This window comes from Amnibacterium kyonggiense (assembly GCF_004364555.1).
GTDB classification, from domain to species: Bacteria; Actinomycetota; Actinomycetes; order Actinomycetales; family Microbacteriaceae; genus Amnibacterium; species Amnibacterium kyonggiense.
Window position 1 is genome coordinate 561,534 of record NZ_SOAM01000003.1, and the last position, 55,840, is coordinate 617,373.

Sequence of the window (55,840 nt, forward strand, 5' to 3'; positions counted from 1 at the left end):
ACGACGACGGGCGCGCCCGGATGATCGACGTCGGCGCGAAGCCCGCGACGCGGCGGGAGGCGCTCGCCCGCGGGCGGATGGTGACGACGGCGGAGGTCGTCCGACTCCTCGTCGCGGACGGGCTGCCGAAGGCGGACGCGCTCGCCACGGCGCGGATCGCCGGGATCGCCGGCGCCAAGCGCACGAGCGACCTCATCCCGCTCTGCCATCCGCTGCCGATCGACGCGGTGACCGTCGACCTGCGACCGTCGGACGGAACCGTCGTGATCGAGGCCCGGGTGTCGACGACCGGGCGCACCGGCGTGGAGATGGAGGCGCTCACCGCCGTGACCGTCGCCGGGCTGACCCTCCACGACATGGTGAAGGCGGTCGACCCGGGCGCCACCCTGACCGACGTGCAGCTCGTCGAGAAGACGGGCGGCAAGCACGGCCGCTGGACGCGGGACCAGGTGCACGCCGCCCCGGAGGCGCCGCGCCACGGCGGCGGACGCGTGCTGGTCGTCTCGACCGGCGCGGCGGCGGGCACGCGCGAGGACACGACCGGCGCCCGCATCGTCGGCTGGCTGCGCGAGCAGGGGCTCGAGACGCCGGACGCGACGGTCGTCGCCGACGCGGACGTCGCAGCGGGGCTGCGCGCGGCGATCGCCGACGGACCCGAGGTGCTCATCACCACCGGCGGCACCGGCCCGAGCCCGACCGACCGGACCCCGGAGGCGACCGCGGCGCTGCTCGACCGGCCGCTGCCGGGCGTCGCGGAGGCGCTGCGCACCCGGGCGGGCACGCCGACCGCGGCGCTCGGCCGCGGCACCGCGGGGCTCGCGAACGGCACGATCGTCGTCAACCTCCCCGGCTCGACGGGCGGCGTCGACGACGGGCTGACCGTGCTCGCGGACCTCCTCCCCCACCTCCGGCACCAGATCCGCGGCGAGGCGGACCACGACCACGGCGCGCACCAGTCCGCGCCGCATCCCGCGTCATGACCGTCGCCCTCGCCGCGATCACCGCGGAGCCGATCGACGCCGCGGTCGTGGAGGCCGCGGTGCTGTCCGCCGCGGACGGCGCCCTCGTGACGTTCCGCGGGATCATCCGCGACCACGACGCCGGGCACGCGGTGACCCGGCTCGACTACTCGGCCCACCCCGACGCGGCGGCGTTCCTCCGGGCGACGTGCGAGCGGATCGCGGGCGACCTCGTCGTCGCCGCCGTGCACCGCATCGGCACCCTCGATGTCGGCGACGTCGCGGTGGTGTGCGCGGTCGCGGCTCCGCACCGCGCGGAGGCGTTCGCGACCTGCTCGGCGCTGATCGACGCGATCAAGGCCGAGGTGCCGATCTGGAAGCGCCAGCACTCCCCCGACGGCACCACGGAGTGGGTCGGCCTCTAGGTTTCACCGATCAGGACGTATTCGGCGACACGCCGATGTCGGGCGCGGATCGGACGGCGTGTCGCGAACCGGTCCTGATCCGTGCAGCAGAGCCCGCGCTCCGGTCCTCCCCAGCGGCGTTCTGAGCGGTCGGGGCTCCGATCGGCTGCTCGAACGTCCGGTCGGCGGCCGGCTCCGACATGGTGCCCGGCATGCTTCCCATCGACTGGGCCGCGACCGCATCGCTCGCCCTCCGCGTGCTGCAGGCGAACGACGGCGTCGCCCACATCTCCTCGTTCCTCGCGAGCGGGCTCACCCGCCACCAGGTCGCCGCACTGTTCCGCCTCGGGGCCCTCGTGCGGCCGCGGATCGGCTGGTACGCGGATCCCCTGCTGCCGCACGACGCCGTCCGGGCGGTCCGCGTCGGCGGCGTGCTCGGCGCCGTGTCCGCCGCGAGGTCCTACGGCCTTCCGCTGCCGGAGGACGCCCCCGACGAGCTCTTCGTGAGCCTCTCCGACAACGCCTCACGGCTGCGGCACAGCCGCGACCGCACGGCGCACGCGAGCGCGGGCGACGAGGCCGACGTCCGCTGGGTGTGGGCCGACCGGGTCGAGGTGGTCCGCGGTCACCGGGTGGCCGTCGTCGACGCGCTCCTGCAGCTCGTGCCGTTCGTCCCGTTCGAATGGCTCGTCGCGGCGATGGACAAGGCCCTCCACGTCCCGCGCGGCGGCTCGCCGCTCATCTCCACCGCATCCTGGTCGCTCCTCCGGCCGGCGCTGCCCGAGCGCCTCCGCCGTGCCTGGGACCTCGCCGACGGGCGATCGGAGAGCCCGATCGAGACGATCCTCCGGCTCGGCCTGGTCCGGCTCGGCATCGCGTTCGACCTGCAGGTCTGGATGCTGCCGTACCACCGGGTCGACTTCCTCATCGGCGGCTGGCTGATCATCGAGGTCGACGGGAGGCAGTACCACGCGAGCGACGAGCAGTTCGAGGCCGATCGCCAGCGGGATGCGCTGCTCGCGGCCTGGGGCTACCGGGTGCTCCGGTTCAGCTACCGCCAGGTGACGGAGGATCTCGACTGGGTGCTCGAGGTCATCCAGTCGGTCCTGTTGCACGGATCAGGACGGATCGGCTGACACGCCGAATGCCGGGCCAAGAAAGCGGCGTGTCGCCGAAATCGTCCTGATCCGTGAAAAGTCAGCCGCCGGCGAAGGGCGGGAGGACGTCGACGCGCTCGCGCAGCGGCCGGGCCGGATCGCGGGTGACCGTGCCGTCGACGAGCAGGGACCCGGCGTCGAGCACGCGCTGCATCGCGGGCCCGTAGCGCTCGGCCAGCCAGCCGCGGAGGGCGCCGGCCGTCGCCTCGACGGTCACCTGCTCCTCCTCGCGTCCCGCCGCCTCCGCGGCCGCCGCGAAGTAGCGGACGCGGACCGTCGCCTCAGCCACCGATGGCCCCCATCGACCGGATCGGCCGCTGGAACGTGGTGCGATCCATGCCGTGGCTCGCCTGCTTGCCCCACATCGCGGTGCGCCACGCGGTCGCGATCGCCGCGTCGTCCGCACCGCCGCGGAGCAGCGGCGCGAGCGGCGTCTCGTCGTCGCCGAACAGGCATGACCGGACGGATCCCTCGGCGGTCAGCCGGGTGCGGTCGCAGTCGCGGCAGAACGACCGGGTGACGGAGGCGATGATGCCGACCGTCGCCGGGGTCCCGGCCACCTGCCACAGCTCGGCCGGGGCCGACGGGTCGTCCCGCCCGATCGGCACGAGCTCGTAGCGGTCGCCGAGCGCGGCGAGCAGCTCCTCGGCGTCCACGAGCGACTCGCGGCTCCAGACGCCGTCGGCGTCGAGCGGCATCTGCTCGATGAAGCGGAGGTGCACGCCCGCGTCGACCGCCCAGGCGAGCAGGGCGGCCGCGTCGCCGAGCGTCTCCCGCATCAGCACCGCGTTCACCTTGACCGGGTCGAGCCCCGCCTCTCGGACCGCGGCGATGCCGGCGAGCACCGCGGGCAGCCGGTCGCGGCGGGTGAGGCGCGCGAAGTGCTCGCGGTCGACGGTGTCGAGGGAGACGTTGACCCGGCCGAGCCCCGCCTCGAGCAGCGCGGGCAGCCGCTTGTCGAGTCCGATGCCGTTCGTCGTCAGCGCCATCGGCAGGCCCGGCGCGGCGTCGCGTGTGGCGGCGAGGATGTCGGCGAGGTCCGCGCGCATGAGCGGCTCCCCGCCGGTGAAGCGCACCTCCCGAACCCCGAGGTCGCGCGCGGCGATGCCGACGAGGCGCCCGATCTCGGCGGCCGTCAGGAGGTCGCGGCGCGGGATCGCGGGCAGCCCCTCCTCCGGCATGCAGTACGTGCAGCGGAGGGAGCACTTCTCGGTCACCGAGACGCGGAGGTCGTGCGCCGTGCGGCCGAAGCGGTCCAGCAGGCCGTCGACCGCCGGCCGGTCGCTCGTGTCGACCGGCGCGCGCGCGGGTCGCGGGGTCCCGAGGTTCACGGCCGTCACGGGTCCAATCTCGCACAGCGCCGAGGGGCGTCCGCGTGGAACGATGGTTCCGACTCGGAAGGAGCACCTCCATGGCGATCTTCTCCCCCGGCTTCGGCGGCCGTCGACGGAGCACGAACCCGGCCCTGCCGCCCGGCCAGTACGAGGAGCACGGCTTCCCGGTGCTCACCGCCGGCCCCACGCAGCGGATCCGCACGGACGACTGGCGGTTCACGCTGACGACCGAGAGCGGGGCGTCGAAGCAGTGGTCCTGGCAGGACCTCATGGACCTCGGTCCGGAGACCATCGACACGAACATCCACTGCGTGACGAGCTGGTCGAAGTTCGACACGCACTGGCGCGGCGTCTCCGTCGACAAGCTCATGGACGGCGTCGACACGAAGGCCGGCTTCGTCATGGCGGGCAGCTACGGCGGCTACACGACGAACCTCCCGGTCGCCGACCTGCTCGGCGGCAAGGCGTGGATCGCCTTCGAGTTCGACGGCGAGCCGCTCGCCGCGGAGCACGGCGGCCCGGCCCGGCTCCTCGTGCCCCACCTGTACTTCTGGAAGAGCGCGAAGTGGGTCAACTCCCTCCGCTTCATGGAGCACGACCAGCAGGGCTTCTGGGAGGCCCTCGGGTACCACGACCACGGCGACCCGTGGCTGGAGGAGCGCTATTCCTGACCGGAACCGGTGGGTCCCGGCGACGCTCGTCAGCGATCGCGCCGAGACCGCCAGCGCACGCTCCCTCCGGCTCGCCGCGCCCGACCTCGGCCCCGCGCTCGCCGGCCAGCACATCGACATCCGGCTGAGCGCGCCGGACGGCTACACCGCGCAGCGGTCGTACTCCCTGTCGTCGGCCGCCGGTGCGGACCCGATCGAGGTGACCGTCGAGCGCTTCGCCGACGGCGAGGTCTCCCCCTACCTCGTCGACGTCATCGAGATCGGGGACGCCGTGGAGGTCCGCGGGCCGGTCGGCGGCTGGCTGGTCTGGCGGCCGGACGCGGACCCGCAGCCGGTGCAGCTGATCGCCGGCGGCTCGGGCGTCGCGCCGCTCATGTCGATGCTGCGGACGCGGCAGGCGACCGGGTCGACCGTGCCGTTCCGCCTGCTCTACGGGGTGACCGACCCCGACCGCGCCTACTACGGCGACGAGCTCGCCCGGATCGTCGCGGGCGGCGGGGTGACCGTCGACCTGCGGTACTCCCGCCGGGTGCCGGAGGGCAGCCCGCTGCAGCCGAGGCGGCTCGGCCGGGACGACCTCGCCGAGCTCGTGGTGCCCCCGGCCGACGACCCGTCGGTCTTCGTCTGCGGGCCGACCGGGTTCGTCGAGGCGGTCGCGGACGCGCTCCTCGCGCTCGGGCACCAGGAGCACCGCATCCGCACGGAGCGCTTCGGCCCGACCGGCTGATCCCGTCCGGGCGCGCGCCGGCGTGTCGGGGCGCGTCGGCCCTGGTGGCCCCGCACTCTGGGGGTCCGCGCTGTTCCTCCGCCGAACCTAGGGTGGGGCTGCTGCATCCGTTCTGGGGGGACCGTCATGCGCTCTGCTGCCTCACATCCCGGCCCGCGGGCGACCGCTCGCCGCGTCCGCCGCCGCATCCGGACCGCCGTCGCCGCGGTCGCGCTCGGCGCCGTCGCGCTCGGCGGGGCGATCGCCGTCGCGCCCGCGCAGGCCGCGCCGATCTCGCCGAAGCTCAAGGTCGTCACCGGGGACCGCGCGCTCACCGCGGCCTGGTCCGCCGTCCCGGGCGCGAAGACCTACACGGTCCGCGTCTCGACGAAGAAGTCGCTGAGCCGCGCGAAGGTCGTCACGACGAGCAAGCGCGCGCTGAAGGTCGGGAAGCTGAAGAACGGCACCGCCTACTACGTCGCCGTCACGCCGAACCGCACGCAGTTCACCGCCTCCATCGCCCGCAGCGCCGTCGTCACGGCGAAGGCCGCCGCCGGCGTCCCGTTCCCGACGTCCAAGGTCAGCGTCGCCCCCGGCCCGGGCACGGACCAGGTGACCGTCAGCTGGACGGGAGGCGGCCGCGCGAACAAGGTCGCCGTCATCGCCGGCTCCAGCGTGCTGGCGAACGAGCGCTCCTTCCACTCCGCGTGGTACCCCGCGACGACGCGGTCGATCACGATCACCGTGCCGGCGAAGTACCGGCCGTACATCGGCGCCGGCACCGGCAACCCGGTGTGGGTGAAGGTCGTGCAGTCGAACAGCGGCTCGACCGCCTACGGCACCTCCTACGACTACAAGCGCAAGTACCGGCCGTCCCCTCCGGGCACGTGGGCCTTCGCGCAGACGGCCGCAGCCGCGCCCGCCGACGTCGACAAGCTCGTCGTCGCGGAGATGAACACGCAGACGGTCGAGGCGACCTCCGGGTTCCACACCGAGAACCAGTGGGCCGCGCGCGCCCAGCGGGTCGCGGACGCCGTCAACCTGGCCGATCCCGACCTGTTCCTCACCGCCGAGCTCTCCACGGGGCTCCGCAAGGGCACGCAGTGCACCGACTCGGTGTACTACAACACGTTCCCCTGCGCGAAGCACACGCAGTACCAGGACCTGGCGAACCGGCTCGACCACCTCACGCTGGCCGACCCGGAGGTCTACCAGCGGGTCCGCGAGGCCATGCGCCTCGACGGCGGCAAGTGGCAGTCGAAGATCACCGCCGGCTCGCACATCTTCTACAACCCGGCCAAGCTGACGCTGCTCGCGCACGGCTTCTTCGCCCCGGCGCGCTCGGCGAGCGACACCCGGGTGACGGACGTCCAGGGCCTCGGCGTGACGCCGTGGGACCCGAAGAGCGCCGTCAGCGCCGACCGCTGGCTCACCTGGGCCAAGCTCCGGGTGAACGGCAGCGGGCGCCAGTTCTACGCGGTCGCCGCGCACCTCCCGGTCGGCGACTCCGCGCTCGTCGCCAGGACGCGGGCCCAGGAGGTCGCGAAGCTCATCGCCGCGATCGACGCGAAGGCCGCGGCGGACGGGAACCTGCCGATCGTCTTCGGCGGCGACCTGAACTCGGACGCGACGCGCACGTCGTACCCGGTGCAGCCGATGTTCATCGAGGACGGCTGGTTCGACGCGGCCGCCGTGTCGAAGAAGAGCCTCCGCACGGGCATGAAGGTCAGCACCGCGAACGGCTCGGGCCCACAGGTGCACGCGCTCGACAACGGCTACGGCTCGAAGCCGGTCGTGCACCCGTACGAGACCAGCCGGATCGACTACATCCTGCTGAAGAACTCGCCGTACACGTACCGCTACGCGAACGTGCTGCGCCTCCACAAGGACGGCACGTTCATCAAGAGCCTCCAGGGCAGCGACCACAACATGCAGCTCGCGACGATCGGCATCGGGAACCCGGTCCCCTAGGGATCCGCTGCCCACCGATACGGGGATCCCGGCGCTTCGCGCGGGGATCCCCGTACTCGTGAAGGCCGCGTCAGTCCTCGGGGGCGGCGGAGGTCATGCCCTCGCGGATGGTGTCCATGACCGTCGTGTCCGCGAGGGTCGTGACGTCGCCCACCGTGCGGTTCTCGGCCACGTCGCGGAGCAGGCGGCGCATGATCTTGCCGCTGCGCGTCTTCGGCAGCTCGGCGACGACGAGGATCTGCCGCGGCCTCGCGATCTTGCCGATCTGCTTCGCGACGTGCTCGCGGAGCTCCTTCGCGACCTCCGGCCCGCCGTCCCCGGCCTCGCCGCGGAGGATCACGAACGCGACGACGGCCTGCCCCGTCGTCTCGTCGGACGCGCCGACCACGGCGGCCTCGGCGACCTTCGGGCTCGACACGAGCGCCGACTCGATCTCCGTGGTGGAGAGCCGGTGCCCGGCGACGTTCATCACGTCGTCGACGCGGCCGAGCAGCCACAGGTCGCCGTCGGCGTCCTTCTTCGCCCCGTCGCCCGCGAAGTACTTCCCCGGGAAGCGGGACCAGTAGGTGTCCTCGTACCGCTCGTCGTCGCCCCAGATCGTGCGGAGCATCGACGGCCACGGCTCCGTCAGCACGAGGTACCCGCCGGACCCGTCCGGGACCGGGTTGCCGGCGTCGTCGACGACGTCGGCCCCGATGCCGGGCAGCGCCCGCATCGCGGCGCCGGGCTTGCCGGCCGTGACGCCGGGCAGCGGCGAGATCATCAGCGACCCCGTCTCGGTCTGCCACCACGTGTCGACCACGGGCGTCCGGCCGCCGCCGACGTGCTCCCGGTACCAGACGTACGCCTCCGGGTTGATCGGCTCCCCCACGCTCCCGATCAGCCGCAGCGTCGACAGGTCGTACTTCGCCGGGATGTCCGCGCCCCACTTCATGAAGGTGCGGATCGCGGTCGGCGCGCAGTACAGGATCGAGACCCCGTACCGCTCGACGATCTCCCACCACCGGCCGCGGTGCGGCGCGTCCGGGGCGCCCTCGTAGATCACGGAGGTCGTCGCGTTCGCGAGCGGCCCGTACACGACGTAGGAGTGCCCGGTCACCCAGCCGATGTCCGCGGCCGTCCAGTACACGTCCGTCTCGGGCTTCAGGTCGAAGACCTCCCACTGCGTCCACGACGCCCCGAGCAGGTACCCGGCGGAGGTGTGCAGGATCCCCTTCGGCTTGCCCGTCGTGCCGGAGGTGTACATCACGTACAGCGGGTGCTCCGCGTCGAACGCCTGCGCCTCGTGGGTCCGCTCGGCGCGGTCGACGGTGTCGTGCCACCACACGTCGCGCCCGTCGACCATCGTCACGTCCGACCCCGTGCGCTTGACGACGACCGTGCTCCGCACGTCCGGGCACTGCTCGAGCGCCTCGTCGACGACGGGCTTCAGCGGCACCTCCGCGCCCTTCCGCCAGCCGCCGTCGGCGGTCAGCACGACCCGGGCGTCGCAGTCGAGGATCCGGGTCGCGAGCGCGTCCGCGGAGAACCCGCCGAACACCACCGTGTGCGGCGCACCGATCCGCGCGCACGCGAGCATCGCGACCACCGTCTCCGGGATCATCGGCATGTAGATGGCGACCCGGTCGCCGGCCCGCACGCCGAGACCCTCGAGCACGTTCGCGGCCTGGCAGACCCGCTCGGTCAGCTCCCGGTAGGTGATCTGCGAGCGGTCCCCGTCCGGCTCGCCCTCGAAGTAGTACGCGACGCGGTCGCCGAGGCCCGCCGCCACGTGCCGGTCGAGGCAGTTCACCGCGACGTTCAGCTTCCCGCCCACGAACCACTTCGCGAACGGCGCGTCCGACCAGTCGAGCACCTGGCTGAACGGCTCGGCCCAGGTCAGCCGCTTCGCGCGCTCGCCCCAGAACGCGACGCGGTCCGCGTCCGCCTCCGCGTAGATGGAGGCGTCGACGTTCGCCTGGGCGGCGAACTCGGGGCTCGGCGGGAACCTGCGGTCCTCGGAGGCGAGGTTGTCGAGAGCGGGGGTCACGGTGTCGGTCACGGGAGCGTCCTTCCGGGCAGCGTCGACGGCGCCCGGCATCACGCTAACGTCCGGCGGCCCGGAAGGCCCGTCCCGACGTTGCGGAACCGTGCGGGCGGCGCCTCCTAGCCTGGGGCGCATGGCGGTCGAGCGGGTCGTGGTCGTCGGCGGCGGCGCGAGCGGCGTCCTCACGGCGGCGGCCCTCAGCCGGCGTTCGGAGGTCGGCGGGATCGTCCTCGTGGCGCGGGAGGACCGCGTGGGACCGGGGCTCGCGTACGGGACGGCGGCCGCCCATCACCGTCTGAACTCTCCCGCGGGCCGGATGAGCGCCTGGCAGGACGACCCGGACGACTTCCTGCGCTGGGCCGCGACGGCCGGCTCACCGCAGGACGCGGCCGAGTTCTCCCCGCGCCGGCTCTACGGGGACTACCTCGAGTCGGTCGCCGCGTCGCTCCCTCGCACGACCGTCGTGCACGGCGAGGCCGTCGACGTCCGGGGCGGCGCCGTGGTGCTCGCGGACGGCCGGTCGATCCCGGCGTACGCGGTCGTCCTCGCGCTCGGCAATCCGCCGCCCCTCGGGAGGACGGCGCCCGCGGTGCGCGCCGTCGCCGACCCGTGGGCGCCGGGAGCGCTCGACGGCGTGCGCGGGCGCGTGCTGCTCCTCGGCACCGGGCTGACGATGGTCGACGTCGCGACCTCCCTCGCGCGCGCGGACCCCGGCACCCGGCTGACCGCGACGAGCCGGAACCGCCTGCTGCCGCGGGTGCATCTCGACGTGCCGCAGCCCGCGGGCCCCGGCGTCCAGGGCGACCCGACGACCGTCGGCGGCGTCGTGCGCGCCTTCCACGACCGGCTGCGCGCCTGCGACCGCGCCTGGCAGGCGGAGGTCGACGGCGTCCGCCCGCAGGTCAACGCGCTCTGGGGGGCGCTCGGTCACGAGGACCGCGTCCGCTTCATCCGGCACGTGTCCCGCCACTGGGAGGTGCACCGGCACCGCATGAGCCCGATCGTCGCCGCGGAGGTGCACGGGCTGCTCGCCTCCGGACGCCTCGTGATCGGGGACGCGGACGGCGAGTACGACGCCGTCGTGGACTGCACGGGCCCGCGCCCCTTCGCCGAGCCGGGGTGGAACCCGCTCGTCGACGCGCTGCTCGCCTCCGGTGCCGCGCACCCGGACGCGCTCGGCATCGGGATCGACGTCGACGCCGAGGGCCGCGTGCAGGGGGCGTCCGCACTGTTCGCGGTCGGCCCGGCGCGGCGCGGCTCGCAGTGGGAGTCGACCGCGATCCCGGAGATCCGCCAGCACGCGACGGAGGTCGCGGCAGCGGTCGGCGGACCGTCCTCGTGATCCTCAGCTCGAGATCGCGGTGACCGTCGCGGCGGTCGTGGCGGCGGTCGACGCCGCGACGATCGCCGCCTGCACGGCGTCGCGGACCACCTTCGACGCCCAGTCGCCCTCGGCGAGCGCCGCGACGCGCCGCTTCGCCTCGCGCGCCTCCGCGCCGCGCAGCCCGAGGGTCGGCGCCAGCCGGCCGAGCGCCTGCAGGATGCCCGCGAGGGCGGCGGTGCGCTCGTCGGGCGCCGCGCCGAGGACGACCACGTCGCGCAGCCGCGCCCGGACGGCGGCCTCCTCGGTGAACGAGCGCGCGGGCCAGCGGGTCCTGGGGAACAGCCCGAGCACGCGATCGTCCTGCCGGTCGAGGACGCCGTGCGCCGCGAGGCGGTCGGCGAGCCGGTCCTTCAGACCCGTCCCGATGCGCGCGGCGAGGTCGTCGGCCGTGCGCGGGCGCTCGTCCACGAGTCGTCGCGCGTCCGCCAGCACGTCGTCCTCGAGCGCGACCTCCGTGCCGCGCACCGTCGGCCGCCGCCAGCGACTCGTCGCGGGCTCGAGCTCCACCGCGCCGGCGATCGCGAGCTCCGCGAGCACGGCCGCCCCGAGCGGCACGCGGGCGTCGATCGTCAAGCCCTTCGTGGTCCCCGACTCGTCGTCGAGCAGGAGCAGGAGCAGGTCCTCGGCGAGCAGCGCAGCCATCCCGGCACCGTAGGGATCCCGCCTCCGAAGGCGCTGCCAGATCGGCGCTTGACATCCTGAATCATGGTTCGTAGGTTCATTAGTCAAGTAACGAACCAGGGAGGTCCGGTGCTCTCGGACGACCGGCCGATCTTCCAGCAGATCGCGGATCAGCTGGCCGACGGCATCCTCGCCGGCACCTACGCCCCCGGGGCGCCCGTGCCGTCGACGAACGAGCTCGCCGCGTTCCACCGCATCAATCCCGCGACGGTCGGCAAGGGCGTGAACGTGCTCGTCGACGCCGGCGTGCTCGAGAAGCGTCGCGGCCTCGGCATGTACGTCACCGCCGGCGCCCGCGAGCGACTGCTCGCGGACCGCCGGGCGGCGTTCGCCCGCGACTTCGTCGCCCCCCTGCTCGCGGAGGCGCGCTCCCTCGGGCTCGCCGCCGCGGACGTGCACCGCATCATCGATCAAGGAGTGGAGTGATGACCGCACCCGCCATCCGCCTCACGGGCGTCTCCCGCCGGTTCGGCCGGACCACCGCGCTCGACGACGTCACGACCGACGTGCCGTCCGGCGTCGTCTGCGGTCTCCTCGGCCGCAACGGCGCCGGCAAGACGACGCTCATGTCGATCCTCGCCGGGCACGACCGCCCGTCGACCGGCGCCGTGGAGGTGCTCGGCAGCGATCCGTTCGAGCACGCCCGCGTCATGGGCTCGGTCAGCCTCGTCCGGGACAACCAGCGCTACCCGGAGGACTTCAAGCTGCGGCACGTCCTCCGCGTCGCGCCGCGCTTCCACGAGCGGTGGGACGCGGATCTGGCGGCGGCGCTGGTCGACGACTTCCGCCTCCCGGCGCGCACCACGATCAAGAAGATGTCGCGCGGGCAGCAGTCCGGCGTCGGCATCGTCATCGGGCTCGCCTCGAGGGCGCCCGTCACGATCTTCGACGAGCCGTACCTGGGGCTCGACGCGACCGCCCGGCGCATCTTCGCGGATCGGCTGCTGGCCTCGCGCTTCGACGGGGCCGCGCGGACGATCGTCCTGTCGACCCATCTGATCGACGAGATGGAGCAGCTGCTCGACCACGTGCTCGTCCTGAACGGCGGACGCCTGGTCCGGGCGGGCGCCACGGACGAGGTCACGGCGGCCGCGTGGTCGCTGAGCGGTCCGGCGGATGCGGCGCTCCGGCTGGCCGGCGGGCGGGCGCCCATCAGCACCCGCCGCATCGGCGGCCTCGTGTCGCTCGTGTTCGCCGGCCCCGAGCCGGAGGGCGTCGGCGCGGAGGCGCGCGCCGCGGGCCTCCAGGTCGCTCCCGTGAGCCTGCAGGACCTCGTCGCCGCCCTCGGGGCGGACGAGGCCGCCCCGACCGCCGAGAGGGCAGCGGCATGAGCGCGGTCGACCACCTGGTCTCCCCCGTCGACGTCCTCGCCCTCCAGTACGGGAACCCGCGGCGGATGATCGGCATCCCGCTGCTCATCCTCGGCGGCGTCGTCGTGCTCACCGTGGCCGTCTCCGTCGCGGTCCTCCGCGCGGGCGGCACCGTCGCCGGCGCGCAGGGCAACGGCAGCATCCTGTGGAGCGTCCTCGGCTACACGGTCGCGCTCGGCGCGCAGAACGTCGCGTCGAGCTTCCCGTTCTCACTCGCGCTCGGCTCGAGCCGACGCGCGTTCGTCCTCGGCAACCTGCTCACCGCGGCCGCGCAGGCGCTCCTCGTCGCGGTCGCCTCCCTGGTCCTGCTCGGCATCGAGGTGGCGACGGGCGGCTGGTTCATCGGCGTCCACGTCGTCCGGTCCGGGCTCACGGGCGACGGGGACCCGCTGGTGCTCGGCGGCGCGATGCTGCTCGGCGTGCTCATGGCGATGTCGATCGGCGGCGTCTTCGCCGCGGCCTGGGTGCGGTTCGGCGCCCGGGGCCCGCTGGGCATCGCGATCGGGACGACCGCGCTGCTCGTCGTGGTGCTGCTCGTGCTGTCCCCGATCGCCGCGTCCGTCCGTCCGGCGGTGGAGGCGATCGAGCCCTGGTGGGTCGCCGTCCTCGTCACCGCCGTCGCGCTCGTCGGCCAGTACCTGTTCCTGCGGCGCGCGAGCGTCCGCTGATCCGCTCGAGGGAGACCGCCATGACCACCGCCGTCGCCCGTCCCGCGTCGCCCGCGGACGTCGTCGTGCTGCAGTACGCCGTGCCGACCCGGATGGTGACGATCCCGATCGGGATCCTCGTCGCCGTCGTGCTCGTCATGACCGCCGTGACGCTGGTCGTCGTCCGCGGCGGCGGGTCCGGGGACGACCTCGCGCAGAGCGGTGCCGTCGTCTGGAGCCTCTTCGGGTTCGTCGTCGCCGTCGGCGTGCAGTCCGTGAGCGTGACCTTCCCGATCGCGCTCGCGCTCGGCACCACGCGCCGCACCTTCACGCTGGGCACGCTCGCGACCGCGGCTCTCGAGTCGGCCCTGCTCGCCGCAGCAGCGCTGCTCCTCCTCGGGCTGGAGCGCCTGACGGGCGGCTGGTTCGTCGGCGCACGGGTGCTCAGCGATGGCATGCTCGGCGGCGGCGACCCACTGCTGCTCGTCGCGGTGATGGCCGGCGGCGGCTTCACGGCGCTGTCGGTCGGCGCGCTCTACGGGGCCGCGTGGGTGCGGTTCGGCGCCCGCGGTCCGGCGACGCTCGGGATCGCGACCGGCGTGCTGCTCACCGCGCTGCTCCTCGTCGCGCTGCCGGCGATCCCGGCCGTCGCCGCCGCGCTGGGCGCGTGGGCCCTCGTGCTGACGGGCGCCGTCGTCGTCGTCGTGTCCGTCACCGGCGAGCTGGTGCTCCTGCGCCGGGCGAGCGTGCGCTGACCGCGCGGCGGCCGCACATGACGAAGGCCCGCACGAGGCGGGCCTTCGGGAAGTGCTGGGGTACCTGGACTCGAACCAAGAACAACTGAACCAGAATCAGCCGTGTTGCCAATTACACCATACCCCAATGCTGCAACCGTACGGTTGCAGGCGGGTGGCCCGTGGTGCGGGGGCCGGTCGTCGAGCATACCCGACGTCGAACCCCTCCCCCTCCTCCGGCGACGCGCGTGGCGGACGGCGGACCGTTCAGCGCGGGCGGGGCGCCTTCGGCGGGCGGTGCAGCACCGTACCGGTGCGCGCCGCCGCCCAGCGGACGACCGGCGGCCGCAGCGCCAGGACGAGCGCAGCGGTGAGCACGAGCGAGACGAGGAACACCACGAGCCCGGCGGGGCTCTCGTCGTCCCGCACCGCGTAGATGTGGTTCAGGTTCCGGATCGCGCCGGTCGCGAGCACGAGGAACACGTGCACCGCGGTGAAGGCGACGAAGAACCACATCGTCCACCAGTGGATCGTCTTCGCGGTGCGGAGCGGGAACCGCGCGTCGAGGAACCGGAGCCGGGCCGCGAAGCCGGGCGCCGCGCGCAGCCCCGTCAGGATCGCGATCGGGCCGGCGACGTAGACGACGACGAAGTAGCTCAGCTGCTGGAGGGCGTTGTAGTCCACCCAGCCGTCCTCCGTCGGCCAGGCGAAGGACGCGTACTGCAGCCCGGCGGAGACCGCTTGCGGCACCACGGCCCAGTCCGTGGGCACGATCCGCGCCCAGTGCCCGCTGACCGCGCAGAGCACGACGAAGACCACGCCGTTCAGCACCCACAGGGTGTCGGCGACGAAGTGCGACCAGAGGTCGATCGCGATTCGGACCGGCGGGTGCGCCGTGCGGATCCGACCGTCGTTGCGCCGCGTCCAGAACGTGGCGGGCCGGCCGGCGCGGTGGATCCGCCAGCCGGAGCGGACGGTGAACAGGAGGAACGCCGCGTTCAGCCCGTGCTGCCACGCCGCCCACGCCGGGAAGCCCGCCGGGACCCCGTCGGGCTGCGGCGCGGTGCCGGACCAGGTCGAGACGAAGGCCTCCCCCGCGTCGGAGAATCGCAGGAGCCGGGCGACGACCACGACCACCACCGCGAGCACGACCGCGGCCGCGAGGAGCCACGGCCACCGCCTCCGGACCGCGGAGGCGGACCCGGCGCTCACGCGACGGCGCTGCGCAGCTTGCGGATGCGGGCGAGGGTCTCGTCCGCTCCGAGGATCGCGAGCGACTCGAACAGCGGCGGGGAGACCCGCCGCCCGCTCGTCGCGACGCGGACGGGTCCGAACGCGACCCGCGGCTTCAGCCCGAGCCCGTCGATCAGCGCGCCTTCGAGCGCCGCCTTCACCCCGTCGACGCTCCAGTCGTCGGACGCGGCGAGCGCCTCCTCGGCGGCCGCGAGGACCTCGGTCGCGTTCTTCGGCAGCCCGGCCACCGCGTCCTCCGCGTGGACGAGGTCGGCCGCGGTCGTGAAGAACGAGGCGAGCAGGTCCGGCGCCTGGCCGAGCAGCTGCATGCGCTCCTGGACGAGCGGCGTCAGCTCCCGCAGCAGCGCCAGCTGGTCCGGGGTCGGCTCCGCCGGCAGCACGTCCCGCACCTGCAGGTACGGCACCATCCGGGCGGCGAGGTCGTCCGGATCGAGCAGCCGGATGTGGTCGCCGTTGATGGCCTCGGCCTTCTTCAGGTCGAAGCGGGCCGGGTTCGGGTTCACGTTCCGGATGTCGAACGCGGCGGCGAGCTCGGCCCGCGAGAACACGTCGCGGTCGGGGCCGATCGACCAGCCGAGCAGCGCGAGGTAGTTCAGCAGGCCCTCGGGGATGAAGCCGCGCTCGCGGTGGAGGAAGAGGTTCGACTCCGGGTCGCGCTTCGAGAGCTTCTTCGTGCCGTCGCCGAGCACGAGCGGCATGTGCCCGAACCGCGGCACCCACTCCGCCACCCCGATGTCGATGAGCGCGTGGTACAGCGCGATCTGCCGAGGCGTCGAGGGTAGGAGGTCCTCGCCGCGGAGCACGTCGGTGACCCGCATGAGCGCGTCGTCGACCGGGTTCACGAGCGTGTACAGCGGCTGGCCGCCCGGGCGCACGACGACGAAGTCGGGGAACGACCCCGCTGCGAACGTGATCGGGCCGCGGATGAGGTCGTCGAAGGAGAGGTCCTCGTCCGGCACGCGGAGGCGGAGCGCGGGCTGCCGATCGTCGGCGCGGAATGCCGCCCGCACCTCCGGGTCCCGCTCCCAGTTGCCGTAGCCCTGCTGGACCGCGCGCCCCTCGGCGATGTTGCGCGCCTCGATCTCGGCGGCGGTCATGTACGACTCGTAGAGGTGGCCGGAGGCGGTGAGCCGTGCGATGACGTCCTGGTAGATCGCGCCGCGCTGCGACTGCCGGTACGGCTCGTCCGGGCCGCCCTTGAGGACGCCCTCGTCCCAGTCGAGGCCCATCCAGGTGAGCGCGTCGATGATCTGCTCGAAGGACTGCTCGCTGTCGCGGGCCGCGTCCGTGTCCTCGATGCGGAAGACGAAGGTGCCGCCCGTGTGCCGCGCCTGCGCCCAGTTGAAGAGGGCGGTGCGGACCAGGCCGACGTGCGGCAGGCCGGTCGGGGACGGGCAGAAGCGGACGCGCACGTCGGCGCCCGTGGCGGTGGTGATGGGGTGCGCGGTCGACATGGCGATCCCGGAGTCTACCGAGCGGCCGGGCTCAGGCCCGGGCGCGGGTGGTGTTGACGAGCCGGCCGATGGTGCCGATCTCGACCTCGACGCGCTGTCCGGGGCGGATCTCGAGGTCGCCGTTCGAGCTGCCGGTCAGGATGACGTCGCCCGGCAGCAGCGTCCAGACGTCGGAGACCATCTCGACGATCTCCGGGATGGAGAGCACGAGGTCGCGCGTGTGCCCGGACGAGCGCTCCTCGCCGTCGACGACGGTCCGGATGGGAACGCCGCGCGGGTCGATCTCCGTCTCGATGAAGGGACCGATCGGGCAGAACGTGTCGTACCCCTTGCCGCGCGCCCACTGCCCGTCCTCGATCATCCGATCGAGCGCGGTCACGTCGTTCGCGATCGTGTAGCCGAAGATCACCTGGTCCGCATCCTCCGCCGGCACGCGCTTCGCGACGGACCCGATCACGATGGCGAGCTCGCCCTCGTGGATGATGCGGCCCGGCACCGGCGGCAGCTGGATGACGTCGTTCGGCCCGATCACCGACGTGTTCGGCTTGAGGAAGATCACCGGCTCGGTCTTCGACCCCGGCGGCAGCACGGCCTCGATGCCCGGGTAGTTGAGCCCCATGCCGACGATCTTCGAGCGGGGGATGACCGGCGCGAGCAGCTTCGCCTCGGCGAGCGGAACCCGCTCCCCCGTCGTCTCGAAGCCCTGGAACATCGGGTCGCCGGCGATGACGACGAGGTCCTCGTCGTCGACGATCCCGAACTGCGGGTCGCTGCCCCCGGACGTGAACCGCGCGATCTTCACCCCGAGAGCCTACCGAGCGGCGCATCCGCGCTTCCGGGGCCTTCCGCTGCTGATCCGCCGGTGCGCACCGCCCGATCTGCAGCGGAGGGCCCGGGAGCGGTCGGCGCGCGTCGGCGCGCTGACCTGCGAACACTCCGGATCGGACGCATGAACGGCCTGATCGGAGGAGAATCGAGCCATGCCAGAGATGCCGGAGGTGCACGCGCTCGCGGACGACCTCGCCGAGCGGATGGTCGGCCGCACGATCGCGCGCTTCGACGTGCTGACGTTCTCCGCGCTGAAGACCTTCGATCCCCCGGCGACCGCCGCGATCGGCCAGGAGGTGCAGGACGTCACGCACTTCGGCAAGTTCCTCGACGTCGACCTCGGCGACCTGCACGTCGTGATCCACCTCGCGAAGGCCGGGTGGATGCGCTGGTACGACGTCCTCCCCACGACGCGGAACCGCGTCATCGCGGCACGCATCGGCCTCGACGACGGCTCGGGCGTGCAGCTGACCGAGGCCGGGACGAAGAAGTCGCTCTCGATCTCCGTGGTCCGGAACCCGCTCGACGTGCCCCGCGTCGCGACGCTCGGCCCCGACCCGCTGGCGGACGCGTTCACGGAGGGGCGGTTCGCCGAGGTGCTCTCGGCAGCGGGCCGTGCGCAGATCAAGGGCGTGCTCCGCGACCAGGCCCGCATCGCGGGGATCGGGAACGCGTACTCCGACGAGATCCTCCACGCCGCGAAGATGTCGCCGTTCAAGCCGGCCGTCATGGCGCCGGAGGAGGTCCACCGGCTCTACGAGGCGATGCGGACCACCCTCGCCGATGCGATCCGGCGCTCGGAGGGCCTCCACATGGCCGACCTGAAGGGCGAGAAGAAGGCGGGCATGCGCGTGCACGGCCGGACCGGCGAGGCGTGCCTGGTCTGCGGCGATACGATCCGGCAGGTGCGCTTCGCGGACAACTCGCTGCAGTACTGCCCGACCTGCCAGACGGGCGGCAAGCCGCTGGCCGACCGCGCCCTGAGCCGCCTCGGCATCACGCTGTAGGCGGGGTGGTGTCGAGTCCCTCGCCCCGGAACCCCCACCGGAGACCACTTTGCTCACGCTTCTTGCCGCCCGAGCTCCGTGGAGGCGGCAAGAAGCGTGAGCAAAGTCGTCAGGCGAGGCGGGTCATCCAGCCGTGGTGGTCGGGGCGGCGGCCGTACTGGACGTCGGTGAGCTCCTCGCGGAGGCTCATCGTCAGCGCGCCCGGCTCGGCGTCCGGGGCCCCGATCTCCCAGTCGCGCGCCTTCAGGCGCCCGATCGGCGTGATCACCGCGGCGGTGCCGCAGGCGAACGCCTCCACGATGTCGCCCGACTCGACGCCGCGGCGCCACTCCGCGATGTCGAAGCGGCGCTCCTCGACGACGTGACCGCGCTCCTCGAGCAGGCGGATCACGGACGAGCGGGTGATGCCCTCGAGGATCGTGCCGAGCGCCGGCGTCACGACGCGACCGTCGGCGTAGACGAAGAAGACGTTCATGCCGCCGAGCTCCTCGACCCAGGTCCGCTCCTCCGAGTCGAGGAACAGCACCTGCTGGCAGCCCTGCTCGTACGCCTCCGCCTGGGGCAGGAGGCTCGACGCGTAGTTGCCGCCGGTCTTCGCGGCGCCCATGCCGCCGCGGCCGGCGCGCGACCAGTCCTCCGACAGCCAGATCGACACCGGCTTGATCCCGCCCGGGAAGTAGGCGCCGGCGGGCGACGCGATGACGTGGAAGTCGACGCCGTGCGCGGGCCGGACGCCGAGGAACGCCTCCGACGCGATCATGAACGGGCGCAGGTAGAGGCTGGTCTCGGGCGCGCTCGGCACCCATTCCTTATCGATCTCGACGAGACGCTTGATCGCCGCGATGAACGCGGACTCGGGCAGCTCCGGCAGCGCGAGCCGTCGGGCGGAGCGCTGGAGCCGCTCGGCGTTCGCCTCCGGCCGGAACGTCCACACCGAACCGTCCGCCCAGCGGTACGCCTTCAGACCCTCGAAGATCTCCTGGGCGTAGTGGAGGACGGCGGCGGCCGGGTCGAGGATCAGCGGCCCGTACGGCTTCACCTGCGCGTCGTGCCAGCCCGCCTCCTCCGACCAGGCGATGGAGACCATGTGGTCGGTGAAGTACTTGCCGAAGCCGGGGTCGGCGAGCATCGCCTCCCGCTCCGCGTCCGCGCGGCGGGCGGGCGACGGCGTGGTGTCGAAGTCGAGCGCGAAGGTCGTGGTCGTGGTCATCGGGGCTCCAGTGCGGGGAGGGCTGCGCGGACCGCGTCGCCGATCTCGGTCGTCGTGCGGGCGGCCGCGCCGCGGGAGGCGAGGTCGGCGGTGACCGCGGCGGTGATGCGGCCCGCCGCCTCGGGGAGGCCGAGGTGATCGAGCAGCAGCGCGGTCGAGAGGATGGCGGCGGTCGGGTCGGCCTTCCCGGTGCCGGCGATGTCCGGCGCCGAGCCGTGGACCGGCTCGAACATCGAGGGGAAGGCGCCGCTCGGGTTGATGTTCCCCGATGCCGCGAGTCCGATGCCGCCGCTGATCGCGCCGGCCAGATCGGTGAGGATGTCGCCGAAGAGGTTGTCCGTGACGACGACGTCGAACCTAGCAGGGTCGGTCACGAGGAAGATCGTCGCCGCGTCGACGTGGAGGTAGTCGACCGCGACGCCCGGGAACTCCGCGGCGACGGCGTCCACGGTCCGCTTCCAGAGCGAGCCGGCGAAGGTCAGCACGTTCGTCTTGTGCACCAGCGTGAGCCTGGAGCGGCGCTCTGCGGCCTTCGCGAACGCGTAGCGGACGACCCGCTCGACGCCGAAGGCGGTGTTGACGCTGACCTCGTTCGCGACCTCGGCGGGCGTGCCGACGCGGATCGCGCCGCCGTTGCCGACGTACGGCCCCTCCGTGCCCTCGCGGACCACGACGAAGTCGACGGCGCCGGGGTCCTTGAGCGGACTCTCGACGCCGGGGAAGAGCACGGTGGGGCGCAGGTTGACGTAGTGGTCGAGCGAGAAGCGGAGCTTCAGCAGCAGGCCGCGCTCGATGTTCGCGTCCTTGAGTCGCGGGTCGCCGGGCGTGCCGCCGACGGCCCCGAGCAGGATCGCGTCGTGCGCGGCGATCGCGGCCAGCTCGTCGTCCGGCAGCACGTCGCCGGTCGCGAGGTACCGGGCGGCACCGAGCGCGAACTCGCTCGTCTCGATCGCCGCCTCGTCGCCGACCGCTGCGCGGAGCACCTTCAGGGCCTCCGCGACCACCTCGGGGCCGATCCCGTCGCCGCCGATGACCGCGAGTCGGATGGTGCGCGTCACGGAGGACTCCCTTGCTGCCGAGGGTTCCCAGGCTACAAGCGTCCGTTCCGGAGGAGTTCCTGCGCGGCCGGCGCAGGAACTCCTTCGAAACGGAACGGGGTCAGTCGGTGACGCGGTGCACGTCGCGCACCGGACGGCCCTCGACGTAGGCGGCGACCGGGATGACCTCGCCGCGGAAGAAGGCGCGCCCGCGCCGGTAGTACAGGGCGAGCAGCACGAACCCGATCAGGAGGCCGACGATGCCGACGAAGCCCGTGGCGCCGATCCCGAAGATCGTCACGTTCTTCCCGTTCGCGTCGGTCAGCCAGTCCGGCAGGGAGTACTCGTACGCGCCGTACCCGAAGACGACGAGCAGCATCAGGCCGCCGAGCAGCGGGAAGAGACCGCGGAACACGAACCGGCCGACGCTCGTGAACAGCGTCCGCCGGTAGAACCACACGCACGCGAAGCCGGTCAGCCCGTAGTAGAACGCGATCATCAGGCCGAGCGATCCGATGAGCGCGTTGTAGAGGCTCTGGCTGATCGCGGTGACGACCAGGAAGAAGATGCACGAGACGACGCCCATGCCGATCGTCGACCAGGTCGGGGTCTGGAACCGCGGGTGCATGCGGGAGAAGACCGCGGGGATCGCCTTGTGCGCGGCCATCGACAGGGACGTGCGGGCCGTGGGCAGGATCGTCGTCTGCGTGCTCGCGGAGGCCGAGGTGAGGATCGTGGCGGCGAAGAGCACCTGCAGCACGTGCCCGAGGACGCTGTCCCCGAACGCCGCCGCGGACATCGCGCTGAAGACGTCGCCCGAGTTGTCCGGGTTCGCGAGCCCGACCCCCTTCTCCCCCACTCCCGCGAAGGAGATCGTCGCGATCGAGACGAGCAGGTAGGTGACGAGCAGCAGGACGGTCGACAGGATCGCGGCGCGGCCCGGGGTCCTGGCCGGGTCCTTCGTCTCCTCGTTGACGGAGACCGCGCTGTCCCAGCCCCAGTAGATGAAGATCGCGGCGAGGATCGCGGGCGCGATCGCCTGACCGAAGTCGAGGCCGGCGGGGCTGAACCAGCTCCACTGGAACGGGATGGAGTACGGCTCGCCCTGACCGGTCGCGACGCGGACGAGCGCGGTCCCGGCGAAGACGAACAGCAGCAGGATCTCGAAGCCGAGCAGGAAGTACTGGAGGCGTGCGGAGATCTCGATGCCGCGGTAGCAGATCCACGTCATCAGGGCGATCCAGAGCAGGCCGACGATCGTCGACGCCCAGATGTTGCTCGACAGCGCCGCGACGCCGGGCAGCCCGAAGCCGCCGATGAACACGAACGAGTACTGCCCGGCGATGAAGGCGAGGTTCGCCATCACGATGATGTCGGCGATGATGATCGCCCAGCCGCCCATCCAGCCCGTGATCGCGCCGAACGCCCGGGTGGCCCAGGTGAACGTCGTCCCGCAGTCCGGGTCGGTGCTGTTCAGCTCCTTGTACGCCTGCGCGATGAGGTACATCGGGATGAACGCGAGGAGGAGCATCGCCGGGGCGTGGACGCCGACCGGCGAGGTGCCGCCGACGATGATGAAGCCGAGGCTCGCCGCGAGGCTGTAGGCGGGCGCCGTCGACGCGGTGGCGACGACGACCGAGCCGAGCAGCCCGATGGCGCCCTTCTTCAGGCCCTTGTCGACCGCCGCGGACTCCGCGGCGACGGTGGTGACCAACGGTTCGGACACGGCGACCTCCATCCTGCGCGGCGGCACCCTTGCACACCGGCCCCGGGGAGCCTAGACCCGAACGGCATCCCGGCGGATATCGCCGCCTGGTGTCGCCCTGACCGCCGATTCCGGCGGTCGGGACGTCATTCCGCGACGATATCGATGGCGACGAGCCGCGACGCGTCGATGCGCGCGCGGATGTCGTCGAGGACCTCCTGCGACGCCTCGGAGTCGATCGTCAGCACGCTGAGGGCGGTGCCGCCCGCGACGTCCCGCGCGATCTGCATCCCCGCGATGTTCACCCCCGCCTCCCCGAAGGCGGAGCCGTACTGCGCGACGATGCCGGGGCGGTCGGTGTAGGTGAAGACGACGTGGTGGTCGGCGAGCGGCACCTCGACGTCGTAGCCCTCGACCTCCGTCAGCTTCTCGATCTGCTTCGGCCCGGTCAGGGTGCCGGACACGGAGTGCGTCGCCCCCGTCGTCGTCGCGCCCTTCAGCGTGATGACGTTGCGGTAGTCGTCGCTGACCGGGTCGGTGACGAGGCGCACCTGGATGCCGCGCTCCTCCGCGAACAGCGGCGCGTTCACGTAGGACACGTTCTCGGTGAGCGTGTTGACGAAGAGCCCCTTGAGCGCGGCGAGCTTCAGCACGCTGACGTCGTACTCGTTGAGATCGCCGCGCACCTCGACGTCGAGGCTGGCGATCGGCCCGTCGGCGAGCGCGGCGAACACCTGGCCGAGCTTCTCGGTGAGCGGGATGCCGGGGCGCACGTACGGGTCGATGACGCCGCCGGCGACGTTCACGGCGTCGGGCACGAGCTCGCCGCCGAGCGCGAGCCGCACGCTCCGAGCGACCGCGACGCCCGCCTTCTCCTGCGCCTCGTCCGTGGAGGCGCCGAGGTGCGGCGTGACCTGGAGGTGCTCCTGCGCGATCAGCGACGGGTTCCGCGGCGGCTCGGTGACGAACACGTCGAGGGCGGCGCCGGCGATGAGGCCCGCGGCGAGCGCGCGCTCGAGGGCCGCCTCGTCGATGATGCCGCCGCGGCTGCAGTTGACGATGCGGAGCGTCGGCTTGGCGATCGCGAACTCCGGGTCGCCGATGAGCCCCGTCGTCTCCGGGGTCTTCGGGATGTGCACGGTCACGAAGTCGGCGACGCGCATGAGCTCGTCGAGGCCGAGCAGCTGCACGCCGAGCTGCTGGGCGCGCGCCGGCGTGACGTACGGGTCGTAGGCGACGAGGGTGACGCCGAACGGGGCGAGCCGCTGCGCGACGAGAGTGCCGATCCGGCCGAGGCCGACGACGCCGACCGTCTTCTCGTACAGCTCGACGCCCGTGTACTTCGAGCGCTTCCACTCCCCGGCCTTCAGCGAGGCGTTCGCGTCGGGCAGGTGGCGGGCGAGGCCGAGGAGGTGCGCGATCGCGAGCTCCGCGGCGGAGACGACGTTCGACGTCGGCGCGTTGACGACCATCACGCCGGCCTTCGTCGCGCTCGGGATGTCGACGTTGTCGAGCCCGACGCCCGCACGGGCGACGACCTTCAGCTGCCGACCCGCGGCGATCGCCTCGGCGTCGACCTGCGTCGCGGAGCGGACGAGGAGGGCGTCGGCGTCCGCGATCGCCGCGAGGAGGGCGGGACGGTCGGTGCCGTCGACGTCGCGGACGTCGAAGTCCGGTCCGAGCGCGGCGACGGTGGCGGGCGAGAGCTGCTCGGCGATCAGCACGACGGGTTTCGGCACGGTCCCGCAGCCTACCGAGCGCCGGAGCGGCGCTCCCCGCCGCCGTCACGCGGCGACCCGGACGTCAGCGCGTGCGGGCCCGGAACACCTCGAGCAGGTCGGCGAAGAGCGGGTGGGCCGGCTCGATCCCGGTGATGACCGTGACCGCGCCGTCGGGCTCCTCCTCGCGGAGGATGCGCTGCAGCTCGACGCTCTCCGCGTCGTCCGGGACGTCGAAGCGGAGGGCGTCGGCGATCGCGCGGAGCAGGGCGTCGCGGGGCAGCCCGCGCTCGGCGAGCTGCGCGGCGGGCCCGATGAAGCGCTCGGCGCGGCTGAGCTTCCGCAGCGGGCCCCGCCCGACGCGCTCCACGGTGTCCGGCAGCTCGGGGTTCGAGAGCCGCCCCATGATCTTCCGGCCGTAGGCGGCCTGCTCCTCCTCGTCGAGCCCGAACTTCGCGACGAGCAGCGACCGGGTCTCCCCGATCGCCGCCTCGACCTCGGCCCGGATCGCGGGATCCGTGATGGCGTCCGTGATCGAGTGGATGCCGCGCGCGAACCCGTGGTACGCGGCGGTCGCGTGCCCGGTGTTGACGGTGAAGAGCTTCCGCTCGATGAACGGCGCCAGGTCGTCCACCCAGTGCACGCCGACGATCTGCGGCGGGTTCCCGTCGAACGGCGTGCGGTCGATGACCCACTCGTGGAAGGGCTCGAGCACGACGTCGAGGCCGGCGTCCGGCGCCTGCGCGGGCACGATCCGGTCGATCGCGGTGTTCGCGAACGCGGCGACGGCGTCGAGGCGGTCGGCGTCCGCCTCCGGGAGGGCCGCGCGGACGTCGGCCTCGAGGATGTCGGTCGCGTTGATGGCGTTCTCGCACGCGAAGACCGCGATCCGGCCGCCGTCGATCGCGTCCTGCCCGATCTCGATGCGCCGCTCGATCCCACGGGCGATCACCGGCGCGACGAACGGCAGCACGCGCGGCCCGACCGCCGTGGTGACGACGTCCGCGGTCGCGATCTCGTCGACGAGCCGGGCCTCGTCGGTCCGGCTGTTGATCGCGCGGAAGTCGGTGACGACCGTCGTCCGCCCGCCCTCGCCGATCTCGGTGACCGTGTACGAGTCCGCCGCGTCCAGCGCGTCGATCAGCGCCTCGGCGACGTCCGCGAACACCACCTCGTACCCGCTCTCGTGGAGCAGCTCCCCCACGAAGCCCCGCCCGATGTTGCCCGCGCCGAAATGGACCGCCTTCATGGCGGCGAACCTAGCGCGCGGGGACGCGGCGCGCCTCAGAGGGCGCCGATCACCGACAGGAAGAACGCGAGCTGGCTGAGCGACAGCGCCTGCGAGGCGCAGAGCGCGAGGACCAGGACGAGCGCGAAGCCGAGGAGGCTCCGCCGCACTCCCAGCACGACGCCGGCGGCCCAGGCGACGACCGGGATCGCGATGCCGATGAGGAGCACGACCCAGGCCGTCGCCGTGAGCTGCTGACCCATGACGCGGGCGAAGCCGAGCCAGACCACGAGGTTGGACACCGCGCCGTAGACCTGCCAGAGGAAGGCGAGGAGGAAGAGGAGCGCGATCGCGATCCGCGCGCCGAGGCGCCGCGGCGGCCCGAGCGTGACCGCGGCGCTCACGCGGCCACCAGGATCGCGGGCCACGGCACGAGCAGAAGGGCGCCGAGCGCCAGGAGCGCGAGCCGGCGGGAGGGGACGCGCACCCGCCAGAGGACGAGGACGAACCAGACCACCGGCGCGAGGACGGCGAGCACCCGGCCCGCGACGTTCAGCACGAACGCGATCAGCTCGACCGGTGTCCCGCCGCCCGTGCTCACCGACGCCGCGATCTGGAGGTCGAAGGCACTGCGGATCCAGAACGCCGTCTCGAGCACCGCGACGCCGCCGAGCACGCCGAGGACGAGCAGGGAGAACCCGCCGCCGGACGCCCGGCCCGCACCCGCCGGGCGGTCGTCGATGAGAGGGGCGGGACGCTTCGGCGCGGCGAGCGCGTCGTCGCCGTCCCAGGAGAGGGCGTCCTCGTCGGTCGGATCGGTCATGTCCCTCCGATCCTGCCGCACCCGCCGGCCCGCGCCTGCCGTCAGGCCGGCGCGACCGCCGCGTCGCGCACCCGGATGCCGATCAGGTGGACGCCGAGCCCGGCGACGGAGGCGACCGCGCCGGCGATCGGCACCGCGACCGCCCCGGCGCCGAGCGCCGCCGCTCCGACCGCGGGCGCGAGCCCGATGCCGACATACATGGCCGTGGAGTACCACGACAGCACGATGCCGGCCGCGGCGGGGTCGATGCCGACGAGCCGGTGCTGGACGGGCACGACGATCGCGAACGCGGCGATCCCCCACAGCGCGAACACGGGGAGGTCGAGCAGGTAGGAGGCGTCGACGAGCGCGAGCAGGACGAGGACGACGGTCTGGGCCGCGAACGCGCCGACCGCGACGACCGCGCTCCCCCGCCGGTCGGTCAGCCGCCCCGCGAGGGTCGTGCCGACGACGCCCGCGGCGCCGTAGACGAGCAGGAGGACCGCGAGGCGGACCCCGTCGCCGCCGGTCGCGGCGCGCGTGACCTCCGCGCTGTAGATGTAGACGATGTTGAAGCTCGCGGTCGCGAGGACCATCGAGAGCAGGAGCAGGACGATCCGCGGATCGGCGAGCGGCGCGAAGCGCGCGGCCAGCGGGATGCGGGCCGGCTCCGGCAGCCCGCGGACGACGAGCGCGACGGCCGCGGCGAGCACCAGGGCGAGGACGGCGAGCGCCCCGAGCGAGAGCCGCCAGCCGCCGAAGGAGGCGAGCGCCGTCCCGAGCGGGGAGCCGACCGCGACGGCCAGCGTGAAGCCGAGGCCGGCGATCGCGAGCGCCCGTCCGCGGTGCGCCGTCGGCAGCACCGTCGGTGCGGCGGCGGTCGCAGCGGGGACGAGCGCCGCACCGCCCAGTCCGGCGACGATGCGGCCGATGAGGAACTGCGGGAAACCGGCCGCCGTGACGGCGAGCACCGTGCCGAGACCGACGACGAGGACGCCGCCCGCGAGGACGACCACGCGCGGCGCCCGGACGAGCAGGATCGACGCCGCCGGTGACGCGACGGCCACGACGACGGCGTAGGCGCTGATGGTCGCGCCGATCGTCTCCGGCCGGACCCGGAGGTCCCGCGCGACCTCCGGCAGCAGGCCAGCGATGACGAACCCGTTCGTGCCGACGACGAACAGGCAGGCCGCGAGGAGGCCGAGCTGGATGCGGAGGCGGCGCGGCATGTCGTATCGTTCGACCTCGGTCATACGATCACCCTAGGAAATAGTTCGACACATGTCAAACAATAGTGCGGAGTACCCGACGCCCGATCTCGCGGACGTCGAGCTGGTCGACGTGCTCCGGGCGCTCGGCGACCCGATCCGGCTCCAGATGCTCCGCGTGCTCGCCGACGGCGTCCCGCACTCGAAGAGCATGCAGGAGTGGGGCTTCGACGTGCAGAAGTCGACGATGTCGCACCACTTCCGAACGATGCGGGAGGCGGGCCTCACCGAGACCATCGTCGACGGCCGGTCCCACGCGATCCGGCTGCGGCGCGAGGCGCTCGACGCCCGCTTCCCGGGGCTGATCGAATCGCTCCTCGCCTCCGCCGTCAGCGGTCGGTGATCCGGAGCACGACGTCCTGCGAGGGGGCGCCCCGCTGGATCAGGCGCTCGATCGCCCGGTAGGCGGTGAGCTGCCAGCCGTACTTGGCGCGATGCCCGGCGAGCAGCCGCTCGACCTCCTCGGCGTCGGCGACCACCTCGGCGTGCGCGTCGACGACTGGCGCACCCGCTCGCACGCGGCCGCGCATGTCGCACTCGCGCAGCTCGACGCGGGGGTCGTTCCGCAGCCGCTTCGCCTTGCCGGACGACCCGCCCGTGAGCACGACGAGCGCGTCGTCGTTCGGCGCGATCCACACGGCCGTCGAGACGGGGACGCCGGTGCGGCGGAAGGTCGTCAGCGAGACGTAGCGGCGGCGGCCGACGGCGGAGAGCTCCGGGGACATCCGTTCACGGTACGCGCGGGTCCGTGCGGTCGACTGGGGGGATGTCCGATCCGCGCGCGCTCCTCCGCCCCCTCCTCGCCGCCGGCTTCGCCGGGATGGGCGTGACGCACTTCGTCCCGACGCCCGCCCGCGGCATGGCCGCGATGATCCCGCCGTCGATCCGGCGGCGGAGCCCGCTGAGCGCCCGGGCTCTGGTCCGGCTCACCGGCGTGTGCGAGCTCGCAGGCGCTGCGGGCTTGCTGCTGCGGCCGACGCGGCCGATCGCGGCGGCCGCGCTCGTCGTGTTCCTCGCCGCCGTCTTCCCAGCGAACGCGGTCGCGGCCCGGGACCCCGCGCGGTTCGGCCCCGTCGCCGTCCCGCTGGTGCCCCGGGCCGCGGCCCAGGTCCTGCTCGCCGCGCTCGTCGCCGTGGCAGGGACGAGCGCGCCGCGGGTCAACCCGTGAAGCGGGCGACCACCGGGGCGAGGCCGGCGGTGCGGACCGGTACCTCGCGCACGTCCCGACCCGGGTAGGGCGCCTCGATCATGTTGCCGCCGCCCGAGTAGAGGGCGACGTGGTAGAAGTCGCCGCTGCCGTAGAACAGCAGGTCGCCCGGCTTCGCGGCCGAGTAGGGCACGAGCAGGCCCTTGCTCTGCGCGAGCCGGTACTGCACGTTCACGCCGTGACCGCCGATCTGCCGACCGGTCGCCGCGAAGGCGGCCATCGTGAGCCCGGAGCAGTCGAACGAGCCGGGGCCGGCGGCGCCGAAGACGTACGGCTTGCCGATCTGCGCGCGGGCGAAGGCGATGACGGTCTCCGCGACGGAGGCGTCGGAGGGCAGATCCTTGTAAGCGCTGGCGAAGGCCGCGCTCGTGCCCGGCGACCGCTTCTCCTCCGCCTTGGCGACGAGGAGCGTGGCGGCGGACGCGGCCTTCTTCGCCTGGTCGTACAGCTGCTTGGCGTCCTGCTCGTCCGCGGCCAGGCCGTCGGCGGCGAGCTTCGCCTGCGTGCGCAGGTCGTCGGCCTGGGCCCGGTCCTGCTTCGCCTGGTCGGCGATCTGCGTCGTGTCCGACGTCAGCTCGCTCATCCGGCTCAGGTGGTACAGCACGCTGCTCGCGCCGTCGCCGGACAGCAGCACCTGCGTGGTCTGCCCGACGGAGCCGCCGGTGCGCGCGAGCTGCGCCGCGGTGGCGGCCGCGCGCGCGGTGGAGCGCTGGGCGACGAGGGCCGCGTCCTCCGCGGCGCGGTCGAGCTTCACGGCGGTCGCCTTCGCGTCGGCCGCCTTGTGCTTGGCCTCGAGGTACGCCTCGTCCGCCTTCGCCGCCGTGCGGCCCGCGGCCTCGGCCTGGCTGCGCAGCGTGGTGATGCAGGAGGAGAGCGACTTGCCGGACAGCTTGCTGATGTCGGAGCAGGCGAGGTCGGCGGCGGATGCGGTGGTCAGACCCGAAGCGGCGATGACGCCGGCGACGGTGGCCGTGATGGCGAGTCCTGCGATGTTCCGGGCTCGGAAGTGCACGGGGTGGTTCCTCCTGTTGCGCGCACCGCGATCACCGTGGGGTACGGCGCCAGCTCCCGTCACGGCGCACAGGAGCCGAGGGTCGGCGGGGTGCGGCGTGGGGCGACGGGGTGGTCGCGATGTCGTGGTCGGCAAGGTGGGGTGGCCGGCCGCGGGCGAACGTAGCAAGGAAGCCGAGGCACCGCACACCCTGGGCGTTATCGGAACGTGACATCCACGCGGCGTGTCGGTCCTCCGAAGTCGCCGCCCGATGCGGTAATGCCCTGGAAAACCCCGGTCACAGGCGGGATTCAGCGGCCCTGCTCGCCGGCGTCAGAAGGTTCGCGGGCGAACCAGACCGCTTCCGCGGACTGGAAGACGCGTCAACCGAAGTGGGCGGCCTGTGCGACGAGGTCGCCGGTGCGGACGGGCGCCGCGCGGACCGTCGCGCCCGGGTACGGCGCTTCGAGCATGAGGCCGTTTCCCGCGTAGATCGTGACGTGGTACATGTCGCCCCCGCCGTCCGTGTAGAACAGCAGGTCGCCCGGTTTCGCATCCGCGAGCGGCACGAGGTCGTGCCGCGCCTTCGCGGTCACGTACTGGTTCGTCGCCGAGTGCGTGCCGATCGCGACACCGGCAGAGGCGTAGGCGGCGAGCGTCAGCCCCGAGCAGTCGTAGGCGTCCGGCCCGGCGGCGGCGAACACGTAGGGCTTGCCGATCTGGGCGGTCGCGTACCGCACGACCTTCGCGCCGACGGAGGCACCCTTCGGCCCCGCTCCGGCGGAGGGCAGGCACGCGGCGACCGGGGCGGAGCCCACGGAGGCGCAGACCGCCGGGTCGTCGCCGCTCTGCGCCAGCAGGCCCGCCTGCTCGGCGAGGGCGGCGTCGACGGCCGTCTTCGCGGTCGCCGCCTCCTTCTTCGCCGCAGTCCAGGCGGTCGCGGCCGCGTCCGCAGCAGCGCTCGCGTCCGTGGCGGCGGCGTCGGCCACGCCGCGGAGCCGCTCCGCCTCGATCTGCTGGGCCTTCGCCTGGTCGAAGAGCAGCTGCGACTGGACGGAGAGCTGGCTGCTCGTGGAGAGGCCGCCGAGGATGCCCTCGGCGGATCGCCCGTTGAGCATGAGGTCGAGCGGCAGCGTCCCGAAGTTCGTGCGCGCGAGCTGCGCGGCGACGGCGGACGCCCGGGCCCGGGTCTCCGCGGCGTGGGCGGCCGCATCGTCGGCGGCCTGCGTGGCGGCGGTCAGCTCCTGCGCGGCGGCGTCCGATGCGGCCTTCGCGGCGTTCGCCTTCTCGCCCGCCTGCTCGGCGACCTTCCCCTTCTCCTCCGCGGTGCGCTGCAGCGCGACGATGCGGGCGGCGAGCTCCCGCGCGGACGCACCGGACGTGTCGGTCGAGACGGTGCTCGAGGGGGCGGGGGTCGGCTGGTCGGCGAGCGCGGCGAGGGGGGACGACGCGATGAGCGCGCCCGCCATGAGCACCGCGGCGAGCCCGCCTGCGCGCTTGCGTCCTGCCATCGCCGGCTCTCCCGCGGGCACGGCCGAGTGGAGGTCCTCCACTCGGGCGTTTCGGGGCGCCCGCGCGTCGTCACTGGTCGACGGTCGGGTGGCCGCCGATGGCGCGACTGTAGCGACCGGACCTGGAAACGGCGACACTCCGGCGTCGATCCCGCGGAATCGTGCCCCGATCGGCTACCGGCGCGTACCCCGATCGAGACGAAGGAGGCGCACCCTCCGTTCTGCAGGACTCGGAGTCCTGCGGAACGGAGGGTGCGCCTCGGGTCGCTCAGGGGTCAGCGCGCGACGTTGCCCTCGGTGTAGTCGTCGTCCGACTTGCGCCAGGCGAAGAGGGCGCGGAGCTCGCGGCCGGTCTCCTCGATCGGGTGCTGCTCGCCCTTCTTGCGGAGCTCCAGGAACTCCTTCGCGCCGTTGTCCTGGTCGTCGATGAACCGCTTCGCGAAGGCGCCGTTCTGGATGTCCGCGAGGACCGCCTTCATGTTCTCCTTCACGTGCGGGTCGATGACGCGCGGGCCGGAGACGTAGTCGCCGTACTCGGCCGTGTCGGAGACGCTCCAGCGCTGCTTGGCGATGCCGCCCTCCCACATGAGGTCGACGATGAGCTTCAGCTCGTGGAGCACCTCGAAGTAGGCGATCTGCGGCTGGTAGCCGGCCTCGACGAGGGTCTCGAACCCGTACTGGACGAGCTGCGAGGTGCCGCCGCAGAGCACGGCCTGCTCGCCGAAGAGGTCCGTCTCGGTCTCCTCGGTGAACGTCGTCTTGATGCCGCCGGCGCGGAGGCCGCCGATCGCGCGGGCGTAGGACCACGCGAGGTCCCAGGCCTTGCCGGTCGCGTCCTGCTCGACGGCGACGATCACGGGCACGCCGCGGCCGGCCTCGAACTCGCGGCGGACCGTGTGGCCCGGGCCCTTCGGCGCGACCATGACCACGTCGACGCCCTTCGGAGCGGTGATGTAGCCGAAGCGGATGTTGAAGCCGTGGCCGAAGAGGATCGCGTCGCCGTCCTGGAGGTTCGGCGCGATGTCGTCGGCGTAGAGGTGCCGCTGCACCTGGTCGGGCGCGAGGATCACGATCACGTCGGCCCACTTCGCGGCGTCGGCGGGCGTGTGCACGCGGAAGCCCGCGTCCTCCGCCTTCTGGCGGCTCTTCGAGCCCTCCTTGAGGCCGATGACGACCTCGACGCCGGAGTCGCGCAGGTTCAGCGCGTGCGCGTGGCCCTGGCTGCCGTACCCGATGACGGCGACCTTCTTGCCCTGGATGATCGAGAGGTCGGCGTCGTTGTCGTAGACGATGTCGGTCATTGGTGTCTCCTTCTTGGGTGCGCTCAGGCGCGCGGGATGCGTTCGGTGATGGACTTCGGCCCGCGGCCCATGGCGAGCAGACCGGACTGGGCGAGCTCGCGGATGCCGTACTGCTCGAGCATCTTCAGCAGGCCGGCGGTGCGCTGCACCCCGGCGACGAGCTCGATGACGAGGGCCTCGGGCGTGACGTCGACGACCTGGGCGCGGAACAGCTCGACGATCTCGAGCACCTGCGGACGGGTGCCCGCGTCGACCTTCACCTTGACGAGGACGTGCTCGTGGAGGACGGACTGCTCGGGCTCCAGCTCGACGATCTTGATGACGTTGATCAGCTTGTTCAGCTGCTTGGTCACCTGCTCGAGCGGCAGCTCCTCCACGTCGACGACGACGGTGATCCGGGAGAGGCCCTGGACCTCGCTGCTGCCGACCGCGAGCGACTCGATGTTGAAGCCGCGCCGGGCGAACAGCCCGGCGACACGGGTGAGGAGTCCCGGCTTGTCTTCGACGAGCAGGGACAGGACGTGCCGGCTCACCGTTCCTCGGCCTCCGCGATCGCGTCCGCCTCGGACACCGGCTCGACGCCGCCCTCGGGGGCCGGCAGCACGAAGTCGGGGTCGACGCCGGACTCCGGCGCCTCGTCGTCCCACGACGGCGCGTGGTCCCGGGCGTACTGGACGCCCGAGTTGCTGACGCCCTGCGGCACCATCGGCCACACCATCGCGTCCGCGGACACGACGAAGTCGATGACGACCGGCCGGTCGTTCGTCTCGAGCGCGAGCCGGATCGCGTCGTCGACCTGGTCCTCGCGCTCGACCCGGATGCCGAGGGCGCCGTAGGCGTCCGCGAGCTTCACGAAGTCGGGCACCCGGGCCGAGCCGGCGCCCGTGTTCAGGTGCGTGTTCGAGTAGCGGCCGTCGTAGAACAGGGTCTGCCACTGGCGGACCATGCCGAGCGACGAGTTGTTGATCACCGCGACCTTGATCGGGATGTCGTTGATGACGCAGGTCGCGAGCTCCTGGTTCGTCATCTGGAAGCAGCCGTCGCCGTCGATCGCCCAGACGACCCGATCCGGCTGGGCCACCTTGGCGCCCATCGCCGCGGGCACCGCGTAGCCCATGGTGCCGGCGCCGCCGGAGTTCAGCCAGGCGTTCGGGCGCTCGTACCTGATGAACTGCGCCGCCCACATCTGGTGCTGCCCGACGCCGGAGGCGTAGACCGCCTCGGGCCCGGAGAGCTCGCCGATGCGGGTGATGACGTGCTGCGGGGACAGCAGGCCGTCGCTCGTCGGCGTGTAGCCGAGCGGGTACTGCTCCTGCAGGCTGCGGATGCGGTCCCACCACGCGGCGTACGGTTGCGCGGGCTGGGCGCCGAGCTCGCGGAACGCGGTGGCGAGGTCGCCGAGGACCTCCTTGGCGTCGCCGACGATCGGCACCTCGGCGGTGCGGATCTTGCCGATCTCCGCGGGGTCGATGTCGATGTGGACGACCTTCGCGTCCGGGGCGAACAGCGACGCCTTGCCGGTGACGCGGTCGTCGAAGCGCGCGCCGACGGCGACGAGCAGGTCGGCCTCCTGCAGCGCGAGCACGGCCGGGACCGTGCCGTGCATGCCGGGCATGCCGAGGTTCGACGGGTGGCTGTCGGGGAACGCGCCGCGCGCCATGAGCGTGGTGACGACGGGCGCGCCCGTCAGGTCGGCGACCTCGAGCAGCTCGGCGTCCGCGTGGGCGCGGACCACGCCGCCGCCCACGTAGAGCACGGGGCGCTTCGCCCGGGCGAGCAGCTGCGCGGCGGCCTGCACCTGCTTGCCGTGCACCTTCGCGATCGGCCGGTAGCCGGGCAGGTCGAGCTTGACCGGCCAGACGAACGGCACGACCTCCTGCTGCGCGTCCTTCGTGATGTCGACGAGGACGGGGCCGGGGCGGCCCGTGGAGGCGATGTGGTACGCGGACGCGATCGCCAGCGGGATGTCGGCGGCCTGCTTCACGAGGAAGGAGTGCTTCGTGATCGGCATGGTGATGCCGACGATGTCCGCCTCCTGGAACGCGTCCGTGCCCATCAGGGTGGAGAAGACCTGACCGGTGATCGCGAGCAGCGGGACGGAGTCCATGTACGCGTCGGCGATCGCGGTGACGAGGTTCGTGGCGCCGGGGCCGGAGGTCGCGATCGCGACGCCGACGCGCCCCGACGCGGCCGCGTAGCCCTCGGCCGCGTGGCCGGCGCCCTGCTCGTGTCGGACGAGGATGTGGCGCAGCGTCTCGGCGGAGAGCAGCGGGTCGTAGACCGGGAGGATCGCGCCGCCCGGCAGGCCGAAGACGTCGGTGACGCCGAGCAGCTCGAGCGTGCGGACGACCGCCTCCGCCCCGGTGATCAGCTCGGGCTCGGGGGCTCGGGTGGTGTGCTGCTCGCCGCCGGCCGCGCGCGCGGGGGCGCGCACCGGCGACGGCGACGGGGTGGTCGGTGAGGACACGGGGCTTTCCCTTGGATGACGGGTGCGGGTCCGGGCGTCAGCCGGTGACGGCGCCGACGGCCGCGGACTGCACGAGCTTGGAGTACTTCGCGAGCACGCCGCGGGTGTACCGGGGCGGCAGAGGGGCCCAGCCGTTTCGACGGGCTTCGAGCTCTGCCGGATCGACGAGGAGATCGAGCGTGCGGGAGGCGATGTCCACCCGTATCGGGTCACCGTCTCGGAGGAAGGCGATCGGACCTGCGTCCACCGCTTCCGGTGCGATGTGGCCGATGCACAGGCCGGTTGTGCCGCCCGAGAATCTGCCGTCGGTCAGCAAGAGTACATCCTTGCCGAGGCCGGCCCCCTTGATGGCGGCGGTGATGGCGAGCATCTCGCGCATCCCCGGACCGCCCTTCGGGCCCTCGTACCGGATGACGACCACGTCGCCGGCGTGGATCTCGCCGTTCGTGAGGGCGTCCATCGCGCCCCGCTCGCGCTCGAACACACGGGCGGGGCCCTCGAACACCGCGGCGTCGAAGCCGGCCGTCTTCACGACGGCGCCCTCCGGCGCGAGCGAGCCCTTGAGGATCGTGAGGCCGCCGCTCGCGTGGATCGGGTCGTCGAGCTTCCGGAGCACCGTGCCGTCGAGCAGCGCGATGTCCATCTCCGCGAGGTTCTCGGCGACCGTCTTGCCGGTGACCGTGAGGCAGTCGCCGTTCAGCAGCCCCGCCTCGAGCAGCGCCTTCATGACGACCGGCACGCCGCCGACCCGGTCGACGTCGTTCATGACGAACCGGCCGAAGGGCTTCAGGTCACCGATGTGCGGCACCTTCGCGCCGATGCGGTTGAAGTCGTCGATCGTGAGGTCGACGTCCGCCTCGTGAGCGATCGCGAGCAGATGCAGGACCGCGTTCGTGGAGCCGCCGAACGCCATGACGATCGCGATCGCATTCTCGAACGCGGGCTTCGTCATGATGTCGCGGGTCGTGATCCCGCGACGCAGCAGATTGACGACGGCCTCGCCGGAGCGGTGCGCGAAGTAGTCGCGGCGCCGGTCCGCGCTGGGCGGGGCGGCCGAGCCGGGCAGCGCCATGCCGAGCGCCTCCGCGACCGACGCCATCGTGTTCGCGGTGTACATGCCGCCGCACGAGCCCTCGCCCGGCGCGAACGCGCACTCGATGCGCTTCGCGTCCTCGAGGCTCATCCGGCCGGCCTTCACCGCGCCGACCGCCTCGAAGGAGTCGATGATCGTGATGTCCTTCTCCGTGCCGTCGGAGAGCTTCACCCAGCCCGGCGCGATCGAGCCCGAGTAGACGAAGACCGACGCGAGGTCGAGGCGCGCGGCCGCCATGAGCATGCCGGGCAGCGACTTGTCGCAGCCGGCGAGCAGCACGGAGCCGTCGAGGCGCTCCGCCTGCATGACGGTCTCGACGCTGTCGGCGATGACCTCGCGGCTCACGAGGGAGAAGTGCATGCCCTCGTGGCCCATGGAGATACCGTCGGAGACGCTGACCGTGCCGAACTGCAGCGGGTAGCCGCCGCCGGAGTGGACGCCCTCCTTCGCCGCCTGCGCGAGCCGGTCGAGGCTCAGGTTGCAGGGGGTGATCTCGTTCCAGGAGGACGCGATGCCGATCTGCGGCTTGTCCCAGTCCGCGTCGCCCATCCCGACCGCGCGGAGCATGCCCCGGGAGGTCGTCGCCTCGATGCCGTCCGTGACGACGCGCGAGCGCGGCTTCACGTCGACGGCGGCGTCGGACCCGGGCGTTTCAGACATGTACGGAGTTTATGGCCCGGGATCCGCAGGCGGATCCCGGGCGGTGCTGCGCCCGAGGCCCTGAACGGGCCTCGGTCTGCAGCGGCGGTTGCAGGGAAGCGGCGCGGCTCCGGGCCTCGCGCGGTGCCGGTCATCCGGCGGGCACCTCCGCGAAGGCCCGGACGGGGAAGGTGCCGAAGCCCTCGACGGCCGGCGGGGCCGCCGTGAAGCGCGCGCCGCGCGGCGGCAGGTCGCCGAGGCCCGTCAGGTGCTCCACGACGTGGACGCCGGCCCCGAGCAGCAGGGTGTGGGCGGGCCGCTCGCCGCCCGACTCGACGTCGTCGATGTTGAGGGAGTCGATGCCGACGAGCGCGACGCCCTGCTCGATCAGGTGCCGCGCCCCGTCCTCGGTGAGGAACGGTGCGCCGCGGCCGTACTCCGGCGTCCCGAAGTGCCGGTCCCACCCGGTGTGGAGAAGGACCGCGGCACCACGGACGCCGCGATCGGCCACCGCTGCGGCGCCGATCCCCCGCTCGTTCGGGCTCCACGCGTCGGTGAGGTGGAACACCTCCGCCGGCAGCCCGACCAGCGTCTCGAGCCGGAGCCCCGCGAGGTCGGCCCCGTCCGCGTACCGGTGGTACGGCGAGTCGAGGTAGGTGCCGGTGTTGCCGATGAGCTCGATCACGTCCATCGCGAACTCGGTGCCCGGCGCGTACCGTTCGCGCGACGCCTCGCGCGTGAGGTGGGGCCGGATCACGGGAGCGGGCAGACCCGGGTAGGTGACGAGGCCCGCGCGGATCCGGTGGCTCAGGTCCACCACGCGGGCCGCGCGTCCGGAGGCCGGCACGTCCACGCCCCGGCTGCCGCGGTGCGGCTCCTCCACGATCCGCAGGTCGGTGAGGCGGACGTCGCGGACGAGCGCGAGCCCCAGGTGCGCGACGAGCAGGCGGCCTATCGCGTGCTCGTCGAGGTCGGCGGACGGGAGGTCGAGCCGGAAGCCGTGCCCGTCGAGGCCGCCCCCGTTCGCGAACCCGATGGAGAAGTCGAACTGCGCACGGTGCTCGGTCACCCCGGAAGCCTAGGGACGAGCGCATCACCGTCCGAAGGTTCGCGGATACGGAGATCCGGTCCACCGGATCTCCGTATCCGTGAACCCGATCAGCGCTGGAGGGCGGCGCCGAAGTGGTTCGACAGGTGCGGGCCCGTGCCGATGAGCTGCTCGCGGAGCGTGCCGGTGGAGGGCTCCTCAGGCAGACGGCCGCGGCGGCGGAGCTCGGGGACGACCCAGTGCGCGAAGTCCTCGAGGTCCGTGGGCGCGAAGATCGGCTCGAGCAGGAACCCGTCGAGGTCGGTCTCGTCCATCAGGCGCTCGAGCTCGTCGGCGACCTCCGTCACCGAGCCCGTCACCTGGAAGCCGCGGGTACCGCGGCCCTTCAGCTGGTCGAGGATCTGCCGGACGGTCGGCGCGGGGCTGCCGTCCTTCGGGAGGAACCGGTCGATGTTGCTCTGCCCCAGCTGCCCGACCTTGCCGTCGGCCACGATCTGCTCGAGCGACCGGTCCGGGTCGAGCGACAGCAGGTCGATGCCGGTGTTGCCGGAGTAGAGGACGTTCACGACCTCGTCGGTCTGCAGGGCGTCGAACTCCGCCCGCTGCGCCACGGCCGCCTCGTGCGTCTCCCCCACAGTCACGGTGACGCCGACCATGATCCGGATCGAGTCGGGGTCGCGGCCCTCCTCGGCGGCGCGGGCGCGGATGTCCGCCACGTTCGCCTTCGTCGCGGCGACGGTCGTGCCCTGGACGAAGACGCACTCCGCGTTGTGCGCCGCGTAGGCGCGGCCGCGGGCGGAGGTGCCCGCCTGGAACAGCACGGGCGTGCGCTGCGGGGACGGGACGGTCGCGTACCAGCCGCCGGAGCGGTAGTACTCCCCCGCGTACTCGATCTCGTGCACCTTGTCGGGGTCCGCGTACCGGACGGCCTCGCGGTCCTCCTCCACGGCCCCGTCGTCCCACGCGGTCTGCCAGAACCGCAGCGCGAGCTCGAGGTACTCGTCCGCCTGGTCGTAGCGGTCGTCGTGCTTGCGCATCTCGTCGTGGCCGAACAGCCGCGCGATCGTGTCCTGGGAGGAGCCGGTGACGATGTTCCAGCCGATCCGGCCGCCGGTGAGGTGGTCGAGGGTGGAGAAGGTGCGCGCGGTCTGCACCGGGTGGTCGAGCCCGGTGCCGGAGGTGAACACGAAGCCGAGCCGCTTCGTCTCGTACGCGAGCACGGGGATGAGGTAGCTCGGGTCGATGCCCGGGAAGTTGATGCCGCCGGTCACGGACAGCGGGTGGAGGCGCCCCTGCACGGTCGGGTACCCGTAGCCGCCCGCGAAGAAGAGGAAGTCGAACCCGGCGTCGTCGAGGAGCTTCGCGACCTCCACCCAGTACGTCGGGTCCGTGTACTCGATCGACCGGCTCCGCGGGTGCGGCCAGCTGAGCGTGCCGCCCACCTGCACCGCCGCCACCTCGAACACCCCGAGTCGCATGCGCTTGACCATCGTTCCTCCTCACTTCGTCCACGGACGGTCCCGGGGCCCGATCCGCTCGTACCTCGACCGACGGGTCGGGCGGAGCGGTCGGGTCAGCTCGAGACCGGAGTCAGTCCGGCCGCGATGCGGTCGGCCATCGCCGTCCGCGCCGCGGCCGCATCCACGTCGATCGCGATCCGCACGGTGCCCGGACCGTCGACGATGCGGACGGCGCCCGAGTCCGCCACCTCGACCGCGACCGGCGGCGTGAACGCGAACAGGTCGGGCTGCAGCAGCGCGAGCGCGGTCAGCGGGTCGTGCGGGACCTCGACGTCCTCGTCCCAGCGGGCCATCCACGCCCGCATCTCACGGGCGATGACGGCGCCCAGCTCCCCGCACGCGGCGAAGCGCCCGATCTCCGGATCCGCGAACGTCACCCGCCGGGTGACGTCCACGCCGACGACCGTGATCGGCAGGCCGGAGCCGAGGACGCGTCGCGCGGCGACCACGTCCGACGCGATGTTGTGCTCCGCCGCGTCCGGGTCCGCCCAGTCGCCGCCCATGACCGTGATGCCGGCGGGCTCGAGCCCCGCCCCCAGGGCCACGGCGACCGTGGTGAGTGGCGCGATGGCGAGCAGGTCGGCGCCGGCCCCGCGGTCGAGGAGCAGCTGCGCGCCCGTCGTCGTCGCGTCCTCGGCGGGCAGGTCGCCGTACGCGACGCCCTCGATGCCGGCCCACCACACGTCCCTGCCCGACAGCGGCGTCGGCTCGCCCGGCGCCACCAGCACGTCGCGGCCGGTCAGCACCGCCATCCGCCGCACGATGCGCGCACGGAGGTCGACGTCGCCGTACGTGGTGCTGACGCCGAGCAGCTCGACCTCCGGGGAGCCCCAGAGCAGGGCGAGGGCGAGCTCGTCGTCGACGTCGGAGCCGAGGTCGGTGTCGAGGAGGATCGGGAGCGGCACCGGCGATCAGCGACCGGTGGACTTGCCGGCGTCAGGGCCCCACTCCGACAGCACCGCGGCCTCGATGATCGCGGTGATCGTGTAGAAGACGACCGAGACGACCGTCACGAACACCGTCGACGCCCAGATGAGCTGGTAGTCGAACGCCGCCTTCGCGGTCACGACCGTGCCGCCGAGGCCCGCGCTCGTGAAGAGGTACTCGTAGAGCATCGCGCCGGTGATCGCGCCGGGTACCGCGATGCGCATCGAGGCGAAGAAGTGCGGCAGCGCCGTCGGGACGGCGACCTTGCGCAGCACCGTGAACCGGCTGCCGCCGTACACGCGCACGAGGTCGACGGACTGCTGGGAGACGGACCGGAGGCCGACCGTGATGTTCACGAGCAGCGGGAACAGCACGACGACGGTGCCGATCAGGGCCGCGGTGACGGCGCCGTTGCCGAAGATGATGTAGATGACCGGCGCCATCGCGAGCAGCGGCACCGTGCGGAGCAGCATCGCGATCGGCATGAACATGAACTCGATCGGCCGGAACATCGTGAACAGGACCGCGATGAGCGCCGAGAGCGGGACACCGACGAGGAAGCCGATCGACGCGTCCTGCAGCGTGACGCCGAGGAGGCGGAACAGCGTGCGCTGGTGGCTCGCCGCGGTGCCGCCGTCGCCGTCCTGGGTGAAGTACTTCCAGACGTCGAGCGGGCCCTTCGTGATGAAGGACGAGATGTTCGACGTGCTGATCGCGATCTGCCACAGCACGACGAGCACGAGGAGGGACAGGAGGATCGTCCCGACCGTGACGCCGGTGCGCCGCGCCGTGTAGGCGATCGCCGCCCGGGCGGATGCGGAGACGACCGGGCCGCGCGCGGTGGTGCCTGCTGCCGTGGTCATCAGAACGCCGCCTTCCCGCGGTCGCCCGCGGCCCACGGGGTGAGCAGCCGGCCGATGCGGTCGATCAGGAAGTACGCGAGGCCCGCGATGGCGCCAGAGGTGAGGGCGAGCACCCACACGCGCGTCGCGTCGTTGTAGAACTGCGCGTTGAGCAGCAGGATCCCGATCCCGGAGTCGACGCCGACGAGGAAGTACTCGCCGAGCACCGCGCCGAGGAACGCGGCGGGCGCCGCGATCTTCAGAGCCGCGAGGAAGCTCGGCAGGGCGGCGAAGAGCCGCACCTTCCGCACCTGCGTGAAGCGGCTGCCGCCGTAGGCGCTGACGACGTCGAGCTGCGTGCGGTTCGCGGACTTCAGGCCGAGGATCGAGCCGATCACCGTCGTGAAGATGACGCTGAGCGCGGCGAGGAAGACGCTCGTCACGCGCGACCCGGCCTGCGTCATGATCGCGACGAGCGGGCCGATCGCGGTGAGCGGGAGGCAGGAGGTGACGACCGCGAGCTGCGTCGCGAAGCCCTCCGACCGCGGGTTGAGCAGCACGATCAGGGCGAGCACGATCGCGATCGCGTTGCCGATCAGGTACCCCTCGCCGGCGGCGAGGCTCGTCGCGCCGATCGCCTGCCAGTAGGAGGAGTCGCCGAACGCCTTGCCGAACAGCAGGATCACCTCGAGCGGCGTCGGGATCGCGCCGCTCCGGCCGAGGCTCGTCACCGACAGGATCCACCACACGAGCACGATGAGCACGACGCCCATCACGCCGCCGACCCAGGCGGGCGTCGCCGCGAGCCGCCGGCCGAGGCCGCGCGACGGCCGCGCCCCGGGGACGCCGCCGTCGACGACGATGCTGTTGGCGGCCTCCGCGAGCTCAGTCATCCGCCCCGCCCCGGCCGCCGAACAGGATCTCGGAGAGCCGGTCGACGTAGGCGTGGAACTCCGGGGTGCGCATCAGCTCGGGCACGCGCGGCCGCGGCAGGTCGATCTCGACGACCTCCGCGATGCGGCCGGGCCGGGCGCTCATGACGGCGACGACGTCGGACAGGAACACGGCCTCGCTGATGCCGTGCGTCACCATCAGCGTGGTCGCCGGGCGCTCCGTCCAGATGCGGAGCAGCTCGACGTTCATCCGCTGCCGGGTCATGTCGTCGAGGGCGCCGAACGGCTCGTCGAGCAGCATGATGCTCGGCTGCACGACGAGGCAGCGAGCGATCGAGACACGCTGCCGCATGCCGCCCGACAGCTGGGCGGGCTTCGCGTGCTCGAAGCCGCGGAGGCCGACCAGGTCGATGAGGCCGTCGACGAGCGCGTCGTCCGCCTTGATGCCCGCGACCTCGAGCGGGAGCCGGATGTTCTTCTCGACCGTGCGCCACGGGAGCAGCGCCGAGTCCTGGAACGCGATGCCGATCGAGTGGTCGCGCTGGATCTCCGCGGCCGTCCGGCCGTTCACGAGGATCGAGCCCGTCGTCGGCGACTCGAGGCCGGCGAGGATGCGGAGGATCGTCGACTTGCCGCAGCCCGACGGCCCGAGCAGCGAGAGGAACGAGTCCTTCTTCGTGCCCAGGTCGACGTCCGAGAGCGCCTGGACGGACTTCCGCCCGAGGGAGAAGGTCTTGGTGAGGCCCTGGATGTTCACCCCGGAGGCGAGCTCCGGGTTCCCGGCAGGGTCCGACGTCGCGACCGCGGTGCTCGTCACGATGCTCATTCTGAAGCCTCCTCCCTCGCGCCGGTCGGTCCCGCTCAGCTCGCGCTGGGGCTCGGGATCGTGAACGTGGTCTTGAGGTCCGGGTTCTCCTTGTAGACCTCGTCGAGCAGGCTCAGGTCGAAGAGCTTGTCCGCGGTGATGTCGTAGCCCATCGCGGCGAGGGACTTGATGTTCTCGTCGATGAGCGCCTGCGTCATCGTGAACAGGCCGTTCGTGTTGACGTCGGCGGTGAGGATGAGGCCGTTCTGCGCCTCCGCCTCCAGCGTCTGCTCCTTGACGTCGAGGTCCTTGCCGAAGTTCGCGCCCTTGCCGTACTTGTTGGCAGCGAGCTCCGCGGACTTCGCCGGGTCCTTGACCGCGTCGGTCCAGCCCTGGATCTCGGCCTTGAGGAAGGCCTTCAGCAGCGGGCGCTTGCTGTCGATCGTGTCCTGGAGCACCGTGAACGTCTCCGCGACGAACGGCAGCCCGTTGTCCGCGAAGCCGAGCACGACGGGCTTGTGTCCCTCCGCCGCAGCGAGGATCGGCTCGTTCGTGATGTAGGACATGTGCGCGTCGTACTTGCCGGAGACGAGCGGGGCGATGTCGAAGCCGGTCGTGACGATGGTCACGTCGCTCTTCGCGATGCCGTTCGCCTTCAGGAACCCGTCGATGATCGTCTGGTTCGCGCCGGCCTGGACGCCGAGCTTCTTGCCCTTCAGGTCCGCGACCGTCCGGATCGGCGTGCCGTCCTCGAGCGACATGAGGCAGAACGGGTTCTTCTGGTAGGTCGTGCCGATGACCTTGAGGGGCGCGCCCTTGATGATCGAGGGGGCGGTGGCGATCGGCGCCGACAGGCCGACGAGCGCCTTGCCGGAGATGATGATCTCCTCCGCCGTCGTGCTGCCGGAGCCGCCGGCGAGGAGGTCGACCTTGTCGAAGCCGGCCTTCTCGTAGTAGCCGTTCTCGGTCGCGAAGAACTCGCCCGCGAACTCGATGTTCTTGATCCAGGAGAGCTGGATGGCGATGGTGCCGTAGTTCGCCGCCGCACCGCTCGAGGAGCTGCCGGAGGCGCCGGTCGACGAGTCGCCGCCGGAGCAGGCGGCGAGGAGGGCGGTCGTGCCCACGGCGCCCGCCGCGACCCCGCCGAAGCGGAGGAAGGCGCGGCGGTCGAAGGCGGCGGGGATGGTGGAGTTCGGCATGCGGGTCCTCGGTGTGCGGGGGGACGGGTGCTGTGTCCCGGCGACGGTATCCACGGCGGGTTTCGCCCACGTTTCGGCGCGGTCACGATCACCGGCTCCCCGGCGGTGCGCGCCGCCGCGGTCACCGCGAGGGCGCTCGACCGGCGAGCAGGGAGGCCGCCGCGTGCCGCTCGCTCGGCGTCAGGAACGCGGCCTCGAGCGCGTCCGTGTCGAGCCGCGCCAGCTCCTCGGCGGTGAAGCCGAGCCGCTCGCGCAGGATCCGCCGCTCCGCGGAGAGCGGCGAACCGGTCTGGACCGGGTTGTCGTCGCCGAGCACGAGGCGGATGCCGGCGCCGAGGAACGTCCGCGCCGGATGGTCCTCGACGCGGGCGATCGCGCCGGTCCAGACGTTCGAGCTCGGGCAGATCTCGACGACCAGCCCCTCGTCCGCGGCGAGGGCCATCGCGCGCGGATCCTCCGCGAGGTGCGCGCCGTGCCCGATCCGGCGCACGCCGAGCTCCCGGACCGCGTCGGCGACCGCGCCCGGCCCGGCGGCCTCCGCCGCGTGGCAGGTGAGCCCGAGCCCCGCCGCGGCCGCGATCCGGAACGAGCGCGCGAACGGCGCGTGCGCCGGCCAGCGCGACTCGTCCCCGGCGAGGTCGAACCCGGTGACGCCCTCCCCCGCCGCGACCGCGGCGGCACGGGCGACCGCCTCGTTCGTCGCCGCGTCGTGGTTCCGGAGGGCCGCGATCACGATCCCGGCGGGCATCCCGGTCGCCGCAGCGCCCTCCCGCGCGCCGGTCGCGGCGGCGCGGACGACCTCCTCGAGGCCGTGCTCGTCGGTGACGTGGGTCGCGGGACCGAAGCGCAGCTCGAGGTGCGCCTGCCCGTCCGCGGCCGCGTCCAGGACGGCCTCGTAGGCGACCCGGCGCACGGCCTCGGGATCGCGGAGCAGCGGGTAGCTCGCCGCGACGCAGGCGAGGTAGGCGGTGAGGTCGCCCGGCTGCTCGAGGCGGAGGGCGGCCGCCCAGCCGCGCGGCGGCTCGGGAGCGCCGAGTCGCCGCGCCAGCTCCGCGGCCGTACCTGGCCGCACGCGCCCCTCGAGGTGCGAGTGGAGGTCGAGACCGACCGTCGCGTCCGTCACGCCGGGTCGCCCAGACCGAGCGCGACCGCCGTCTCGAGGGCCGCCTCGATGCTCGCGGTCCAGCCGGCGCGCAGTGCGTCCTTCGTCCCGGAGTAGAGGCTCGCGCCGTCGACGAGGTTGCTCGAGCAGGCGCAGATCATTCCGGCGCGCACGCCGCGGAGGCGGGCGACGACGTAGAGCGCGCTCGACTCCATCTCGATGTTGAGGATGCCCTCCCGGCGGAGGCGTTCGATCCACTCCGGCCCCTCCGCGTAGAACGCGTCGTCGCTCGCGTTGAGGCCGTTGAAGGCGCGGACCCCCTCGCGCTCCGCGATGCGGGCCGCCTGGCGCTCGAGCTCGATCGTGATCGGCAGGTCGGGCACCGCGGGGTAGCCCGGGTGGACGTACGCCGCCGTCGTCCCGTCGTTCCGGAGCGTCCCCTCGCTGACGAGCAGGTCGCCGGGACGCACCCCGGGCTGCACGGCGGCAGAGCTGCCGACGCGGATCATGCTCGTCACACCGACCCGGATCAGCTCCTCGGCGGCGATCGCGGTGCTCGGGCAGCCCATCCCGGTCGAGGTCGCGGTGATCCGGACGCCCTTGTAGGTCCCCACGACCGTGCGGTGCTCGCGCTGGTGCGCGACCTCCTCCACGTCCGTGAGCAGGTCCGCGATCATCGCGACGCGGAACGGGTCGCCCGGCAGCAGCGCCACGGAGCTCACCTCGCCCGGGGCGACCCCGATGTGGTACTGCCGCTCGCCCTGCCCGACGCTGCTCTTGTCGACCGTGCTCATGCCGTCCTCCCTGCCGTGGTGCGCGGGTAGCGTACGGACGGTGCGTTCCGATCCTGTTTCGTCGATCGAGCGCATCGTGGTCCTCGACCTCGACGGGACGGTGGCGGTCGGCGACGACCCCGTCCTCGTCTACTTCCGCGGCGTCGCGGGCGGCGACGCCGACGAGGCGTTCGCCCGCTGGGTCGAGACCGGCGAGGGGCATCGCGACGGCTACGCGCTGGTCGCCGACTGGGCCGCGTCGCACCGGGTGGCGGAGCACGTCCGGGCCGCTGCGTACGCGGCGAGCCGAGCGGCCCTGCACAGCGGGGAGGCGGCCGTCGCCGCGCCGGCGGGGCTCGCCGACCTGCTGCGCGACCGGCCGCGCGGCGTGCGCTGCGTGCTCGTGACGAACGCTCCCGTCGACGGGATCGAACCGCTGCTCGAGCGGCTCGGCGTCGCCGGCCTGCTCGACGCGGTGGAGGGCGACGCGGGCAAGCCCGCCGGCATGCCCGCGGTGCTCGAGCGGCTCCTCGGCGAGGCGGGCCTCCCGGCGGACCGGCTGCTGTCCGTGGGCGACGTCTGGCGCAACGACCTCGAGCCCGCCGCGGCGATCGGCGCGGCGACGGCGTTCATCGACCGGTTCGACCGCGGCGAGGGCTCGCCGACGTTCCGCGCGCGGACCCTGGAGGCGCTGATGCCCGACGTCGAGCGGTGGTGGAGCGCGTGACGTTCCTGGTGATCGGCGGTCTGCTGCTCGGGATCGGCGCCGCCACGTTCATCGCGACCCGCGTCGCGCGGCTCGTCGCGTACCTCCGCCGCCGACGCGGCCGCTGAAGCTCGGGCTCAGTTGGTGTCGGGGGCGTCCGCCGCGTGGGCCTCTCGGAGGGTCGCGAGGAGGCTGAGCACCGAGGCGACCTCCGCCGGCCCGGCGACGCGGTGGTCCGCGGCGGTCGGGCCGACGCCGCTCTTCAGGCCGAGGTCGTCCGCGGTCAGCGCGACGAAGGCGTCCTCGTCCGTCACGTCGTCGCCGGCGTAGAAGACGGCGGACGCGTGCGTGTACCGCCGGAGGTGCTCGACCGCCTCGCCCTTCGTCGTCGACCGGACCGAGAACTCGATGACGTCCTTGCCGAGCCGGACCGTCGCGTCCGGGGCCTCCGCCTTCAGCTCGTTGATCGCGACCAGGTGGGCGACGCGGCTGTGCCGCTCGCTCGCGAGCCGCGTGTGCACCGCGAACCCGGCGGGCTTCGGCTCGATCCAGACCGAGTCGAGCGTCCCCGCCATCTGGTCGAGCACCTGCTCGAGCACGCCGAGCTGCTGCCGCTCGTCCGCATCCAGGGCGAGCACGTCGTCCGCCTCGTCGAGCCGCAGCTCGATGCCGTGCGAGCCGACGAGCAGTACCTCGTCGCCGAACGGCGCGACCTGCTCGAGGTCCTTGAGCGCCCGCCCGGAGACGAGCGCGACGCGGGTGTCCGCCAGGGCGATGAGCCGCTCGACGGCCCTCGACGCCTCCGGGGTCGCGCGGGCCTTCTCCGGGTCGTCGACGACGGGCGCGAGCGTGCCGTCGAAGTCGAGCGCGACGAGCAGCCGCGGCGTCGCGGCGAGGACGGCGAGCGCGTCGCGCAGGTCCCGGCGGACCCCGCTGCCCGCCTGCCCGACGCGGTCGTCGATCGCCATCAGTCGGCGGCGGCGGCCGCTCGTGCCGACTCGGTCGGCCGGAGCGCCGCGAGCGCGTCGAGGAAGTCCTTCGACCAGCGCTCCACGTCGTGGACCAGGACGCGGTGCCGCAGGGCGCGCATCCGCGTCCGCCGCTCAGCGCGGGACATGTGCACGGCGCTCAGCATCGCCCGCTTCAACCCCTCGATGTCGTGCGGGTTGACGAGGAGCGCCTGCTTCAGCTCGTCCGCCGCGCCCGCGAACTCGCTCAGCACGAGCACGCCGTCGTCGTCGGCGCGCGTCGCGACGTACTCCTTCGCCACGAGGTTCATGCCGTCCCGCAGCGCGGTCACGAGCATCACGTCCGCCGCGAGGAACAGCGCCACCATCTCCTCCCGCGGGTACCCGTGGTGGAGGTAGTTGATCGCCGAGTGCGCGATCGTGCCGTACTCCCCGTTCACGCGACCGACGGTGAGCTCGATCTCGTCGCGCAGCGACTTGTAGGTCTCGACGCGCTCTCGGCTCGGGCTCGCGATCTGGACGAGCACCGTGTCGTCGACGTCGAGCTTGCCCTCGGCGAGGAGCTCGGCGTAGGCGGCGAAGCGGTGCTGGATGCCCTTCGTGTAGTCGAGCCGGTCGACGCCGAGCATGATCGTCGTCGGGTCGCCGAGGTCGTGCCGGATCTGCGCCGCGCGGTCGCGGACGTCCTGCCGCTCGACGAGCGCGACGTACGCCTTCGCGTCGATCGAGATCGGGAAGTGCCGGGCGACGACGGTGCGCGGCCGGTCGGACATCGAGTTCGGCCAGCTCCCCTGCCCCGCGGCCGGCAGCTCGACCTGGCCCCGCGCGGTCTGCACGTGGAAGATCCGGCGCACGGCGCGGAGGAAGTTGCCCGCGTCCGCCCGGCGCTGGAACCCGATGAGGTCGGCGCCGAGCAGGCCCTCCACGATCTCGCGGCGCCACGGCAGCTGCGAGAACAGCCCGTAGGCGGGGAACGGGATGTGGTTGAAGAAGCCGATCACGAGGTCGGGGCGCAGCTCCCGCAGCATCCGCGGCACGAGCTGCAGCTGGTAGTCCTGCACCCACACCGTGCCGCCCTCGGCGGCGACCGCCGCGGCCGCCTCGGCGAACTGCCGGTTGACCGCGACGTAGGCCTCCCAGAAGCGCCGGCTGTACGTCGGCTGGGCGATGACGTCGTGGTAGAGCGGCCAGATCGTGTCGTTGGAGAAGCCCTCGTAGTAGAGCTCGACCGCTTCCGCCGAGAGCGGGACGGGCACGAGGTGCATCCCGTCGGCGTCGAACGGCTCCTGGTGGTCGTCCGCGACGCCGGTCCAGCCGATCCAAGCGCCGGTGTTCGCCCGCATCACCGGCTCGAGCGCGGTGACGAGACCGCCCGGCGAGGGCTTCCAGGAGGGGCTGCCGTCGTGCGCGACGACGCGGTCGACGGGGAGGCGGTTCGCCACGACCACGAAGTCGTAGCGCTCGTCCTCGGTGTCCGCCATGTCCCGCCCAGGCTACCTGTCGGCTCCTGCGGGCAGGTCGAGCGTGCTGCGCGCCGCCGCGACGAGCGGCGCGGCGTAGGACGGCCCGTGGCTCGCGGCGTGCACCGCGAGCGGGTGCAGCTGGTGCAGACGCACGCGCTGCTCGTGGCCGGGCCGGAGTGGCCGGGCGTCGTCGTAGGCGGCGACGATCGCGTCGAGGAAGGGGCACCCGAACAGCGCGAGCATCGCGAGGTCCGTCTCGCGGTGGCCGCCCGACGCGGCGGGGTCGATCAGCACGCAGCCGTCCGGGGTCCACTGCACGTTCCCGTTCCAGAGGTCGCCGTGGATGCGCGCGGGCGGCTCCCCGTCGTCGAGGTCGCCGCTCGCGAGCCGGTCGCAGGCCTCCCGCACCGTGCGGAGGTCGGCGCCGCCGAGCGAGCCGCGCTGCGCCGCGCGCTCGGCGTACGGGAGGACCCGCTGGGCGGCGAAGAACGCGCCCCAGGCGCGCCAGCCCGAGGGCCGGGTGGTCAGGGCCTGGTTCCCGATGAAGGTCGGCCCCGCCCAGTCCCCCGGCGGCACGCCGAACGCCGCCGCGCCCGCCCCGTGCGTGGCGGCGAGCGCGCGGCCGAAGGCGACCGCGTGAGCCTCCGTCGGCCGGGCGGGCTCGAGGGACTCGAGGTCGATCCGGCCCGGCTCGACGCCGAGCACCGTCACGACCCGGGCACCGCCCGCCTCGCCGAGCCAGCGCAGCCCCGCCGCCTCCGCCTCGAAGAACCCGCTCGGGGCGTCGCTCCGCCGCTTCGTGAACACCTGCACCCGCCCATCCTCCGTTTCGGAGGAGTGCGCCCCCTCCGAAACGGAGGAGATGTCAGGTGAGGGCGGGCGTCGCGGAGAAGAGCGCGGTGGAGGTGCGGCGGCGCGCCACGACGGCGACCGTCAGCACGAACGCGAGCAGCGCCCAGAGCACGAGCGACAGGAGGCCCGTCGCGACCGTGCCGCCCGACGAGCCCGTCAGCACCGCCGTGGTCGCGTTCACCGCCGCGGTGAGCGGCAGGAACGGGCTGATCGCCTGGAACGGCGCCGAGACGAGCTGGATCGGGTAGATCCCGCCGACGGCCACCAGCTGCACCCCGAGGAGCACGATCGACAGCACGGTGCCCGCGCTGCCGAACACGGCCTGGAGGAGCTGGTGGACGGCGAGGAACGCCGCCCCCGCGATCACCGCGACGAGGAACAGCGCCGGGAGCGCCGACCAGGAGACGCCGAGGGTCGCGGCGACGACCGCGACGATCAGCACGGCCTGCGCGACCGCGACCACGACGCCGCGGAGCAGGGCTCCCCCGACGAGCCGCCCCGTGCCGACGCCCGTCGCCAGCAGGCGGCGGGACACCGCGCCGAACAGCAGCACCAGCGCGGCCGCCCCGATCCAGAGCCCGACGGGCACGATGAGGGTGGAGACGATCTGGCCGGGTCCGGACAGCTCGTTCGCCCGGGTGGCGGAGGCGTTCACGGGGGCCGCGACGACCTTGCCCGCGTTCGCCTGCTGCGCCTTCGTCAGGTTCGGCACCTGGGTGGCGCCGCTCTTCAGCCCCGAGCCGATCTTGTCCGCCCCGGACGCGAGCTGCCCCGCGCCGTCCGCGCTCTTCCGGACGCCGTCGGTCAGCTGCGACGCACCGTCGGACAGCTGGTCCGCGCCCGTCCCGAGCTGGTCGATGCCCGACGCGAGCTTCCCGGCGCCCGCCGCCGCGGACGAGATGCCGCCCGGCAGCTGCGCGAGCCCGGAGGCGAGACTCGCAGTGCCGCTGTCGAGCCCGGCGCCGCCGGCGGCGAGCTTCGAGCCGCCCGAGGACAGCGTGCTGCCGCCGGCGGCGAGCTGCTTCCCGCTCGAGGCGAGCTGCGCCCCGCCGGAAACGAGCGGCGGGCCGGCGGCGCGCAGCTTCGCGAGGTCGGGGTTCGAGGCGATCTGACGCGACCCGTCGGCGAGGGCGGCCTGCCCGGTCGCGGCGGTGTCCAGTCCCGCCGCGATCTGCGAGAGCGCTCCGCGGGTCTGCGCCGACAGCGTCGGGTCGTTCGCGACGATCCCGCGGATGCCGTCCGCGGCCGTGCTGCTGCCGTCCGCGAGCTGCGACTGCGCCGCCGCCGACTGCTGCGCGCCGGAGACGAGGCCGTCGAGCAGCTGGTCCACGCCGCCCGCGTACTGCTCCACACCGGACGCGTAGTCGGGCACGCCCTTCGTGTACGTCGTGACGCCGTCCGTGTAGGTCGTCACGCCCTTCGCGTAGGTGGAGACGCCGTCGGTGTACTGCCCGACGCCGGAGGCGAGGCGCTTCGCACCGTCCGCCGCGCCCTGCGCACCGGACGCGGCCGTGCCGAGCCCGGTCGCGAGCGACCGCTGACCCGAGGCCAGCTGCCGTGCGCCGCTGCCGAGGGAGCTCGCGCCGGTGGTGAGCCGGTCGCCGCCGTCCGCGGCCTTCCCGAGGCCGGACGAGAGGGAGTCGGCGCCGTCGCCGAGCTTCGTCGCCCCGTCCGCCGCCTGCAGCAGCGAGCTGCGAACCGTTGCGTAGCCGCCGTAGAGGCCGGACACGACGCTCGTCGTGATCTGGCCGCCGACCGTCGACGCGATCGTCGACCCCACGACGCCGCCGATCTGGCTGACGAGCGTGCCGTGGGCGTCGTCCGTGCGCACGCTGATGTCGGCCTGCTTCGGCGAGGTGCCGGACACGGACGCGATCGACTTCGAGAACGTCTTCGGGATCGTGACGATCGCGTAGACGTCGCCGTCCGCGAGCATCCGCTCGGCGTCCTTCGTGTTGGTCAGCGTCCAGTCGATGGAGGCGCCGGCGTCGCTGCTCGCGGGCTTCGTCAGGCCGGTGACGACGAGCCGCCCGGCGGCGATGGTCGTCGTCTTCCCATCCGCGCCCTTCGACTGGACGAGCCGGTCGTTGTTTACGAGCGCGGCGGGGATGCGGGCGTCGCCGGAGTCCGCGGCGGCGAGCGCCGCGACGAAGACGCCGAGCACGACGGCCGGCACGATCGCGACGATGAGGAGGCGGGTCAGCGGTGCCCTGAGGATGCGGCCGATCATGCGGAGACCTCTCTGCGGGTCGGGGCGGCGCCGAGTCGGGTCGCGGCGCGGTCGATGGGTGAGGTGACGATGACGGCGGCGCGGTCGCCGCCGTGCCCTGCGGCGCTCGATGGGGCCGCCACCAGGTCGAGGAGGGCCGCGAGGCGGTCGAGCGCGTCCGGACCGAGGTCGCCGGCGTCGACGACGATCGCGACGGCGCCGCCGGCCGCTGCCGCGAGGGCGAGCACCGCGAGGCGCTCCTCCGGCGGCAGTTCGCCGATCGGCCGCTCGCGGACGACCGGCTCGGGCAGCACCTGGAGCCAGGTGCGCAGGCTGCCGCTGCGACGGCGGCGCGGGGCGAATCGGAGCCGTTCGGCGACGAGCGCCGAGGGGGTGGCGTCGGCCGCGGAGCCGTCGTCGATCACGGGGGCGGCGACCTGGCGCAGCTCCCGTGCGCCGGTGGGCGCGACCGCGCCGGCGACCTGCACGCGGCCGGACGCCGGCTCGAGGTGGCCGGTCAGCGTCGCGACGACGCCGCGGCGCGCGGCGGCGGGCACGGCGATCGCGCTCGTGGTGCCGCGCTCGGCGTGGACGGTCAGCGGCCTGGTCTCGAACGGTGGGGGTGGCACGAGGTCGGTCGAGGAGAGCGCCCAGCGCGCCTCCCCCTGCGCCCAGGCGACGTCCTCCTCGTGCCGGACGATGCCCTCGCCCTCGATGTCGACGGTCGGCAGCAGCCGGTCGAGCCAGCGCGGCAGGTACCAGGCCGAGCGGCGGAACAGGAACATGACCGCCGGCACCAGCGTCATGCGGATGAGGAACGCGTCGAGGAGGATCCCGACGGCGAGGGTGAACGCGATCGGCTTGATCGTGCCGGAGCCCTCCGGGATGAAGGACGCGAAGACGAAGATCATGATCAGCGCCGCCGCGGTGACGACGCGGACGCCGCCCGCGAACCCCTTCCGCACGGCCAGCCGGGCGTCGCCGGTGTGCGCCCACGTCTCGCGCATGCCGGAAACGATGAAGACCTCGTAGTCCATCGACAGGCCGAAGAGGATTGCGACGCCGAGGATCGGCAGGAAGCTGAGCAGCGGCCCCGGCTCGACGTGCAGCAGGTCCGCGCCCCAGCCCCACTGGAACACCGCGACGGTCGCGCCGACGCTCGCCGAGAGCGACAGCAGGAAGCCGACGGCGGCCTTCAGCGGCACGACGAGCGACCGGAACACCGCCATCAGGAGGATGACGGACAGGCCCACGACGACCAGCACGAACGGCACGAGGGCGCTGCCCAGCCGGTCCGAGATGTCGATCTGAACGGCGGTCGACCCGGTCACCGAGACGGGCATCCGGTACTCCCGCTCGAAGGTCGGCGAGAGGTCGCGGATGCGGTGCACGAGCGCGATCGTGGAGTCGGAGGTCGGCCCCGAGTCCGGGATGACCTGCATGATCGCCGTGTCGAGCGTCTCGTTCGGCGTCGGCTTGCCGACCGCCTTCACGTCCGGCAGCGCCGCGATGCGGTCCTTCATGCGGTCGAGGTCGGTGATGAAGTCGTTGTTCTGCGTCACGTCGATGAGCAGCACGAGGGGGCCGTTGCGTCCCTCGCCGAAGGACGCCGTGGTCAGGTCGTAGGCGACGCGCGGCCCGGTGCCCGGCGCCTCCGTGCCGTTGGTCGGGAGGGCGAGGCGCATCGACGCCGCGGGGATCGCCAGCACGCCGAGGGCCGCGACGACGAGGACGAGGAACAGCGCGGGCGCCTTCTCGATCAGGGCGCCCCAGCGGGAGCCGAGCGTGTGGGTGCGGCCCTCCGCGGCCGCGGTCGCGCGCGCCCGGAGGCGGGAGCCCGGCTTCGGGACGAGCCGGCGGCCGGCGAGCGCGAGCACGGCGGGCAGGAGGGTCGTGGAGCCGCAGACGCCGAGGAACACCGCGAACGCCGCGCCCACGCCCATCACGCTGAGGAACGGGATGCCGACGATCAGCAGGCCGACGAGGGCGATGATCACGGTCACGCCGGCGAACACGACCGCGGTGCCGGCGGTCGCGACCGCCTTCGGCAGCGCCTCCGCGATCGGCACGTCGAGCGCCAGCTGGTCCCGGTACTTCGAGATGACGAAGAGGCCGTAGTCGATCCCGACCGCGAGGCCGAGCATCAGGGCGAGGGTGAGGCTCGCGCTCGCGACGTCGGTGAAGTTCGCCGTGAACATCAGGCCGGCGACCGACAGCAGGACGCCGATGATCGCGCTGATGAGGGGCATGCCGGCCGCGAGCAGGGAGCCGAACGTGACGATGAGCACGACGGCGGCGAACGCGAGGCCGAACACCTCCGTGATCGACGGGCCGAAGGCGGTCTGCTGGAACACCTGGCCAGTGAAGGCCACCTTCCAGCCCGCGTCCTTCCCGATCGACGCCGTCCTCTGCAGGGCGTCGAGCGTGGAGGTCTTGACCGACGCCTCGGTGCCGGAGAACTGGATCGAGACGATCGCGGCCCGGTGGTCCGCGGAGACCGCGTCGACGGCGTACTCGCTGAACGGGCTGCTGACCGTCTCGATGCCGTCGATCCGCTCGATGGCCTCGATCGTGTCGTTCACGGTGGTGCGGGCGGCGCCCTCGTCGACGCGTGTGCCCGCGGGCGCGACCATGACGGCCTGCGCGCTCGCGCCCGCCGCCTGCGGGAACACCGCGTCGAGCCGGTCCAGGGCGTTCTGCGACTGGGTGCCCGGGATGGTGAAGCCGTCGCTGAGCTTGCCGCCGAAGCCGAAGCCCGCACCGGCGACCGCGAGGACGATGAGGAACCAGGCCGCGAGCACGCGCCAGGGGTGGCCGTGACTCAGCTTGCCGAGCCGGTACAGGAACGCGGTCATGGGTGCCGTCCTCGATCGATGGGCTGCGGGTGAGCGACGGCGGTGTCGCGCGGTCGGGTGGTCAGGCGGGCTGCTGGACGCCGAGGACGAACTCGCCCAGGACGTCGACGAGCTCGGCGCGCACCTCCTCGTCGGGCACGTGGTCCGTGGCCCAGCGATCGGCGGCGATGAGGACGAAGGCGGCTCCGGAGAGGGCGACGCCGAAGCGGAGGCTCCTGCGGTCCTTCCCGCCGGGCGGCCCGATGCGGAACGCGAGGTCGCGCACGAGCGCGTCCGCCTCGTCGATCACCGCGTGGCCGGCGAGCGCCTGACCGTGGTTGATGATGACGGCGATCGCGAGCCGGTGCTCGAAGAGGTAGTCGACGAAGCGCGCGAGGAAGACGTGTCGCGAGGGGTCGTCCGAGAGCGCGACGAGGTCCTCGACCAGCTCGGTGAGGTCCTCGACCGCGGGCCGGAGCGCGGCGTCGAGCAGCGCCTCCTTGCTGGCGAAGTGGTACAGCACGCTCGACTTCGACAGGCCGGCGTCGGCGGCGATGCGCTGCAGGGACGCGCCTTCGAACCCGACCGCGGCGAACTGGCGCAGCGCCGACTCCAGCAGCGGGGCGGAGCCCCCGAGGTCGCGCGTCCGGTCCTGCACGATCGGTCAGCGTACTGCACGATCGGTCAGGACCGGCGGACCCGGATCGGGGGACGCCGGAACCGTCCAGCGCACCCCCAGTCCGCGCTCCCCCGAGGTCCAGTACAGTCCCGGATCCATGGGCACCCTGCGCAAGTACCTGATGAACGGCGCGATCATCTCGTCGCTCTTCTCCGGCATCTCCGCCTTCCGGCAGGGGCGCAAGGCGCCGACCGACTGGCGCACCTACCTGACGTGGATCGCCTGGGCGCTGACGCTCGCGGTCGCCATCGGCACG

Annotated in this window: 52 protein-coding genes, 1 tRNA gene and 1 pseudogene (2 of these 54 only partly in view); 16 read left to right on the forward strand and 38 right to left on the reverse strand. The window is 73.0% G+C overall.

Features of this window, described 5'->3' with window-relative positions; genetic code table 11:
• The 3 genes from moaCB to CLV52_RS15935 form a co-directional block, all read left to right on the forward strand.
• Positions 1-980: the 3' portion of a bifunctional molybdenum cofactor biosynthesis protein MoaC/MoaB gene (gene moaCB / locus CLV52_RS15925; RefSeq protein WP_133767328.1), read on the forward strand. 25 nt of this gene lie to the left of the window's left edge; only the last 980 of its 1,005 coding nucleotides appear in the window; its start codon lies beyond the left edge, outside the window; the stop codon is at positions 978-980.
• Positions 977-1,384 (forward strand): molybdenum cofactor biosynthesis protein MoaE, encoded by a 408-nt coding sequence (locus tag CLV52_RS15930; RefSeq protein ID WP_133767329.1) that lies wholly within the window; start codon positions 977-979, stop codon positions 1,382-1,384. Before moaCB ends, CLV52_RS15930 begins: the two co-directional genes overlap by 4 nt.
• 191 nt (positions 1,385-1,575) lie before the next feature.
• Positions 1,576-2,499, forward strand: coding sequence for an endonuclease domain-containing protein (locus CLV52_RS15935; protein ID WP_133767330.1), 924 nt, complete (start codon positions 1,576-1,578; stop codon positions 2,497-2,499).
• A 61-nt stretch (positions 2,500-2,560) separates the two neighbouring features.
• Here CLV52_RS15935 and CLV52_RS15940 read toward each other — a convergent pair whose 3' ends face one another.
• Together CLV52_RS15940 and moaA are read right to left on the reverse strand one after the other, a co-directional pair.
• Complete coding sequence (locus CLV52_RS15940; protein ID WP_133767331.1) at positions 2,561-2,809, reverse strand: MoaD/ThiS family protein; 249 nt, start codon at positions 2,807-2,809, stop codon at positions 2,561-2,563.
• Positions 2,802-3,860, reverse strand: coding sequence for a GTP 3',8-cyclase MoaA (gene moaA, locus CLV52_RS15945; RefSeq protein WP_133767332.1), 1,059 nt, complete (start codon positions 3,858-3,860; stop codon positions 2,802-2,804). The genes CLV52_RS15940 and moaA overlap by 8 nt, the downstream gene beginning before the upstream one ends.
• Positions 3,861-3,931: 71 nt before the next feature.
• Here moaA and CLV52_RS15950 point away from each other — a divergent pair, with 71 nt between their 5' ends.
• The 3 genes from CLV52_RS15950 (at position 3,932) to CLV52_RS15960 (ending at position 7,202) form a co-directional block, all read left to right on the forward strand.
• Positions 3,932-4,525: a molybdopterin-dependent oxidoreductase gene (locus CLV52_RS15950; RefSeq protein ID WP_133767333.1), complete on the forward strand. Its 594-nt coding sequence runs from the start codon at positions 3,932-3,934 to the stop codon at positions 4,523-4,525.
• Positions 4,518-5,252: a ferredoxin reductase gene (locus CLV52_RS15955; RefSeq protein WP_133767334.1), complete on the forward strand. Its 735-nt coding sequence runs from the start codon at positions 4,518-4,520 to the stop codon at positions 5,250-5,252. Before CLV52_RS15950 ends, CLV52_RS15955 begins: the two co-directional genes overlap by 8 nt.
• A 126-nt stretch (positions 5,253-5,378) precedes the next feature.
• Entirely contained in the window at positions 5,379-7,202 is a 1,824-nt protein-coding gene (locus tag CLV52_RS15960; protein WP_133767335.1) for an endonuclease/exonuclease/phosphatase family protein, read from the forward strand.
• Between the two features lie 70 nt (positions 7,203-7,272).
• Here the strand turns inward: CLV52_RS15960 and acs are convergent, their stop codons facing one another.
• Positions 7,273-9,282, reverse strand: a complete 2,010-nt coding sequence (gene acs, locus CLV52_RS15965; RefSeq protein WP_133767336.1) for an acetate--CoA ligase — start codon at positions 9,280-9,282, stop codon at positions 7,273-7,275.
• Positions 9,283-9,361: 79 nt separating this feature from the next.
• Between acs and CLV52_RS15970 the strand changes: the two genes are divergently transcribed.
• On the forward strand, positions 9,362-10,570 hold the full coding sequence (locus tag CLV52_RS15970; protein WP_162850893.1) for an FAD/NAD(P)-binding protein: 1,209 nt from the start codon (positions 9,362-9,364) through the stop codon (positions 10,568-10,570).
• 3 nt (positions 10,571-10,573) lie between these two features.
• Here the strand turns inward: CLV52_RS15970 and CLV52_RS15975 are convergent, their stop codons facing one another.
• Entirely contained in the window at positions 10,574-11,254 is a 681-nt protein-coding gene (locus tag CLV52_RS15975; protein WP_133767338.1) for a GOLPH3/VPS74 family protein, read from the reverse strand.
• Positions 11,255-11,362: 108 nt separating this feature from the next.
• Between CLV52_RS15975 and CLV52_RS15980 the strand changes: the two genes are divergently transcribed.
• From CLV52_RS15980 to CLV52_RS15995, 4 genes are read left to right on the forward strand one after another with little or no spacing between them, the layout of a single operon-like run.
• Positions 11,363-11,719 (forward strand): GntR family transcriptional regulator, encoded by a 357-nt coding sequence (locus CLV52_RS15980; RefSeq protein ID WP_211342721.1) that lies wholly within the window; start codon positions 11,363-11,365, stop codon positions 11,717-11,719.
• Entirely contained in the window at positions 11,719-12,624 is a 906-nt protein-coding gene (locus CLV52_RS15985) for an ABC transporter ATP-binding protein (RefSeq protein WP_133767340.1), read from the forward strand. The genes CLV52_RS15980 and CLV52_RS15985 overlap by 1 nt, the downstream gene beginning before the upstream one ends.
• The gene (locus CLV52_RS15990) at positions 12,621-13,331 is read left to right on the forward strand and encodes a hypothetical protein (RefSeq protein WP_133767341.1); all 711 of its coding nucleotides are present in this window, start codon (positions 12,621-12,623) and stop codon (positions 13,329-13,331) included. The genes CLV52_RS15985 and CLV52_RS15990 overlap by 4 nt, the downstream gene beginning before the upstream one ends.
• Before the next feature lie 20 nt (positions 13,332-13,351).
• Positions 13,352-14,065, forward strand: coding sequence for a hypothetical protein (locus CLV52_RS15995; RefSeq protein ID WP_133767342.1), 714 nt, complete (start codon positions 13,352-13,354; stop codon positions 14,063-14,065).
• Between the two features lie 55 nt (positions 14,066-14,120).
• Here CLV52_RS15995 and CLV52_RS16000 read toward each other — a convergent pair.
• The 4 genes from CLV52_RS16000 to CLV52_RS16015 all read right to left on the reverse strand — a co-directional run bounded on the left by CLV52_RS16000 (position 14,121) and on the right by CLV52_RS16015 (position 17,554).
• Positions 14,121-14,192: transfer RNA gene (locus tag CLV52_RS16000), tRNA-Gln, on the reverse strand.
• 119 nt (positions 14,193-14,311) lie between these two features.
• A complete protein-coding gene (locus tag CLV52_RS16005) occupies positions 14,312-15,256 on the reverse strand; it encodes a cytochrome b/b6 domain-containing protein (RefSeq protein WP_133767343.1) in 945 nt (314 codons plus the stop codon).
• Positions 15,253-16,752: a glutamate--tRNA ligase gene (gene gltX, locus CLV52_RS16010; RefSeq protein ID WP_133767344.1), complete on the reverse strand. Its 1,500-nt coding sequence runs from the start codon at positions 16,750-16,752 to the stop codon at positions 15,253-15,255. The genes CLV52_RS16005 and gltX overlap by 4 nt, the downstream gene beginning before the upstream one ends.
• Positions 16,753-16,783: 31 nt before the next feature.
• Positions 16,784-17,554 (reverse strand): fumarylacetoacetate hydrolase family protein, encoded by a 771-nt coding sequence (locus CLV52_RS16015; protein WP_133767345.1) that lies wholly within the window; start codon positions 17,552-17,554, stop codon positions 16,784-16,786.
• A gap of 178 nt (positions 17,555-17,732) precedes the next feature.
• Here CLV52_RS16015 and CLV52_RS16020 point away from each other — a divergent pair, with 178 nt between their 5' ends.
• A complete protein-coding gene (locus tag CLV52_RS16020) occupies positions 17,733-18,587 on the forward strand; it encodes an Fpg/Nei family DNA glycosylase (protein ID WP_133767346.1) in 855 nt (284 codons plus the stop codon).
• A 109-nt stretch (positions 18,588-18,696) separates the two neighbouring features.
• On the opposite strand, the gene CLV52_RS16025 is transcribed toward CLV52_RS16020, so the two are convergent.
• The 8 genes from CLV52_RS16025 to CLV52_RS16060 form a co-directional block, all read right to left on the reverse strand.
• Positions 18,697-19,797 (reverse strand): branched-chain amino acid aminotransferase, encoded by a 1,101-nt coding sequence (locus CLV52_RS16025; RefSeq protein ID WP_133767347.1) that lies wholly within the window; start codon positions 19,795-19,797, stop codon positions 18,697-18,699.
• Entirely contained in the window at positions 19,794-20,855 is a 1,062-nt protein-coding gene (locus CLV52_RS16030; protein WP_133767348.1) for a 3-isopropylmalate dehydrogenase, read from the reverse strand. Before CLV52_RS16030 ends, CLV52_RS16025 begins: the two co-directional genes overlap by 4 nt.
• A 100-nt stretch (positions 20,856-20,955) precedes the next feature.
• Complete coding sequence (locus CLV52_RS16035) at positions 20,956-22,560, reverse strand: APC family permease (protein ID WP_211342722.1); 1,605 nt, start codon at positions 22,558-22,560, stop codon at positions 20,956-20,958.
• Between the two features lie 125 nt (positions 22,561-22,685).
• A complete protein-coding gene (gene serA, locus CLV52_RS16040; RefSeq protein ID WP_133767350.1) occupies positions 22,686-24,278 on the reverse strand; it encodes a phosphoglycerate dehydrogenase in 1,593 nt (530 codons plus the stop codon).
• 64 nt (positions 24,279-24,342) lie between these two features.
• Positions 24,343-25,506: a mannitol-1-phosphate 5-dehydrogenase gene (locus CLV52_RS16045; protein WP_133767351.1), complete on the reverse strand. Its 1,164-nt coding sequence runs from the start codon at positions 25,504-25,506 to the stop codon at positions 24,343-24,345.
• A gap of 35 nt (positions 25,507-25,541) precedes the next feature.
• On the reverse strand, positions 25,542-25,889 hold the full coding sequence (locus tag CLV52_RS16050; RefSeq protein WP_133767352.1) for a hypothetical protein: 348 nt from the start codon (positions 25,887-25,889) through the stop codon (positions 25,542-25,544).
• Positions 25,886-26,308, reverse strand: a complete 423-nt coding sequence (locus CLV52_RS16055) for a hypothetical protein (RefSeq protein WP_133767353.1) — start codon at positions 26,306-26,308, stop codon at positions 25,886-25,888. The genes CLV52_RS16050 and CLV52_RS16055 overlap by 4 nt, the downstream gene beginning before the upstream one ends.
• A 41-nt stretch (positions 26,309-26,349) precedes the next feature.
• A complete protein-coding gene (locus CLV52_RS16060) occupies positions 26,350-27,540 on the reverse strand; it encodes an MFS transporter (protein ID WP_133767354.1) in 1,191 nt (396 codons plus the stop codon).
• Positions 27,541-27,568: 28 nt separating this feature from the next.
• On the opposite strand from CLV52_RS16060, the gene CLV52_RS16065 reads away from it, so the two are divergent.
• A complete protein-coding gene (locus CLV52_RS16065) occupies positions 27,569-27,898 on the forward strand; it encodes an ArsR/SmtB family transcription factor (RefSeq protein WP_133767355.1) in 330 nt (109 codons plus the stop codon).
• Here the strand turns inward: CLV52_RS16065 and CLV52_RS16070 are convergent.
• On the reverse strand, positions 27,885-28,280 hold the full coding sequence (locus tag CLV52_RS16070; RefSeq protein ID WP_133767356.1) for a PPOX class F420-dependent oxidoreductase: 396 nt from the start codon (positions 28,278-28,280) through the stop codon (positions 27,885-27,887). The two genes, CLV52_RS16065 and CLV52_RS16070, sit on opposite strands and share 14 nt — an antisense overlap.
• A 41-nt stretch (positions 28,281-28,321) precedes the next feature.
• On the opposite strand from CLV52_RS16070, the gene CLV52_RS16075 reads away from it, so the two are divergent.
• The gene (locus tag CLV52_RS16075) at positions 28,322-28,723 is read left to right on the forward strand and encodes a DoxX family protein (RefSeq protein WP_133767357.1); all 402 of its coding nucleotides are present in this window, start codon (positions 28,322-28,324) and stop codon (positions 28,721-28,723) included.
• Here the strand turns inward: CLV52_RS16075 and CLV52_RS16080 are convergent.
• The 15 genes and pseudogenes from CLV52_RS16080 to CLV52_RS16150 all read right to left on the reverse strand — a co-directional run bounded on the left by CLV52_RS16080 (position 28,713) and on the right by CLV52_RS16150 (position 45,894).
• On the reverse strand, positions 28,713-29,774 hold the full coding sequence (locus CLV52_RS16080; protein ID WP_133767358.1) for a C40 family peptidase: 1,062 nt from the start codon (positions 29,772-29,774) through the stop codon (positions 28,713-28,715). The two genes, CLV52_RS16075 and CLV52_RS16080, sit on opposite strands and share 11 nt — an antisense overlap.
• A gap of 362 nt (positions 29,775-30,136) precedes the next feature.
• Positions 30,137-31,264 carry a C40 family peptidase gene (locus CLV52_RS18545; RefSeq protein WP_162850894.1) on the reverse strand — a complete coding sequence of 376 codons (1,128 nt, stop codon included), beginning with the start codon at positions 31,262-31,264 and terminating at the stop codon, positions 30,137-30,139.
• A gap of 275 nt (positions 31,265-31,539) precedes the next feature.
• Positions 31,540-32,565: a ketol-acid reductoisomerase gene (gene ilvC / locus CLV52_RS16090; protein WP_133767359.1), complete on the reverse strand. Its 1,026-nt coding sequence runs from the start codon at positions 32,563-32,565 to the stop codon at positions 31,540-31,542.
• Between the two features lie 23 nt (positions 32,566-32,588).
• On the reverse strand, positions 32,589-33,098 hold the full coding sequence (ilvN, locus tag CLV52_RS16095; RefSeq protein WP_133767360.1) for an acetolactate synthase small subunit: 510 nt from the start codon (positions 33,096-33,098) through the stop codon (positions 32,589-32,591).
• A 101-nt stretch (positions 33,099-33,199) separates the two neighbouring features.
• Positions 33,200-35,032, reverse strand: a pseudogene (locus tag CLV52_RS16100) (acetolactate synthase large subunit); the annotation flags it as partial.
• Between the two features lie 37 nt (positions 35,033-35,069).
• A complete protein-coding gene (gene ilvD / locus CLV52_RS16105; RefSeq protein ID WP_133767361.1) occupies positions 35,070-36,785 on the reverse strand; it encodes a dihydroxy-acid dehydratase in 1,716 nt (571 codons plus the stop codon).
• Positions 36,786-36,915: 130 nt separating this feature from the next.
• On the reverse strand, positions 36,916-37,833 hold the full coding sequence (locus tag CLV52_RS16110; RefSeq protein ID WP_133767362.1) for a cyclase family protein: 918 nt from the start codon (positions 37,831-37,833) through the stop codon (positions 36,916-36,918).
• A gap of 89 nt (positions 37,834-37,922) precedes the next feature.
• Entirely contained in the window at positions 37,923-39,302 is a 1,380-nt protein-coding gene (locus CLV52_RS16115; protein WP_133767363.1) for an NtaA/DmoA family FMN-dependent monooxygenase, read from the reverse strand.
• A gap of 83 nt (positions 39,303-39,385) precedes the next feature.
• Complete coding sequence (locus CLV52_RS16120; RefSeq protein ID WP_133767364.1) at positions 39,386-40,237, reverse strand: nucleoside hydrolase; 852 nt, start codon at positions 40,235-40,237, stop codon at positions 39,386-39,388.
• Positions 40,238-40,243: 6 nt separating this feature from the next.
• The gene (locus tag CLV52_RS16125; protein WP_133767365.1) at positions 40,244-41,122 is read right to left on the reverse strand and encodes an ABC transporter permease; all 879 of its coding nucleotides are present in this window, start codon (positions 41,120-41,122) and stop codon (positions 40,244-40,246) included.
• Positions 41,122-41,994, reverse strand: coding sequence for an ABC transporter permease (locus CLV52_RS16130; protein WP_133767366.1), 873 nt, complete (start codon positions 41,992-41,994; stop codon positions 41,122-41,124). The genes CLV52_RS16125 and CLV52_RS16130 overlap by 1 nt, the downstream gene beginning before the upstream one ends.
• On the reverse strand, positions 41,987-42,820 hold the full coding sequence (locus tag CLV52_RS16135; RefSeq protein ID WP_133767367.1) for an ABC transporter ATP-binding protein: 834 nt from the start codon (positions 42,818-42,820) through the stop codon (positions 41,987-41,989). Before CLV52_RS16135 ends, CLV52_RS16130 begins: the two co-directional genes overlap by 8 nt.
• 35 nt (positions 42,821-42,855) lie before the next feature.
• Complete coding sequence (locus CLV52_RS16140; RefSeq protein ID WP_133767368.1) at positions 42,856-43,998, reverse strand: ABC transporter substrate-binding protein; 1,143 nt, start codon at positions 43,996-43,998, stop codon at positions 42,856-42,858.
• Positions 43,999-44,119: 121 nt separating this feature from the next.
• The gene (gene add, locus CLV52_RS16145; RefSeq protein ID WP_162850895.1) at positions 44,120-45,121 is read right to left on the reverse strand and encodes an adenosine deaminase; all 1,002 of its coding nucleotides are present in this window, start codon (positions 45,119-45,121) and stop codon (positions 44,120-44,122) included.
• Positions 45,118-45,894, reverse strand: a complete 777-nt coding sequence (locus tag CLV52_RS16150; protein WP_162850896.1) for a nucleoside phosphorylase — start codon at positions 45,892-45,894, stop codon at positions 45,118-45,120. Before CLV52_RS16150 ends, add begins: the two co-directional genes overlap by 4 nt.
• A gap of 40 nt (positions 45,895-45,934) precedes the next feature.
• On the opposite strand from CLV52_RS16150, the gene CLV52_RS16155 reads away from it, so the two are divergent.
• Entirely contained in the window at positions 45,935-46,600 is a 666-nt protein-coding gene (locus tag CLV52_RS16155) for an HAD family hydrolase (protein ID WP_162850897.1), read from the forward strand.
• 116 nt (positions 46,601-46,716) lie between these two features.
• Here CLV52_RS16155 and otsB read toward each other — a convergent pair whose 3' ends face one another.
• The 6 genes from otsB to CLV52_RS16185 all read right to left on the reverse strand — a co-directional run bounded on the left by otsB (position 46,717) and on the right by CLV52_RS16185 (position 55,563).
• Entirely contained in the window at positions 46,717-47,547 is an 831-nt protein-coding gene (otsB, locus tag CLV52_RS16160; protein ID WP_133767372.1) for a trehalose-phosphatase, read from the reverse strand.
• Entirely contained in the window at positions 47,547-49,028 is a 1,482-nt protein-coding gene (locus tag CLV52_RS16165) for an alpha,alpha-trehalose-phosphate synthase (UDP-forming) (protein WP_162850898.1), read from the reverse strand. The genes otsB and CLV52_RS16165 overlap by 1 nt, the downstream gene beginning before the upstream one ends.
• Positions 49,029-49,040: 12 nt before the next feature.
• On the reverse strand, positions 49,041-49,874 hold the full coding sequence (locus tag CLV52_RS16170; protein ID WP_281276100.1) for a fructosamine kinase family protein: 834 nt from the start codon (positions 49,872-49,874) through the stop codon (positions 49,041-49,043).
• A 1-nt stretch (position 49,875) separates the two neighbouring features.
• The gene (locus CLV52_RS16175; RefSeq protein WP_133767374.1) at positions 49,876-52,092 is read right to left on the reverse strand and encodes a YhgE/Pip domain-containing protein; all 2,217 of its coding nucleotides are present in this window, start codon (positions 52,090-52,092) and stop codon (positions 49,876-49,878) included.
• The gene (locus tag CLV52_RS16180) at positions 52,089-54,926 is read right to left on the reverse strand and encodes an MMPL family transporter (RefSeq protein WP_133767375.1); all 2,838 of its coding nucleotides are present in this window, start codon (positions 54,924-54,926) and stop codon (positions 52,089-52,091) included. The genes CLV52_RS16175 and CLV52_RS16180 overlap by 4 nt, the downstream gene beginning before the upstream one ends.
• Before the next feature lie 61 nt (positions 54,927-54,987).
• Positions 54,988-55,563: a TetR/AcrR family transcriptional regulator gene (locus CLV52_RS16185; protein WP_211342723.1), complete on the reverse strand. Its 576-nt coding sequence runs from the start codon at positions 55,561-55,563 to the stop codon at positions 54,988-54,990.
• 118 nt (positions 55,564-55,681) lie between these two features.
• On the opposite strand from CLV52_RS16185, the gene CLV52_RS16190 reads away from it, so the two are divergent.
• Positions 55,682-55,840: the 5' portion of a hypothetical protein gene (locus CLV52_RS16190; protein ID WP_133767376.1), read on the forward strand. It continues 93 nt past the right edge of the window; only the first 159 of its 252 coding nucleotides appear in the window; it begins with the start codon at positions 55,682-55,684; its stop codon lies off the right edge, out of view.

What these genes read in the sequence shown, in the direction of transcription:
- CLV52_RS15930 (WP_133767329.1), top strand. Translation starts at nt 977, where the DNA reads ATGACCGTCGCCCTCGCCGCGATCACCGCGGAGCCGATCGACGCCGCG.
- CLV52_RS15935 (WP_133767330.1), top strand. Translation starts at nt 1,576, where the DNA reads ATGCTTCCCATCGACTGGGCCGCGACCGCATCGCTCGCCCTCCGCGTG.
- CLV52_RS15950 (WP_133767333.1), top strand. Translation starts at nt 3,932, where the DNA reads ATGGCGATCTTCTCCCCCGGCTTCGGCGGCCGTCGACGGAGCACGAAC.
- CLV52_RS15960 (WP_133767335.1), top strand. Translation starts at nt 5,379, where the DNA reads ATGCGCTCTGCTGCCTCACATCCCGGCCCGCGGGCGACCGCTCGCCGC.
- acs (WP_133767336.1), bottom strand. Translation starts at nt 9,282, where the DNA reads ATGCCGGGCGCCGTCGACGCTGCCCGGAAGGACGCTCCCGTGACCGAC.
- CLV52_RS15970 (WP_162850893.1), top strand. Translation starts at nt 9,362, where the DNA reads ATGGCGGTCGAGCGGGTCGTGGTCGTCGGCGGCGGCGCGAGCGGCGTC.
- CLV52_RS15975 (WP_133767338.1), bottom strand. Translation starts at nt 11,254, where the DNA reads ATGGCTGCGCTGCTCGCCGAGGACCTGCTCCTGCTCCTGCTCGACGAC.
- CLV52_RS15985 (WP_133767340.1), top strand. Translation starts at nt 11,719, where the DNA reads ATGACCGCACCCGCCATCCGCCTCACGGGCGTCTCCCGCCGGTTCGGC.
- CLV52_RS15990 (WP_133767341.1), top strand. Translation starts at nt 12,621, where the DNA reads ATGAGCGCGGTCGACCACCTGGTCTCCCCCGTCGACGTCCTCGCCCTC.
- CLV52_RS15995 (WP_133767342.1), top strand. Translation starts at nt 13,352, where the DNA reads ATGACCACCGCCGTCGCCCGTCCCGCGTCGCCCGCGGACGTCGTCGTG.
- gltX (WP_133767344.1), bottom strand. Translation starts at nt 16,752, where the DNA reads ATGTCGACCGCGCACCCCATCACCACCGCCACGGGCGCCGACGTGCGC.
- CLV52_RS16020 (WP_133767346.1), top strand. Translation starts at nt 17,733, where the DNA reads ATGCCAGAGATGCCGGAGGTGCACGCGCTCGCGGACGACCTCGCCGAG.
- CLV52_RS16025 (WP_133767347.1), bottom strand. Translation starts at nt 19,797, where the DNA reads ATGACCACGACCACGACCTTCGCGCTCGACTTCGACACCACGCCGTCG.
- CLV52_RS16045 (WP_133767351.1), bottom strand. Translation starts at nt 25,506, where the DNA reads ATGAAGGCGGTCCATTTCGGCGCGGGCAACATCGGGCGGGGCTTCGTG.
- CLV52_RS16055 (WP_133767353.1), bottom strand. Translation starts at nt 26,308, where the DNA reads ATGACCGATCCGACCGACGAGGACGCCCTCTCCTGGGACGGCGACGAC.
- CLV52_RS16060 (WP_133767354.1), bottom strand. Translation starts at nt 27,540, where the DNA reads ATGACCGAGGTCGAACGATACGACATGCCGCGCCGCCTCCGCATCCAG.
- CLV52_RS16065 (WP_133767355.1), top strand. Translation starts at nt 27,569, where the DNA reads ATGTCAAACAATAGTGCGGAGTACCCGACGCCCGATCTCGCGGACGTC.
- CLV52_RS16070 (WP_133767356.1), bottom strand. Translation starts at nt 28,280, where the DNA reads ATGTCCCCGGAGCTCTCCGCCGTCGGCCGCCGCCGCTACGTCTCGCTG.
- CLV52_RS16075 (WP_133767357.1), top strand. Translation starts at nt 28,322, where the DNA reads ATGTCCGATCCGCGCGCGCTCCTCCGCCCCCTCCTCGCCGCCGGCTTC.
- CLV52_RS18545 (WP_162850894.1), bottom strand. Translation starts at nt 31,264, where the DNA reads ATGGCAGGACGCAAGCGCGCAGGCGGGCTCGCCGCGGTGCTCATGGCG.
- ilvC (WP_133767359.1), bottom strand. Translation starts at nt 32,565, where the DNA reads ATGACCGACATCGTCTACGACAACGACGCCGACCTCTCGATCATCCAG.
- ilvD (WP_133767361.1), bottom strand. Translation starts at nt 36,785, where the DNA reads ATGTCTGAAACGCCCGGGTCCGACGCCGCCGTCGACGTGAAGCCGCGC.
- CLV52_RS16115 (WP_133767363.1), bottom strand. Translation starts at nt 39,302, where the DNA reads ATGGTCAAGCGCATGCGACTCGGGGTGTTCGAGGTGGCGGCGGTGCAG.
- CLV52_RS16125 (WP_133767365.1), bottom strand. Translation starts at nt 41,122, where the DNA reads ATGACCACGGCAGCAGGCACCACCGCGCGCGGCCCGGTCGTCTCCGCA.
- CLV52_RS16130 (WP_133767366.1), bottom strand. Translation starts at nt 41,994, where the DNA reads ATGACTGAGCTCGCGGAGGCCGCCAACAGCATCGTCGTCGACGGCGGC.
- CLV52_RS16135 (WP_133767367.1), bottom strand. Translation starts at nt 42,820, where the DNA reads ATGAGCATCGTGACGAGCACCGCGGTCGCGACGTCGGACCCTGCCGGG.
- CLV52_RS16140 (WP_133767368.1), bottom strand. Translation starts at nt 43,998, where the DNA reads ATGCCGAACTCCACCATCCCCGCCGCCTTCGACCGCCGCGCCTTCCTC.
- CLV52_RS16150 (WP_162850896.1), bottom strand. Translation starts at nt 45,894, where the DNA reads ATGAGCACGGTCGACAAGAGCAGCGTCGGGCAGGGCGAGCGGCAGTAC.
- otsB (WP_133767372.1), bottom strand. Translation starts at nt 47,547, where the DNA reads ATGGCGATCGACGACCGCGTCGGGCAGGCGGGCAGCGGGGTCCGCCGG.
- CLV52_RS16165 (WP_162850898.1), bottom strand. Translation starts at nt 49,028, where the DNA reads ATGGCGGACACCGAGGACGAGCGCTACGACTTCGTGGTCGTGGCGAAC.
- CLV52_RS16175 (WP_133767374.1), bottom strand. Translation starts at nt 52,092, where the DNA reads ATGATCGGCCGCATCCTCAGGGCACCGCTGACCCGCCTCCTCATCGTC.
- CLV52_RS16180 (WP_133767375.1), bottom strand. Translation starts at nt 54,926, where the DNA reads ATGACCGCGTTCCTGTACCGGCTCGGCAAGCTGAGTCACGGCCACCCC.